Source organism: Salinivirga sp. (assembly GCF_055145285.1).
The window spans coordinates 1-57,671 of record NZ_JBSRDC010000053.1 but is presented as its reverse complement, the minus strand read 5'-3'; the positions used below and the strand labels follow the sequence as shown (position 1 = coordinate 57,671).

At 39.4% G+C, this 57,671-nt stretch carries 47 protein-coding genes (1 of these 47 running past the window's edge); 28 read left to right on the top strand and 19 right to left on the bottom strand.

Annotated elements, in window-relative coordinates; all coding sequences use genetic code 11:
* The 4 genes in view from ACTB0Y_RS10515 to ACTB0Y_RS10500 are tightly spaced (at most 40 nt apart) and all read right to left on the bottom strand, a layout consistent with a single transcriptional unit that may run on beyond the window.
* Positions 1–757, bottom strand: partial view of a chemotaxis protein CheA gene (locus ACTB0Y_RS10515; protein WP_463206777.1) — the beginning only. 1,280 nt of this gene lie to the left of the window's left edge; only the first 757 of its 2,037 coding nucleotides appear in the window; the start codon lies at positions 755–757; the stop codon falls past the left edge of the window.
* The gene (locus ACTB0Y_RS10510) at positions 757–1,122 is read right to left on the bottom strand and encodes a response regulator (RefSeq protein ID WP_463206776.1); all 366 of its coding nucleotides are present in this window, start codon (positions 1,120–1,122) and stop codon (positions 757–759) included. Before ACTB0Y_RS10510 ends, ACTB0Y_RS10515 begins: the two co-directional genes overlap by 1 nt.
* A gap of 11 nt (positions 1,123–1,133) precedes the next feature.
* A complete protein-coding gene (locus ACTB0Y_RS10505; protein ID WP_463206775.1) occupies positions 1,134–1,442 on the bottom strand; it encodes a hypothetical protein in 309 nt (102 codons plus the stop codon).
* A 40-nt stretch (positions 1,443–1,482) separates the two neighbouring features.
* Positions 1,483–3,228, bottom strand: a complete 1,746-nt coding sequence (locus ACTB0Y_RS10500; RefSeq protein WP_463206774.1) for a hypothetical protein — start codon at positions 3,226–3,228, stop codon at positions 1,483–1,485.
* A 149-nt stretch (positions 3,229–3,377) separates the two neighbouring features.
* On the opposite strand from ACTB0Y_RS10500, the gene ACTB0Y_RS10495 reads away from it, so the two are divergent.
* Both ACTB0Y_RS10495 and lnt read left to right on the top strand, forming a co-directional pair.
* The gene (locus ACTB0Y_RS10495) at positions 3,378–3,764 is read left to right on the top strand and encodes a response regulator (RefSeq protein WP_463206773.1); all 387 of its coding nucleotides are present in this window, start codon (positions 3,378–3,380) and stop codon (positions 3,762–3,764) included.
* A 229-nt stretch (positions 3,765–3,993) separates the two neighbouring features.
* Complete coding sequence (gene lnt, locus ACTB0Y_RS10490; RefSeq protein WP_463206772.1) at positions 3,994–5,595, top strand: apolipoprotein N-acyltransferase; 1,602 nt, start codon at positions 3,994–3,996, stop codon at positions 5,593–5,595.
* Positions 5,596–5,638: 43 nt separating this feature from the next.
* Here the strand turns inward: lnt and ACTB0Y_RS10485 are convergent, their stop codons facing one another.
* From ACTB0Y_RS10485 to ACTB0Y_RS10465, 5 genes are all read right to left on the bottom strand, one after another.
* Positions 5,639–6,487 carry a transketolase gene (locus tag ACTB0Y_RS10485; protein WP_463206771.1) on the bottom strand — a complete coding sequence of 283 codons (849 nt, stop codon included), beginning with the start codon at positions 6,485–6,487 and terminating at the stop codon, positions 5,639–5,641.
* A gap of 208 nt (positions 6,488–6,695) precedes the next feature.
* Positions 6,696–7,859: a hypothetical protein gene (locus ACTB0Y_RS10480; protein WP_463206770.1), complete on the bottom strand. Its 1,164-nt coding sequence runs from the start codon at positions 7,857–7,859 to the stop codon at positions 6,696–6,698.
* A gap of 22 nt (positions 7,860–7,881) precedes the next feature.
* On the bottom strand, positions 7,882–8,928 hold the full coding sequence (locus ACTB0Y_RS10475; protein WP_463206769.1) for a DUF4421 domain-containing protein: 1,047 nt from the start codon (positions 8,926–8,928) through the stop codon (positions 7,882–7,884).
* Positions 8,925–9,749, bottom strand: coding sequence for a menaquinone biosynthesis family protein (locus ACTB0Y_RS10470; RefSeq protein WP_463206768.1), 825 nt, complete (start codon positions 9,747–9,749; stop codon positions 8,925–8,927). Before ACTB0Y_RS10470 ends, ACTB0Y_RS10475 begins: the two co-directional genes overlap by 4 nt.
* A complete protein-coding gene (locus ACTB0Y_RS10465) occupies positions 9,746–10,420 on the bottom strand; it encodes a phosphorylase family protein (protein ID WP_463206767.1) in 675 nt (224 codons plus the stop codon). The genes ACTB0Y_RS10470 and ACTB0Y_RS10465 overlap by 4 nt, the downstream gene beginning before the upstream one ends.
* Before the next feature lie 123 nt (positions 10,421–10,543).
* On the opposite strand from ACTB0Y_RS10465, the gene ACTB0Y_RS10460 reads away from it, so the two are divergent.
* Entirely contained in the window at positions 10,544–10,957 is a 414-nt protein-coding gene (locus tag ACTB0Y_RS10460) for a 6-pyruvoyl trahydropterin synthase family protein (protein WP_463206766.1), read from the top strand.
* A 55-nt stretch (positions 10,958–11,012) separates the two neighbouring features.
* Positions 11,013–11,618 carry a GTP cyclohydrolase I FolE gene (gene folE, locus ACTB0Y_RS10455; protein ID WP_463206792.1) on the top strand — a complete coding sequence of 202 codons (606 nt, stop codon included), beginning with the start codon at positions 11,013–11,015 and terminating at the stop codon, positions 11,616–11,618.
* 59 nt (positions 11,619–11,677) lie between these two features.
* Here folE and ACTB0Y_RS10450 read toward each other — a convergent pair whose 3' ends face one another.
* Positions 11,678–12,394 (bottom strand): porin family protein, encoded by a 717-nt coding sequence (locus ACTB0Y_RS10450; RefSeq protein ID WP_463206765.1) that lies wholly within the window; start codon positions 12,392–12,394, stop codon positions 11,678–11,680.
* A 231-nt stretch (positions 12,395–12,625) separates the two neighbouring features.
* Between ACTB0Y_RS10450 and fabD the strand changes: the two genes are divergently transcribed.
* On the top strand, positions 12,626–13,510 hold the full coding sequence (gene fabD, locus ACTB0Y_RS10445) for an ACP S-malonyltransferase (RefSeq protein WP_463206764.1): 885 nt from the start codon (positions 12,626–12,628) through the stop codon (positions 13,508–13,510).
* 55 nt (positions 13,511–13,565) lie between these two features.
* Here the strand turns inward: fabD and ACTB0Y_RS10440 are convergent, their stop codons facing one another.
* From ACTB0Y_RS10440 to ACTB0Y_RS10430, 3 genes are all read right to left on the bottom strand, one after another.
* Complete coding sequence (locus ACTB0Y_RS10440) at positions 13,566–14,339, bottom strand: SDR family oxidoreductase (RefSeq protein WP_463206763.1); 774 nt, start codon at positions 14,337–14,339, stop codon at positions 13,566–13,568.
* A 39-nt stretch (positions 14,340–14,378) separates the two neighbouring features.
* The gene (locus ACTB0Y_RS10435; protein WP_463206762.1) at positions 14,379–14,786 is read right to left on the bottom strand and encodes an OsmC family protein; all 408 of its coding nucleotides are present in this window, start codon (positions 14,784–14,786) and stop codon (positions 14,379–14,381) included.
* An 80-nt stretch (positions 14,787–14,866) separates the two neighbouring features.
* Positions 14,867–17,206, bottom strand: a complete 2,340-nt coding sequence (locus tag ACTB0Y_RS10430) for a PAS domain-containing hybrid sensor histidine kinase/response regulator (RefSeq protein WP_463206761.1) — start codon at positions 17,204–17,206, stop codon at positions 14,867–14,869.
* A gap of 212 nt (positions 17,207–17,418) precedes the next feature.
* Here ACTB0Y_RS10430 and ACTB0Y_RS10425 point away from each other — a divergent pair, with 212 nt between their 5' ends.
* The 17 genes from ACTB0Y_RS10425 to ACTB0Y_RS10345 all read left to right on the top strand — a co-directional run bounded on the left by ACTB0Y_RS10425 (position 17,419) and on the right by ACTB0Y_RS10345 (position 41,464).
* Positions 17,419–18,423 (top strand): hypothetical protein, encoded by a 1,005-nt coding sequence (locus ACTB0Y_RS10425; RefSeq protein WP_463206760.1) that lies wholly within the window; start codon positions 17,419–17,421, stop codon positions 18,421–18,423.
* A gap of 281 nt (positions 18,424–18,704) precedes the next feature.
* Positions 18,705–21,737 (top strand): choice-of-anchor J domain-containing protein, encoded by a 3,033-nt coding sequence (locus tag ACTB0Y_RS10420; protein WP_463206759.1) that lies wholly within the window; start codon positions 18,705–18,707, stop codon positions 21,735–21,737.
* A 389-nt stretch (positions 21,738–22,126) separates the two neighbouring features.
* Entirely contained in the window at positions 22,127–25,066 is a 2,940-nt protein-coding gene (locus ACTB0Y_RS10415) for an InlB B-repeat-containing protein (RefSeq protein WP_463206758.1), read from the top strand.
* 159 nt (positions 25,067–25,225) lie between these two features.
* On the top strand, positions 25,226–26,974 hold the full coding sequence (locus ACTB0Y_RS10410) for a 7TM diverse intracellular signaling domain-containing protein (RefSeq protein ID WP_463206757.1): 1,749 nt from the start codon (positions 25,226–25,228) through the stop codon (positions 26,972–26,974).
* A 78-nt stretch (positions 26,975–27,052) separates the two neighbouring features.
* A complete protein-coding gene (locus ACTB0Y_RS10405) occupies positions 27,053–29,644 on the top strand; it encodes an alpha-amylase family glycosyl hydrolase (RefSeq protein WP_463206756.1) in 2,592 nt (863 codons plus the stop codon).
* Positions 29,645–29,763: 119 nt separating this feature from the next.
* Positions 29,764–30,021 carry a hypothetical protein gene (locus ACTB0Y_RS10400; protein WP_463206755.1) on the top strand — a complete coding sequence of 86 codons (258 nt, stop codon included), beginning with the start codon at positions 29,764–29,766 and terminating at the stop codon, positions 30,019–30,021.
* Positions 29,973–30,251 (top strand): hypothetical protein, encoded by a 279-nt coding sequence (locus ACTB0Y_RS10395; protein WP_463206754.1) that lies wholly within the window; start codon positions 29,973–29,975, stop codon positions 30,249–30,251. Before ACTB0Y_RS10400 ends, ACTB0Y_RS10395 begins: the two co-directional genes overlap by 49 nt.
* Complete coding sequence (locus ACTB0Y_RS10390; protein ID WP_463206753.1) at positions 30,229–31,608, top strand: hypothetical protein; 1,380 nt, start codon at positions 30,229–30,231, stop codon at positions 31,606–31,608. The genes ACTB0Y_RS10395 and ACTB0Y_RS10390 overlap by 23 nt, the downstream gene beginning before the upstream one ends.
* The gene (locus ACTB0Y_RS10385) at positions 31,605–33,590 is read left to right on the top strand and encodes a DUF3857 domain-containing protein (RefSeq protein WP_463206752.1); all 1,986 of its coding nucleotides are present in this window, start codon (positions 31,605–31,607) and stop codon (positions 33,588–33,590) included. Before ACTB0Y_RS10390 ends, ACTB0Y_RS10385 begins: the two co-directional genes overlap by 4 nt.
* A 502-nt stretch (positions 33,591–34,092) precedes the next feature.
* Positions 34,093–34,539 carry a hypothetical protein gene (locus ACTB0Y_RS10380; RefSeq protein ID WP_463206751.1) on the top strand — a complete coding sequence of 149 codons (447 nt, stop codon included), beginning with the start codon at positions 34,093–34,095 and terminating at the stop codon, positions 34,537–34,539.
* A 2-nt stretch (positions 34,540–34,541) separates the two neighbouring features.
* A complete protein-coding gene (locus ACTB0Y_RS10375) occupies positions 34,542–34,790 on the top strand; it encodes a helix-turn-helix transcriptional regulator (RefSeq protein WP_463206750.1) in 249 nt (82 codons plus the stop codon).
* A 44-nt stretch (positions 34,791–34,834) separates the two neighbouring features.
* Complete coding sequence (locus tag ACTB0Y_RS10370) at positions 34,835–35,662, top strand: C-GCAxxG-C-C family (seleno)protein (RefSeq protein ID WP_463206749.1); 828 nt, start codon at positions 34,835–34,837, stop codon at positions 35,660–35,662.
* A 331-nt stretch (positions 35,663–35,993) separates the two neighbouring features.
* Positions 35,994–36,809, top strand: a complete 816-nt coding sequence (locus tag ACTB0Y_RS10365; RefSeq protein WP_463206748.1) for a tetratricopeptide repeat protein — start codon at positions 35,994–35,996, stop codon at positions 36,807–36,809.
* An 11-nt stretch (positions 36,810–36,820) separates the two neighbouring features.
* On the top strand, positions 36,821–37,285 hold the full coding sequence (locus ACTB0Y_RS10360) for a hypothetical protein (protein WP_463206747.1): 465 nt from the start codon (positions 36,821–36,823) through the stop codon (positions 37,283–37,285).
* Positions 37,286–37,421: 136 nt separating this feature from the next.
* On the top strand, positions 37,422–38,387 hold the full coding sequence (rfaD, locus tag ACTB0Y_RS10355; protein WP_463206746.1) for an ADP-glyceromanno-heptose 6-epimerase: 966 nt from the start codon (positions 37,422–37,424) through the stop codon (positions 38,385–38,387).
* Positions 38,388–38,416: 29 nt separating this feature from the next.
* Positions 38,417–39,247, top strand: a complete 831-nt coding sequence (locus ACTB0Y_RS10350; protein WP_463206745.1) for an HAD-IIB family hydrolase — start codon at positions 38,417–38,419, stop codon at positions 39,245–39,247.
* 27 nt (positions 39,248–39,274) lie between these two features.
* Complete coding sequence (locus ACTB0Y_RS10345) at positions 39,275–41,464, top strand: RelA/SpoT family protein (RefSeq protein ID WP_463206744.1); 2,190 nt, start codon at positions 39,275–39,277, stop codon at positions 41,462–41,464.
* A gap of 155 nt (positions 41,465–41,619) precedes the next feature.
* Here the strand turns inward: ACTB0Y_RS10345 and ACTB0Y_RS10340 are convergent, their stop codons facing one another.
* The 6 genes from ACTB0Y_RS10340 to mtaB all read right to left on the bottom strand — a co-directional run bounded on the left by ACTB0Y_RS10340 (position 41,620) and on the right by mtaB (position 50,100).
* Positions 41,620–42,261, bottom strand: coding sequence for a response regulator (locus ACTB0Y_RS10340; RefSeq protein WP_463206743.1), 642 nt, complete (start codon positions 42,259–42,261; stop codon positions 41,620–41,622).
* A 189-nt stretch (positions 42,262–42,450) separates the two neighbouring features.
* Positions 42,451–44,340 (bottom strand): hypothetical protein, encoded by a 1,890-nt coding sequence (locus ACTB0Y_RS10335; protein ID WP_463206742.1) that lies wholly within the window; start codon positions 44,338–44,340, stop codon positions 42,451–42,453.
* An 11-nt stretch (positions 44,341–44,351) separates the two neighbouring features.
* On the bottom strand, positions 44,352–45,731 hold the full coding sequence (locus tag ACTB0Y_RS10330) for an OmpA family protein (protein ID WP_463206741.1): 1,380 nt from the start codon (positions 45,729–45,731) through the stop codon (positions 44,352–44,354).
* A gap of 681 nt (positions 45,732–46,412) precedes the next feature.
* Positions 46,413–47,933 (bottom strand): GWxTD domain-containing protein, encoded by a 1,521-nt coding sequence (locus ACTB0Y_RS10325; RefSeq protein WP_463206740.1) that lies wholly within the window; start codon positions 47,931–47,933, stop codon positions 46,413–46,415.
* Positions 47,934–48,025: 92 nt separating this feature from the next.
* Positions 48,026–48,820 (bottom strand): inositol monophosphatase family protein, encoded by a 795-nt coding sequence (locus ACTB0Y_RS10320; protein WP_463206739.1) that lies wholly within the window; start codon positions 48,818–48,820, stop codon positions 48,026–48,028.
* Positions 48,817–50,100: a tRNA (N(6)-L-threonylcarbamoyladenosine(37)-C(2))-methylthiotransferase MtaB gene (gene mtaB, locus ACTB0Y_RS10315; RefSeq protein ID WP_463206738.1), complete on the bottom strand. Its 1,284-nt coding sequence runs from the start codon at positions 50,098–50,100 to the stop codon at positions 48,817–48,819. Before mtaB ends, ACTB0Y_RS10320 begins: the two co-directional genes overlap by 4 nt.
* A 159-nt stretch (positions 50,101–50,259) precedes the next feature.
* Between mtaB and ACTB0Y_RS10310 the strand changes: the two genes are divergently transcribed.
* The 6 genes from ACTB0Y_RS10310 to ACTB0Y_RS10285 all read left to right on the top strand — a co-directional run bounded on the left by ACTB0Y_RS10310 (position 50,260) and on the right by ACTB0Y_RS10285 (position 57,420).
* Positions 50,260–51,168 carry a MerR family transcriptional regulator gene (locus ACTB0Y_RS10310; RefSeq protein ID WP_463206737.1) on the top strand — a complete coding sequence of 303 codons (909 nt, stop codon included), beginning with the start codon at positions 50,260–50,262 and terminating at the stop codon, positions 51,166–51,168.
* 16 nt (positions 51,169–51,184) lie between these two features.
* Positions 51,185–51,718, top strand: coding sequence for a lipocalin family protein (locus ACTB0Y_RS10305; RefSeq protein WP_463206736.1), 534 nt, complete (start codon positions 51,185–51,187; stop codon positions 51,716–51,718).
* Positions 51,712–53,016: a cryptochrome/photolyase family protein gene (locus ACTB0Y_RS10300; protein WP_463206735.1), complete on the top strand. Its 1,305-nt coding sequence runs from the start codon at positions 51,712–51,714 to the stop codon at positions 53,014–53,016. Before ACTB0Y_RS10305 ends, ACTB0Y_RS10300 begins: the two co-directional genes overlap by 7 nt.
* Positions 53,017–53,271: 255 nt before the next feature.
* Positions 53,272–54,192 carry a TIGR01777 family oxidoreductase gene (locus tag ACTB0Y_RS10295; protein ID WP_463206734.1) on the top strand — a complete coding sequence of 307 codons (921 nt, stop codon included), beginning with the start codon at positions 53,272–53,274 and terminating at the stop codon, positions 54,190–54,192.
* Positions 54,193–54,284: 92 nt separating this feature from the next.
* Complete coding sequence (locus tag ACTB0Y_RS10290) at positions 54,285–56,678, top strand: TonB-dependent receptor (protein ID WP_463206733.1); 2,394 nt, start codon at positions 54,285–54,287, stop codon at positions 56,676–56,678.
* A gap of 19 nt (positions 56,679–56,697) precedes the next feature.
* Positions 56,698–57,420, top strand: a complete 723-nt coding sequence (locus ACTB0Y_RS10285) for a hypothetical protein (RefSeq protein ID WP_463206732.1) — start codon at positions 56,698–56,700, stop codon at positions 57,418–57,420.
* Positions 57,421–57,671: the final 251 nt, after the last annotated feature.

The window sequence follows — 57,671 nt, the reverse complement described above, 5'->3', positions numbered from 1 at the left end:
TTTGCTGCAGGGTATCTTTGAGTATATTTTTTATGGCCTTGTCTTGCAGTAAATTGTAGTCTGAAATTTTATGCGTTTCTATTTTTGCCTCATCGTCGACAAAGATAAATACATCAATCACAGCATTTATACCGGCATTGGTAGTTAGAAGTATGTTCCAGCTTGTGTAGGTTTTGGCTGGGTTTAGTGTTTTGAACCCGGGTATTTTGGAGGTATTTGGAATTATTAGCGTAGTTCCGAGCTGGGCCAAATCTTCTAGTAAAAACAGGGGGTTGGTCCCATTTTGCATGATATCTTCATTGGGCTCGAACCTTACATAATAAGTTTTTGTTTTTCCCTCTGTAGGTTCATCCTGTATGCTGGCATGTTCCGGTTTTGTTTTTTCGTTCAGTGCACCCTCAATGCGTGTTATAAACTCATTGTTTTCCCGTTCGAGTTGGCGTTCGTTCTCGGGGCTTTCTGCTAACAGGTTTCTGAGATGGTCGACTGCCTGAAATGTAAGGTCCAGAATTTCAGGTGTTACCTTCATTTCTTTGTTTCTTATGCGGTCATATACACTCTCGAGAATGTGGGTAAACTTATCGATTTTTTCAAACCCAAACATTGCACTACCACCTTTAAGGGAATGCATTACCCGGAATATGGATTCTATAGTATCCATATTCTCTTTGTTTTTATCTAATTGTAAAAGCGCTTCTTCCAGGTCATTAATCTGTTCAGTAGCCTCTTCAACGAATTTTTGTTTGAATGCTTCCATTATCTTACAACTTTATTAATTGCAGCTAAGAGTTTATCAGGTACAAAGGGTTTTACAATCCATCCGGTGGCACCTGCTTCTTTGGCTTCTTTTTTCTTTTCGGTTTGTGACTCAGTTGTGAGGAAAAGAATAGGAATAAACTTATATGAATCCAATTTTCTCACTTCTCTAATGAGCTCAATACCATTTTTGTTTGGCATGTGTAAGTCAGTAATGATTAGGTCGTAAGCCGTGCCATCCAGATATTTAAGTGCATCATCACCATCTACAGCTTTTTGCACATCATGTCCGGCATTGGCTAGTGTAAAGCTTACTACTTCTCGTATACTTTCGGAATCATCTACGATGAGTATTTTCTTTCCCATTTTGGTTGTTTTTATGTTGCTATTTTTATTTCCTTATTAGTACCTAAAATTACGTTTTTTTGTATTTCATCCAAAGGGGCTTTTAACGTGATTTTTTGATTTTTTTCAAGGTGTGTTTCTTTTAAAGAGATAATTATTTGCATGAATGATAAATCTATTGGTGTGTCTTTATCAATATCCAAAATTATTTCAGGTCGGTCAAAATCTATTTCTTTAAGCTCAGCATAGATGGATTGGATGTGCTGAATATCTGCTGGCACATTAATTTTAATGACCATTTGGTTTTTTGTGCGTTTAATGTTGATGGTTTTTTTTGTCATTACTGTTATGTTTTAAGACATTTTATACAGTTTTTTTATTTTAAAAGAGTTCAAGGTTATCCTCATCTTCCTTATTTTCGTTGGCTTGTGAATCTGTTTTATGCTGATGAATTTCTCTTTGGGACTTCATTGTATAGGCATTTTCCATAGCACTCATCAGGTCGCTTTCCATTGTGCTTTCTTCTGAAAAGGGCTTGATTTTTTTGTAGATAAGGTTGAGTTGATTGATTATTTCTTCTACTTCCTGTTCATAAAAATCGTAGTATTTAATGTTTTCGAGGGTGTTTTTTAGCTCGGTATCAAGCTTTTTAAAGGCTTTGCAATTTTTTGAAATTTGTTTGTTAATTGCGGTAAATTCTTCGGTGAATTTTTTTGTTTCCTGTTCATTAATTTGCTGGGTTGCAATCACAGCTTTTTGTTGCTTGATTTTATCAATGAGACTGATTAAATGGTTGTTTTGATGGGCATTGATTATTTTTCCAATGTTGCTTCTTGAGTCGTTTATATCATTAAGGAGTGTAACTAATTTGCCTGTTATGGTTTTGATGTCGTTCCGGGGAGAGAGGTTTTTATTAATTTCATTAATAATGGCATTGATGTCTTTTTCGATGGCCTCAAGATTCTCATAATGTTTAACATGCTCACTGATGTTTTTTTGGAGCAAGTCGTTTGTTTCAATAAGTTCTGTTAAAGCATTTGTGACCTGGCTCATTCTATGGGGCAATTCCCTGTTATATTTTGTGAGTTGCGATGCTACTTTAATGTCTTTATCGCCATTAAAAATACTAAATGAGAGGCCATTTACTTCTTCGAGTGTATTAGCTGTTTCAATTAATTTTTTCGATATGTTTTCAAGGGCACTTTGATATTCTTTGTTGGTTAGTAAAAGTTGCGCAGCTTGTATTTCAGTAGTGCCAGGTATTTGTTTTACATATTCAAGCCCTTTTTTTATTATGTTTTTTTCTTTTTCTAAGTGGTTTAGTTCGTTTATTATGTTTTTGTGGGTATCCTGAATGTGTTCTATCTTTTGCCTGATGATATCATGGTATTGAAGGTTAGTGATTACCTGGTTCAGATTTTGAAAGCTTTCCTGGTTTTTTTGTTCTATAGTTATTTTTAAGGTGGCTGTTTTTTCGATTCCTTCTTCAATAAAAGCTATAACCTTGTCAATAATTTCTGTTTGCTGAGTATATTCTTTTGTAAAGCGGTGGGTAATATCACTGGCTTTATTATAGGCTTTTTGAAAATGACTTTTAAGAAGTTCCACATCTTTGGCTACCCTGGGTATTTCTCCCTGTATTTCTTCTATTTTGCGGGTGAGATTTTCTATCAGGGTATTTGTGTTGTTTTGGTTGTCTTCTGCTATCAGTCCCTGATTCAGTTTTAAATTTGTTATTAGAAATTTGAGTGTTGAAATATTTTGTTTGAAATTAAGAATAGGGATGCTAATATGCTTGAAATCCAGGTTTAACAGGTTTACCTGGTCCATATAATTATTGATGCTGCTGGTGGTTTCTTTGAGTGCTGTTTTAATATTGTTTGTAGTAGTACGTATATGGAGGAGGGCATCATTATTTTTCAGGTTCTGAATTTGTTCTGTTATATGTGTGGTGCTTTGGGTTATTTCGTGGGTTGTTTCATGATGATTTTTCATTATATTGTTCAAAGCAGTAAAGTCCTCGTTGCTTACTTCGGTTAGTTCCATTACCTTATGATCTATGGAAGCAAAGCCATTTGCAATGTCGCTGATCATCTGCTGAATTTCTTTTGTGCTGAGCTCCTTCATCTATATTATGCTTTGAAAATTTAGTTGTAATTAATATTTTACGATATTACATTATTTTTTTGCACAATAATATGGGTTAAATTACCTTATTTTACTCAGCTATTTTTTAGTACTTTTATATTGAAATTTGAACCCTACAAATAACAAATATGAGCCATAAAATCTTAATTGTAGATGATATTGTTATCAATCGTGTTTTATTAACCGAGTACGTTAAAAAACTTGGATATAGCTATGATCAAGCTGCAAATGGACAAGAAGCTATAGACAAAATACAGCGTGATAAAATTGATTTGATTTTAATGGATATTGAAATGCCAGTAATGAATGGCATTGAAACCACCCAGTATATTCGTTCTGAAATGGATCGGCCTTATTCCAGTCTGCCTATAATCGCCCTTACTGCGCATAATCCCAACGATTTTTTCGAAACATTTGATCAAGCCGGTTTTAATGACCTGATTACAAAACCTTATTTGTTGGATAAGATTAGTAAAACCCTGAACAAAGCATTTAATGAGCCTGAAAAATCTTAAAGTCAGGTAGATTTTACTCATTTTGCTATTTACTTTCAAATTTTTTACAAACATTCCGTGTGCTATGGGCAATTTTGGCCATTCAATTGTTATTTTTGTGGCAATATTAGAAGGATAGATTGATGTGACTTCCTGAAACCGCATACGGTTTTAGGAAAAAATCATTAAATGTACATTTTGAAGAAATTTTTAGTTTCTTCATTTTCACCGAACTAAAATTTTTAAACATATGAAGCCGTATTTTAGGTTAGGACTGGCTCTGCTATCGGGTCTTATGCTTACATTGGCATGGTATAGCGAATGGATGGCCGTGTTATTGTTTGTGGCATTTGTACCTTTGCTTTTAATTGAAGAGTATTATCTCGATACCCGGAAAAATGCTTTTGGGGTATTCAACTATAGTTATATTGTATTTCTAATCTGGAACTTGTTTACCACCTATTGGATTTATAAAGCTACCCTTCCGGGGGCAATTATGGCTGTTTTGGCCAATAGTGCATTGATGGCTTTTGTGTTTTGGCTTTATCATCTATCGCGCAGGTGGACAGACAATAAGGTGGGCCGTTATGCTCTGCTATTTTGGTGGATTACATTTGAGTATTTATATTTTAAAACTGAAATATCCTGGCCGTGGCTCACCCTTGGAAATGGATTTGCCGATAATGTGCAATGGGTCCAGTGGTATGAGTTTACAGGAGTTTTAGGCGGTAGTTTATGGATATTATTTAGCAATATTATTATTGTGTCTACCATAGCTGAGCTGATATGGGGCAGGCAAACCATGAACAGGCGATTAATTGCAAACGGTATAATATTTTTGGCTATTATTTCGATACCTGTTATATGGTCTTATGTGTATTACAATAATTATGAAGAACAAGGAGAGCAGGTTGAAATGGTTATTTTACAGCCAAACATAGATCCTTACAACGAAAAATATGGAAGTATGGGTGCTTTGGAGCAAACAACGAGATTGCTTCAGGTTGCCGATAATCAGATAACTCCGAAAACGAAATATGTAATTGGTCCGGAAACCGCATTGATAGAAAAAATTTGGGAAGGGCACGTAAGAGATTACGCTTCGGTAAGAATGATAGAAAAGTTCCTTGAAGAAAATAGTCATGTAGCTTTTGTGGTGGGAGCATCAACAAGAAAGGAGTATGTAGAGGGAGATTTTGTGCCGCCAACAGCCAGGCAATTCCGAAACTCAGAGACCTATTATGACAGGTTCAATGCAGCTTTGCAAATTACCACCTATGGTATTGATTTTTATCATAAGTCTAAGCTGGTGCCCGGTGTGGAGAAAGTGCCCTATTATCAGTATTTTAAGTTTCTCGACAATTTTGCAGCCGACCTTGGCGGAACAGTGGGCAGTCTGGGAAAGCAGGAAGCATCATCAGTGTTTCGTTTTCAAAACACCACTGTTGCTCCTATCATATGTTATGAATCTATTTATCCTGAGTATGTGGCTTCTTATGTGAACAAAGGAGCTCAGTTTCTTTTTGTTATTACCAATGATGGATGGTGGGGCAAAACGCCCGGTTTTGAGCAACATATGCGATATGCCAGGCTCCGGGCTATAGAAACGCGCAGAAGCATAGCTCGATCGGCGAATACCGGTATTTCGGCATTTATTAATCAACGGGGCGATGTAATTAAACCTACCAAATGGTGGAGGCCAGCAGCTATAAGGCATTCACTTTCTAAAAATGACGAAATTACTTATTATGTAGCCAATGGAGATTACCTTGGAAGGGTGGCTGCATTTTTTACAATACTTATTATTTTGCTCATGATTGTGAGAAAGATATTAAACAAAAAGAGCACGTAAAACTACGTGCTCAATGTCTATAATGATTAATATTAATTCCGTTTTATTGGTAATCTCCAAGTGTTTCTTCTAACTGTGACAATGCTTCTTCTGCCTGCTCATCGCTGGGGGCTGCTCCATGCCATTTGTGAGTACCCATCATAAAGTCAACGCCATAGCCCATTTCAGTTCGCATTAAAATTACTACTGGCTTTTGGTTCCCTGTTGCTTTTTGTGCTTCCTCAATGGTGGTAACTACTTCTTCCATGTTATTGCCGTTCATTTCAAAAACAATCCATCCAAATGATTCCCATTTGCCTTTTAAATTACCAAGGCTTATAATTTCATCAACCGGCCCATCGATTTGCTTACCGTTATAATCTACAGTGGCTATGATATTGTCTATTTTTTTGGCAGCTGCAAACATGGCTGCTTCCCATATTTGTCCTTCTTGCAGTTCGCCGTCGCCGTGCATTGAATATACAAGGTTGTCATCCTTATTAAGTTTTTTGGTAAGTGCTGCCCCACAAGCAACGGAAAGGCCCTGTCCAAGCGATCCCGAGGCTACACGCACTCCAGGGAGTCCTTCTTCAGGAGTTGGGTGCCCCTGCAGGCGGGAGCCAATTTTCCGGAAGGTACTGAGTTCTTTGATATTAAAATACCCTGAACGGGCTAAAACGCTGTACCAGAGAGGAGATACGTGGCCATTGGAAAGGAAAAATAAATCTTCTCCTTTTCCATCCATGTTAAAAGATTCTGGGTTATGCTGCAAGACTTTAAAATAAAGTGCGGTCAGGAAATCGGCACATCCAAGCGACCCTCCGGGGTGCCCTGATGAGGCTCCGTGTACCATTCTTATTATATCTCGTCGAACTTGTGTGGCTGTGTTTTTTAAATCTTGTATTTCACTCATATCTTCATTATTTTGAGTGCAAAAATAGGTATTTTTTTCAAAGTCAGGTTTTACAATGGAAGAAGTTTGTGATGGTTTTGTTAATAGTGCTGCTGTAATATCGTAGCATAGGCTATGCCCCCTCAAGAAGGTACAGTAACCTTTAGATAAAATTATTTTGTATAAAGCACTATTTGTTGTTCTTGATTAACGAGTAATATATTTATCATTAACCTCCTATGCAATTGCTTTTTACATTAAAATATTTAGTAAATAACCATACAAATAGCAAAAGAAGGGCATATAAAAGATAATAACTCTCTAAAATATTATGCATCTGATATCTGTATATTAGATATGTTGAAATAATATTGCCAATACCTCCTAAAACTATCAAAAAGCAAAGAGGCATTTTCTTTTGATATTGGACCGTAAAAAACAAAACATATATAATGAATAGTGGTGCTGCTACGGCTATAGTTCTATCCTGAACTGTTGCCCACAATAATAAAAAAGGTACCGTTAAAAGTCCTGAAATAAGCCATGAATTTGCAGTATGGATTTTTGTCCTGTTTTTAATTAGTGAGATTATTCCAGATATGATAAATATCCAGTAAACATCAAAGCTGTGCGGAATTTGCGCCCATTTGAGGTTAAACCCATTATTAATCCTGAACTCCTCCATTATGTTTGAAATGGCATCATGCGTTTCAAAATGCAGACTTATTGCTGCCTGAGTCAACAATATGATTAAGCCGCTTAGGAAAATTGAAATGCCGAATCGATATATATATTTTTTGCTGCCATGGATAAGCAGGTGGGGTATAATTATCAATAAGGCCATACCTGCACTTTCTTTGCTCAAAATACCAATAACGATCGATAGCGAGAATGATACATAAAACCACAAATTATTTTTTTTCTGTTGTAGGCCCCTGAAGTAGAGATAAGTAATAAATACACTGAAAAAAATACCGGCGATATCATTAATCAATTCTAAACTATGCACAGCAATAGCCTGAACAGTGAGCAGCATAAAGATTCCGAGTTGCTGCTTAATTAGGTTAAAACCGAGGATATGCAGTAGTTTACCAAAATAAATCGCTGTGAGAATTAGAAAAGCAATGTTTTGAGCCAGCATAATGCTTTCTACTTTCAGCCCCCAGAGCATATTGAGAAACCCGGGCAAAATTAACACCATGGGTTTTGTAATTCTGGATTGTGTTTCTGTAAGGGTATCCTGCCCGAAGAGAATTTTTGCAGCGTTTACGAAATTGGGTGTGTCAGCCTCGTTGTAGCGAATAAAATCAAACAAGAAGAGGTATATTAAGCAAAAAATTACGCCTTGTAGTGCGCTGTAGATTATGTTTTTATTTGGTTTTTCATTGATCATGGATTTTAAAGCTTAATGTATTTCAAAACAATTTTTTCTTTAATTTAAACCTGTAACCTATTGTAAATCGCACATTTCCATAACCAAAATCAATAGCTGTTATGTTCTTATTAGTCAGATTATTGCTGCCACTAACGCCAGTAAATGCCATATAAAACCTTTTTTTGCTATAACCTAATGCAATTCTGCTAACAGTTGAAATACCAAAGCCTCCTTTTGCAAGCACTTCATTGTTTTTTGTGTCGGTTGCTGAAAATGCCTGTAAGCTTAGTCCAGGTACAATGCCAATGTTTATAAAAAAGTGACTGGCCACTACAAGTGTATAGATATAGCCTACAGAAATACCAAGATTTATAGAAGATATATTCGAGAATAATGCCTGTTCACTAAACTTATCTCGCGCAAAAGTCGGTACTACTAATGAATCTGCGCTGGCTCCATTTAAAAAGGCAAAAAGTCCGGTTACCAATGAACCAGCACTTTTCTTTTGTTTTTCGTTAAAGTCATAAGCTGCTTTGTAGGAGAATTTTCTGTGGTTCCATACATACCTCGCTGAAAGACCTACATTAGCAAATGTAAGGTCGGCTCTTTGATAGTAGCTCCTTTTGTCAGCGTTAAAATTTTCAAAGTAACTGTCCATGTTCTTAAGGTAGAAACCCTGGTAATACTGCAGATACCCATCAATTACAAATTTTCGGAGATAAGCATTTATTTGCAAATCAAGCCGGTTTGTTTTTCCATATTTTGAAATATTATCAGCCGTATGTGGCAGCCCCAGGCCTACACTGAGCCCAAGCCATTTATATGCGCCTTTGATACCCATTGCGAAATTACTGTTGGGTTCGTAGTCGAGTTCTTTGTTGTTTCGGATATCTCTTAAGCTAAAGTCTACGTATTTACGGGGAATAGAAAAACCCAGTGTAAGATCTTCGTAATAGGAGTGAATATAGGAGGTATCTATATTTTTCGTTTTTTGCTGTAAGACGGCTTCAGCTTGTGGTTGGGCTAATATTTGGCTCATATAAAATGTGAAAACCACGATTAAAAAATGAGTAGTAATGTTTTTCATATAAATACCGGGGTTTTTATATTGTGGCCTTTAATTTCAGCTGCTTGTTTGATTAGGTATTGAATTGCTGATTGCCCGTCTTTTTTACAATTTATGCTGTAATCATTTACATACAAATCTATATGTTGCTTTATGACTTGTTTGTCAAGGTCTTTGGCGTGCGAATTTACATAGTCGGCTGATGCAGATGGGTTTTGTATGCCAAACTGCACACTGTGTTTTATTATATTCTGAATTTGCTGCTTTGTATCTTCCGGAAGGGATCTGCGAACAGCTATACCTCCAAGGGGTAAGGGAAGTTTAATTTCTTGTTCCCATATCTCACCTAAATTTGCAACCTTGAGTAATCCTTTTTTGTGGTAACTAAAGCGCGTTTCGTGAATTATTAGTCCGGCATCGGTTTCATTAGATAAAACAGCTTCTTCAATGTCAGAAAATAAATAGGCTTTTTTGTTTTTCACTTCAGGGAAAAGAATATTAAGTAGCAGGTTGGCTGTGGTATTTTCTCCAGGTATGGCCACGCGTGCATCATGTAGTTCGTCGGGATAAATTTTGTGTTTACTTATAATAAGCGGACCATTACCAAAACCCAATGCAGCTCCCGAGTTTAGTAATTGGTAGTGTCCTGTAAGAGCGGCAAATGCATTAAAGCTAATTTTGGTAATATCATTGAGTTGCGCTGTTGCTTGCTGGTTGAGCTCCTCTATATCGGCAAGGTTTGTAATAAATTCAAAATCGAACGTATTGATGCGTTTATGTACCAAAGCATCAAACATAAAAGTATCGTTGGGGCAGGTTGAGAAAGCAAGGTTTAACTTCATGTTTTTTTTGTGATTAAAGGTTTTAGCTTTTGTGAAGCAAAAATATGCAATTCCTTTTTTGCTTCTTCTATAGACCAGTGTTTTTTATCTCTTTGTTCCACATAATTGGAAATGCTTCTGATTTGCAGTACAGGTATTTTTTCTCTCATGGCTATAGTAAAAACTGCTGCACCTTCCATGGTTTCTACCTGGCATTGAAAAAACTCTTTTCGTTTTTGAATAAAGGAATAATCATCTGTTAAGAAATCAACCGTTAGCCCGGCCACTCTGGGGATAGCTATATTCTCTGCCCAGTGTGGAGTAGTGGGGGTAATGGTGCGATTCGTTTTGTCAATTAGCCCAATGTTGGCCCATGTTAACCAACGGCCGTCTTGCTCTACGAGTTGGTTGGCGGCAGTTTCTTTGCATACTTGTACTATTGTGCCCGGTGTGTATTTATTTGAAAAACTGCCACAAATACCGACATTAATTAAATTGTCGGGTTTATCATAATCCATGAAATAACGCATCAGCGAATAGGTCGTATTCACCTGCCCAACACCTGTTATTAAGATATGTACTTTATCCCAAATGCTGTATAAATGGTTTTTGAGGATGGTTTGTCCCTCTTGTTCAATTAAGTTCGCTACTTCACTGTGCGTAGCTGATACAATTAAATATTTTGCTTTCAATTTTGTTTAACTTTATGAATAAAACATTTTACAACTTTTAGGAGAATGAATTGTTTATTTTTTAAAGTAAATATTTAATCATTTAATTTCAAAGCATTACTTTTGAATCTTAAAATATATGTTATGGTATACGTAACTCGAAGAGAACGATTTAACGCAGCTCACCGGTTGTTTAAAGCGGAATGGAGTGATGAGAAAAATTACGAAGTATTTGGCAAATGCTCTAATCCAAACTGGCACGGGCACAACTATGAATTGTTTGTAACTGTGAAGGGTAAGGTAAGCGGGGAGACCGGTTTTGTAGTGAATTTAAAAGATTTGAGTCGCATTATCAGAGAACATATAATTTCTAAAGTAGACCATAAAAACCTAAATATTGAAGTTGATTTTTTGCAGGATAAATTTGTCTCTACCGAGATAATAGTAAAATCAATATGGGAGCAGTTAGAGCACCAGGTTAAATTGCTTGGAGCCCAGCTTCATTGTATCAAGCTTACGGAAACGGAAAATAATTATGTAGAATATTACGGAGAATAAGTTACAACTTTACGGTAAAATTACAATTATGAGAATAAAAGCAAACGGCACCCAAATGGAAGATGGGTATACACGAATAGATCAATTCAATGATAAAGCAACTGCTAAACTGGCAAAACATTACAAAGGCGTACTCGAAGGTCTGGGAGAGGATTCCGAAAGAGAAGGCCTGCAAGATACACCTAAAAGAGTAGCGCAATCAATGCAATTTCTCACACAGGGATATCACCAGTCTGCCGAAGAAATTTTGAATTCTGCCAAATTCAAGGAGGATTACCGTCACATGGTACTTGTTAAAAACATTGACTTATTTTCCATGTGCGAGCACCATATGATTCCTTTTATTGGAAAAGCACATGTAGCATATATTCCCAATGGGTACATCACAGGCCTGAGCAAAATTGCAAGGGTAGTGGAGGTTTATGCGCGCAGGCTGCAGGTACAGGAACGAATGACCAACCAAATCAGAGACTCAATACAAAATGCCCTTGATCCGCTTGGCGTTGCAGTGGTGATTGAAGCTCAGCACTTATGTATGCAAATGCGTGGTATCCAGAAGCAAAATTCTGTTACAACTACTTCTGCTTTTACAGGAGCTTTCCTGGAAAAAGAAGCTACACGTGAAGAATTTATACACCTGATTGGATCTAAATTATCATAAACAAATTTGTTTTTCACAAAATTATAGTGGCTGTTCTAATCTTTTGGAACAGCCCTTTTTCATTCCATGTCTTCAGTTGGCGGTGCTTCTTTATCTTTTAGTGACTTTGATGTAAGATCAATAATATCAAAAAGATAGGTGGTAGCAAACGAAATAGCGGTGTTGCGGTTGCTTTCAGTTGATATATCATTTGTGTAGATATCAACTGCGCCATGTTCGATCAGTATCTCACCCACAATTAAACCATAGTCAAGTTCATACTCAGCCCCACCACCAAAGCTAAATCCGAAATCAACTTTTTTGTAGAACTCTTTTTCAATGTTATGTTCAAAGGTTTCAAAGCTGTATTCATAAACTGATTTTTGATCCAGGGTTACATTGCTGTATATGCCACCTGAGCCATGCAACCGGAAATCCCCGATTTTAATAAATGATAGTTTTGCCAGTATTGGAATACCAATATAATCGGCAAAACGTTTTCCTTCATAATCGAATTCATCGCTTTTTACTTTGCTACCTTTTCTGGAAAAAATTAGCTCAGGCTGGATCGATAAGCGATTGGTTAAACCAAATTTTCCAACAACCCCGAATTGGTAGGTGAAGAGGGTTCCTGTTTCTTCGTCGTCTACTTTTAAATTAGATACCCATGCGCCACCCATGCCAATTTTTGGGCCGACGTAAACAAATCCGATTTCCTGATTTCCTATGGTGAATAATTGGGCTTGAATAAAATTCACGATCACCATGGCCAGCATTAAAAATGTAATTTTTTTCATGGTTGTGTAGTTTTTAGTTAGTGATAAATTGAAGCTTTTTATTTCAACACCTCCGCAGGCTTATCAAATTTATGTCAAAAAATGGAATTATAGAACACTTGTGTTCAGTTTTTTATTGACTAAATTTTAGTTGTGTTTTTAGCTGTTTGGTGATTTTCAAGTGTTATTGTAGTGGCATGAAATAGAAAATTGTACATTTGCATCTGTTTTAACCAAAAAAAACAATCATTTATGAAGGCATTTGTGTTTCCCGGACAGGGAGCTCAGTTTGTTGGCATGGGGAAAGATATGTACGATACAAATCCCGAAGCCAAAGTAATGTTTGAGAAAGCCAACGAAATATTAGGTTTTCGTATAACAGATCTGATGTTTGAAGGAACCGATGAGGATTTAAAGCAGACAAAAGTTACGCAACCAGCCATTTTTTTGCATTCAACCATACTGGCTAAAGTCATGGGGGAGAAGTTTGCGCCAGAAATGGTTGCGGGCCACTCACTTGGTGAATTTTCTGCGTTGGTTGCTGCCGGCGCGCTCTCTTTTGAAGACGGGCTTAAACTTGTATCAAAAAGGGCCAGGGCTATGCAACAAGCCTGCGAGCTTGAACCATCTACTATGGCCGCCATTATTGGCCTTGATGATGAAAAAGTAGAAGAAGTTTGCAATAATATCGATGAAATAGTTGTGCCTGCTAATTACAATACAGTAGGCCAGCTTGTTATTTCAGGCTCCGTTGCCGGAATCGATCAGGCTATAGAACAATTGAAAGAGTTGGGCGCCAAAAGAGCAATGAAGCTGCCTGTAGGAGGTGCTTTTCACTCACCATTAATGGAGCCGGCGCGTGTAGAGCTTGAGAAAGCTATCAATGAGACCAATATTGAAAATCCGGTTTGCCCGGTTTACCAAAATGTTACAGCTGCCGGAGAGCGCGATCCGAAAGAAATAAAGGAGAACCTTAAAAAGCAACTTACTGCGCCTGTAAAATGGACACAAACGGTTAAAAATATGATTGCCGACGGTGCCGCTTCATTTACTGAAGTCGGACCTGGTAAAGCTTTACAGGGAATGGTTAAAAAAGTTGACCGCAAAATGCCTGTTGAAAGCGCAATAGTAGAATAAACGATATTTATGCACTGTAAGCCCTGTAAACCTCATGATTTGCAGGGCTTTCTTTTTATAAAGTCGATTTTACATTGCCTCCTTCTATGGCATATACCTGACCTGTAACGAATTCCGATAATGGTGAAAGCAGCCATGCAGCCAGTGTTCCCAGTTTTCCCGGGTCGCCCATTTGTTTTACAGGTATGTTATTGATCCATTTTTGGCGGGCATCGCCGTAAGATAGTCCGTCTGTTTCGCTTTTCTTTTTTATCAGACGTTCAATGGCAGGTGTTTCATGGGAGCCTGGTGCTATTATATTCATTGTAATATTTTGCCCTGAAATTTCCTGCGAAAGTGTTTTCATCATACCCACAACGGCCAGCCTTATTGATGTACTCAGCACCAGATTTTCTATAGGTTGCTTTACCGATGCGCTTTCTATGTAAACCATTCGGCCGTATTCTTTTTTAGTAAAGTGGGGTATGAGTTTTTGTGTCAGGTCTACTTTCCATCTCAAAAGGTTCTGGTATGCTGCATCCCAATCTTCAATGCCAGTTTCTGCAAAACTTTTTGCGGGAGGCCCGGCAGAATTTATTAGTATTCCGTCTATATCATGCTCCTTTGCCGCAGATGCAACTTCACCAATTGTTTCTTGAGTTGTTAAGTCGCCGGTAAGTGGTATGAAGTTACCCTGGTACTGATTGGTTATTTTTTCCAGTTTATCATCCTGGCGGGCCACACCAATAACTTTTGCGCCATCATTGAGCAGGGCTTTTGCTGTACCATATCCAAAACCGCTCGTGGCACCACATACTATAAATGTTTGTTGCGCTATTTGTAGATTCATAGTGAAAATTTATTACCTGGATTATTTGCCTCTTGGTTTTTAAAATTTCAAGCTCACATTTTGCTTAAGGTCTTCGTGCAGGCTTAGTGGCACCGGGCTTACTTTTACAAGTTGTTTGAGTATGTTTTGTTGTTTTTCGGATAACCCACACGCTGTAAAGTCAAATTCTACGCGAACTTCCGCTACGCGTCTTGGATTTTCTGCCATTATTTTCCAGGTCTCAGCTTTTGCTCCCTGGATACTAAAGCCCGCGTCCTCTGCTTTAATACCCATAATGGTAAAAATACAGCTCGTTAGCGAAGTGGCAAGCATGTCGGTAGGTGAGAAATATTCTCCTTTGCCATGGTTATCTACCGGGGCGTCTGTAATTATTTTATTACCAGAACGGACGTGCTCTGCTTCTGTTCGCAGGTTTCCCTTATAAGATGTTCGAATAGTTGGTTCCATTGTACGATAATTTAGATAAGTGGTAATTATTCTCGCGCCTATACTTAACACATACAAAGAATAAAAATGTTTGATGTGGGTTAATTTTTTGTGCCGATTAGGTAATCGTTTATCATTGACATCAGGAGGCTAATATCGATAGGTTTGGGGATGTAGTTATTGCACCCTGCTTTGAGAGATGCTTCACGGTCATCGCCCATAGCATAGGCCGTTTGGGCAATGATGGGTATGTTTTTATTTGTTGACCTTATTTTTCTAACTACATTAAGTCCCAGAATATCGGGCAGGCGAATATCCAGAAGTATGAGATCCAAAGGTTTTTTTGATTCCCATTCTTTTATTGCTTCCTTACCATTTTGAGCTATGGTTATTTTAGCCCCGGTTGGTTCGATGAGTTCGTTTAAGAAAATTTGATTAGCCTCTTCGTCTTCTACAATTAGGAGTGACTTACCCTTCCAGTCATATTTCACTTCTGTTTCTACTGTAATGTCGCTTTTTACTTCCTGTGTATTTCCTTTGGGGATTTTAACAAAAAATACGGATCCTTTATCTGGTTCCGATTCTACCCAAATCTTTCCACCAAGTTTTTCTGCCAGACTTTTACAAATGGAAAGTCCAAGACCTGTCCCTTCAAATTTGCGGGTCATTGCCTCATTTGCTTGTTTGAATCGGTTGAATATCTCTTGTTGTTTTTCTGTGGAAATGCCAATACCTGTATCCTTTACATAAAAAGTATAGTCGCTGTCTGATAATGTGTAGCCTATCTCTATTTCACCCTTGTCGGTAAATTTTAACGCATTACTCACCAGATTGGTAAGTATTTGCCTTAATCTGATGTTATCTGTTAATATAGTTGAATGGGTTCTGTGTTTAGCGTTATTAAGTTTTAAATTAAGATGTTCTTTTTCCTGATTCTCTATTTCTTCTGTAAATGTATTGTAGATTTCGTGCATCAGGTCGTTAACGTAAAATGTCTCCTTGTATATGGATAACTGGTTGGCCTCAATTTTTGAAATATCAACTATATCGTTGATTAATTGTAATAAATGTTTAGTAAGTGAGTGTATTACGCCAAGAAATCTTCTTTGTTTTTGTACCGGGTAATCTCCTCTTTTTAGCATTTGCGAAAAACCCATGATTCCATTCATCGGCGTGCGAATTTCATGGCTCATGTTGGCCAGGAATGCAGATTTCAACCGGTCACTTTCTTCTGCTCTTTCTTTGGCTGCTTTAAGTTCTTCGCGTTGTTTCAATAATTTTTCTGTGAGTTGAAGCAGTTCATTGTTCGTCGATTTTAATTCTTCTTCTGCTTGCAATAATTCTTCGTTCTGTTCCTTGATGCGCTCTTGTGCAGCAATCCGCTCTGATATGTCCCGGAGGTATGTTTGAAGTCTTCCATCTGCAACCTTGCGCGTATTCATTTCAATATGAATCAGTTTCTTGTCTTTTCTTTCCAGTACACGCTGACTTAATATGGTTTTGCCTTCGAGAACATCTTTGTAATTAAAGGGTTTCTGCTTAATTTGCTCCTCTGGGAAGAGTTTCATTATGTTTTGACCAATAATTTCTTCTTTTTCATACCCGCTTATCTGGGTAATACTCTGATTGCAATTGATGATAGTCCCTTCATGATTGCCAATAAGTATACCATCTGCAGCCCATTCGAAAAGTGCTCTGTATCTTTCTTCACTTAATCTTAGTTTTTTCTCGGCTATCTTTTCTTCGGTAAGTTCCCTGAATACTACTTTAACCTTATTTTTCTCGTTGTTGGGTAAATATAAAGTATGGTAGATTCGTCCGTTTTTTTCGTTTTCTGATTCTATGGGTTCATCACTGCTAAGTGCGTTTTCAATAATTCGCCTCCAGGCATTAAAATCTTTTTCTTCGAGAAAATCAGCCATTGACTTATTGATGATTCCCCTCGGTGAAGATTCCATGCTGGCAGCCATGGTGTCGTTCGCTTTAAGAATAATACCTTCGCGGCTAAATTCTCCAATTCCAAAAGGTGTTTTCGATTTGAGTCCTTTAAAGGCTGTATCTAATTTACTGTTTTGCTGAATTTGTTCTGCAAAGAAAAGAATTGCGCCTACGGATTGTCCCTTGTTATTGAATTCGGGTTGTACATTTACCTTTATTTTGCTATTTGCAGAGCCGGCAACAAAGAATTGTTTTTCCAATTGTGCTATGGGTGTGCTTGTAACAATCTTTTTGAATTCTTTTAAGGCTGTACTTTCCGGGTTGAATTTATTTAAGGGTAGCTTTCTGAGTGCTATGGGTTGAATGTCGAAGTAATGGCAAAAAGCTTCATTGTAAGCCTGAAATATTAAATCTTTATCCAGGTAGATCGCGGGATACTTAAGAGCGTGGATCAGATTGGCGTAAGTTTGATCGTTTTCTGAAAAGGCGAAGCTATATACCATAAGAAGAAATTTAATAACGTCCAATATACAAAATATATTTAATAATCAAAAAGCTGGAAGCATTTTGTTACATGTTAAATTTGTATTGCCCGGTTTAACTGGCCTGATTGAAAAGGAGCGTAATTACATATAAAATTATTCTGCGGATGAATATTTTTTAAAAACTTGTTGCTATCTTAATGGTTTGAAAATATTGTAAAAATAATAATCTTATGCTAAGACTATCAGGTGTATTTGTACTTTTAGTGATGTGCACTTATTTATCGGCCCAAACCGAACGTCCTTTTCCTGAAATACAGGAAATGAGTTGGGGGAATGAGTTTACCGTTGAGATGCGGCTGTCAAATGATTCTGCACATGTGTATGATGTGAAAGAGTTACATCATTCAGCAAACTTTTCGAAGAACAACAGAGATGAATTGGTCTATTATCCGGTGGGTTTAGAGAAGAGTTTTATTGACCAGCTAAAAACTCGCAAGATAACAAATGCCGATACTGCCAATAGTGAAGTAAAAGGCAGCAACAAAACACTTTGGTCGGCAATCCATTATTCCATTGGCGGGGCTTATGTGCACTTTATTAACTGTTTGCTTTATGCATTGGAGACAGGTGAGTTACAGGTTGATGCACCACTGATGCAAAGGCAGGAAAGTGACTGGAAGCCCACGCCCCGAACAGAAAGCTGGAAAAGAACCCGTAAATGGAATTATTATGTGCCCGTGCGGCAGAGATATGCCCGGCGAGAATATAGAAAGAAGGCCCGGAATGATAACTTAAGAGACCTCCAGACTGTGCCACAGGAATTTATAAACTTATTTCTCGAAACCAACGATAAGGAATATGAAGAACTTGAAAAGAATGAAGAAGTAGATAAACTTGCAAAAATTGATCTGATAAAAATATTACTGGCGTCAAATTATTTGGGTGAGACGCAAATTAAGTATATCAAAAACAGGGTTTTAAAGGCTATGAGCCGTTATTCGGTTAATCAATTGCCCTCTGTAATAATTCTTGATGATTTTAACGCCGCAGTGGCTATGAGTTTGGATGAGAAAGGATATCAGGTCCAAAAAATTGTTTTCCGCGATCAGGACCAATTATCGGACTATGAAAAAGAGGAACGAAAAAAGACTATCCGGGCATTAATACATGAGATTAATGAGGTGAATAAAGAAGTTTTCCAGAAAAGCCTCCAGAAATATTATCAAAAGGGTTAATGCAAAATTTTTTATCTTGAAAAAGCGATATTTTTATCGCTTTTTTTTGTATTCATGATATATCGATTTATATTTGATAGAATTTGGAATCTGCCTCAAATTATAGCTATGAGAAAACAACCATTTACAACTTACATCGATGGTTAATTTGTAGGTTAAAAGATTTTAAACAATCCAGACAGAATAGTGGGAGTTTGTAATTTATGGTGTCTGTATTTTTTAATTGAAACTGTTTTATTAACAGGATATTATCTATTTAATTAATTTACAAATTAACAACTATGAGAAAAATTTTTATTTATCTGCTAATGTTTGTATTTGCAGGAAGTGCTATTGGTCAAAAAGATCTGCAATACAAAAAACAAAATGGCTTTGATGGAACAGTTAAAGTCGAAAAAATCAAATTTGAGCAAAAAAATTATGATGCAAAGGATGTTATCTGGTCTGATGATTTAGAAGACGGTAGCATGGATGATTGGACTACCTACGATGAGGATGGAGATGGTTTCAATTGGAGTGTGGCATCTTATTCTTCTCCGGTAAGTACTTCTTGTTTAACTTCTGCCTCCTGGGATGCAACTCAGGGTGCTTTAACACCCGAAAACTGGGCTGTTACGCCTGCTATTGATTTGTCTGCTGTAACAGATGCCATATTCCTTGATTTTAACGCCTGGGCTCAGGATCAGGGATGGACATCAGAGCATTACAAAGTCATGGTTTCTACTACTGATAATCAGGTTGCCAGTTTTACAGACAATGTTTTTGAAGAAACATTACCTGGTGAAGGCGTCTTTGAACGCACAGTTTCTCTTAGTGACTATGCTGGTGAAACTATCTACCTCGCTTTTGTGCATTACGATTGTACTGATATGTTTATGTTGAACCTCGATGACTTCTCTGTTTATACGAATACTGAGGTAGATCTGGGTATAACTGCAGCACCGGCACCATCAAATGAGGCATCCTGTGCGCTTACGGCTGCTGAAGATGTTACCATTACGCTATATAATTATGGTGGTGTTGATGCTTCAAATTTTGATGTTTCTTATTCAATTAATGGTGGTACGCCAGTTGCAGAACAATTTACAGATACAATAGCGTCAGGAGCCAGTGCTGATTATACTTTCTCATCAACAGCCGACCTTTCAGCTTACGACTATTATGATTTAACTTTTGAAGTTGCCATTGCCGACGATGTAAATCCGGATAATGATACTTTTGCGAAAGAAGTTAGAAGTACTGACGGAACTTTAATCGTACGTGCGCAATCTGATGCTGCCGGCGACCAGGAATGGACCATTACCAATTCAAATGATGAGGTTGTAGCCTCTTTTCTTGATTATCAATGGAACGTTTTGGTTGAAACTCAGGTTTGCTTGCTCGATGATGATTGTTATACATTTAATTTTACTGGCTTTGATGAAACAGGTTGGGTAGAACTTGTATACAATGGTGATGTAGTTGCTGGAGGAGAAGACCCCGGAAATACCACTGGTGGTGTTACATGGCTTGGTATTGGAGGCGGATGTGCCAGTGTTGATGCAAAATTGGATGCTATTACTACTCCACAATATGCTACAGCCGGAAATATTTATATCAGTGGTATAGTGAAAAATATGGGCGCTGATAATATCACTTCATTTGATGTTTCATACAATGTTGACGGAGGAGCAGAAAGTGCCGTATATTCAGTAACAGGCGTTAATATTGCTACCGGTAATACATATGAATTTACACATGATGTGCCCTATAACTTCGATACTGAAGGTTCATACAATGTTCACGTTGCTGTATCAAATGTAAATGCTGATGAAGATGCAAATGCAGAGAATGATACGCTGAACAAACAGGTTACTATTGTTCCATTTGTACCTGAGAAAAAAGTTTATGGAGAAGAGGCAACCGGAACATGGTGTGGATGGTGTCCACGTGGGCATGTTTTTATGGATTATATGACCGAAAATTATCCGGATACCTGGATTGGTGTGGCTGTGCATAATAGTGACCCAATGGTAAATACAACTTATGACAATGGTATAGGCACACAAATAGCTGGGTATCCAAGTGGATTGGTTGATCGTAGTGGTGAGTTTGATCCTTCAGAATTTGAATCGGCATATTTGGATAAAATAAATACCATTGCCCCTGCTTCTGTGAATATAGAGACCATTAGCTGGGACCCTGCAACTCGTGAAATTTCCCTTGAAGTATCTTCACAGTTCATTGCAGATCTTAGCAACGTAAGATTTAATGCTGTTATTGCTGAAGATAGCGTTACCGGAACAACCAGTGGATACAATCAGGCCAATTACTACGCTGGTGGCGGTAGCGGTACAATGGGCGGTTATGAAAACCTTCCTGATCCTGTACCTGCTGCAGATATGGTATACATGCACGTGGCAAGAGAAATATTAGGAGGATGGGATGGTACCGATGGCAGTCTGCCTGCATCTGTAGCATCAGGAGAAACACACAGTTATACTTATGATTACACAATACCCGAAGATTGGGATGTAAATCATTTGGAATTTATTGGTTTATTGATTGACCAAAATACTGGTGAAATACTCAATGCCAACAGCACAAAAGGAATACAGCTTCCACAAACTGTTACTTTCAACGTAACGGATGGAACAGATCCTTTAGAGAATGCTGCTATTGAAATTAACGGAGAATTATTAATGACTGATGGAACTGGTGTTGCTACAATTGACCTTTTCGATGGTGATTATGATTATACAGTTACACTGGCAGGGTATGAGCAAACCAGCGGTACTATAACTGTGGCCGGAGCAGCGCTAACTGAAGATGTTACAATGAGTGTTCCTTCTACCTTTTATAATGTAACTTTCAATGTTTCCGACAATTCTGGTAACCCAATTGAAAGTGCTATGGTTAATATGACAGGTTACGGTGAGCAAACTACAGATGTTGATGGAATATCAGTTTTTAATGATGTTAGTAATGGTACTTTTTCCTATACTGTTTCAGCAACCGGATATGGTGAAGAAACCGGAGAAGTAACCGTAGCAGATGCTGATGCTACAGTTGACGTAGTTATAAACCCACTGGGATTGAATCAGATTGAAAAACTTGATTTCAAAATTTATCCTAACCCTTCGAAAGGAATATTCCATGTGAAAACTAAGGGAACTGCTGATCTTACAATAATAAACGCAGTAGGTCAGGTCGTAAAAACGCAACATATTAATGGTGAGGCCACCATTAATATGACTGACAATGGTGCTGGGATCTATTTTATTCGTCTGCAGTCAGACAATTCAATAGGTACTAAGCGTATCATTGTGCAATAAATAAATTTTCAATATTATTTTAAGCCGCTGGCAACTGTCAGCGGCTTTTTTTTCGAATTTCTCCGTTTGAATTGGTGAATTTTGATTTTTCTACGCTCTACAAAAATTTATTCGCCTTTTTCGGATCTTATTGGCTCATGTCCCGCTTTTGTCACGGTCTCTTTTATAGTTAGTAGCACAGATTAATTAGCTTTGGTTAAGCATGAAATATCCAGGTTATGAGCGGCTGTTACCATTTGAATATAATTAGATTTTCACCTAAAACTATCCTTTTTAAAAACTTCAAAGTGAACCAATTATTAATGCTTGGTTTAATGGCTGAGAGTGAGGGGCTTTGCATAAAATCATAACACAATGAATAAATTAATAATAATTAAAACCTTTTCACTATGAGACATTTATCTATTTTACTGCTTTTATTTTTTGGAATTTCCCATTTTGCAATGACACAAAATTTTGCAGGGGGTGATGGTACTGCAGCCAATCCCTGGCAAATTGCCACACCTGCTCAACTTGATGAATTACATAATTATACAGGTGATGCACATTCTGATAAGAATTTCATTCTTATTGAAAACATTGACCTGACGGCCTATCTTGCCTCAGGTGGCGCAGGATATGATCAATGGGGCACTCAGGGTTGGATGCCCATTGGATCATGGGGTGATTTTTTCAAAGGAACTTTTGACGGGGATGGATATGCTATTAAAGGGGTTATGCTAAACAGGTCAAATACTTCTATTAATGGCGCTGGTTTTATTGGCAATACAGAAGATGCCACAATAAAAAATGTTTACCTGATTGATGTAGATATTACCGCTGTCAATGAAGCAGGAATGCTGGTTGGATTTAACCAGGGAACTATTGAAAATGTTCATGTAAATGGCATTGTAAGTGGTGGCCAGGAAGTTGGGGGTTTAACCGGTGTCAATATTGGCAACATTACAAATTGTAGTGCGGAAGGTACTGTTATTGGTACTGCACAGAGTGTTGGTGGCTTAATCGGAAATAATGTCAATTCAACTGTATCTGGTTCTTATACTAATGTAGATATAACAGCAGATGTTAATGCTGGAGGTTTAATAGGGTATAACAACAATAGTGATATAGTAAATTGTTATGCATTGGGAACCATTAATGCAGTAGAACAATTAGGCGGAATTGCTGGTGTTAACAATGCATCTACCATTGAAAAATCCTTTTCTTCTATTGATGTTTCAGCAACAGGTTTTAACTGTGGAGGTATTGTTGGAGTAACTTATGGTGGGACAATTACTAATTCTTATGCACTTGGAAATGTGACTACTGCGACCAATATAGATGGACAAAATGTTGGTGGTATTGTGGGAAGTACAAACAACACAACTAATATACAATATTGTTATGCCACCGGTGCACTTACGGGTTATAGCGGACGAACAGCCGGCCTTGCAGGAGTACTCAGGACAGATGGTTCTTTGACTGATTCTTATTGGGATACTCAGACCACCGGACAAGTCGATCCAGTAACCTGGAATGACGGGACAACCTCGAACCTTGTTGGTTTAACAACAGCAGATATGGTTGGTTTTGCCGCTCATACTACTATGACTGCTTTGGATATCCCTTCAGTATGGATCCCGGCAGAAATCGGATTTCTTATAACTGCAAATGGATATCCAATGCTTGGGTCAATTAATCCGTTTGCACAACTTCGCGCTCAGGGTATTCTTAAAACATTTGCTTTAACAACTGAGGCATTGCCAGTTGAAGGTGGTGATGTTTTAGGTGATGGCCAATACGGCGAAGGTGAACCAACTACCATAATAGCAATGCCAGCCGAAGGCTATGAGTTTGTAGAATGGACTGGTTCTATTGTAAATATCGATGATGCGTCTAAGGCAACAGCTCAGGTTACGATGCCTGGATCAGATGCCGCATTTACCGCAAATTTTACCGCCATTGACTACACACTAACCCTGAATGCTGTACCCGCCGCAGGTGGCTCCGTAACAGGCGATGGAACCTACAATGTGGGCGATGCCGCTTCAATCACAGCCACGCCCGCAGCCGGTTACACGTTTGTCAACTGGACGGGCGACACCCAATACCTTGACGATGCAACTGCCGCCAATGCCACAGTAACTATGCCCGCCGGGGATGTAACGCTGACGGCAAACTTTGCGGCGATTGACTACACACTAACCCTGAATGCTGTACCCGCCGAAGGTGGAACAGTAACAGGTGCCGGTACTTACAATGTGGGCGATGCCGCTTCCATCACAGCCACCCCCGCGGCCGGTTACGAATTTGTGAACTGGACGGGCGACACAGATTATATTGACGATGCAAATGTCGCCAATGCCACAGTTACCATGCCCGCCGGTGATGTAACGCTTACGGCAAACTTTGCGGCGATTGACTACACACTAACCCTGAATGCTGTACCCGCCGCAGGTGGCACCGTAACAGGCGATGGAACCTACAACGTGGGCGATGCGGCTTCCATCACAGCCACACCAGAAGCCGGTTACACGTTTGTCAACTGGACTGGCGACACAGATTATATTGACGATGCAACTGCCGCCAATGCCACAGTTACCATGCCCGCCGGTGATGTAACACTTACCGCCAACTTTGCAGCCATCGATTACACACTCACCTTGAATGCCGCACCTGTAGAAGGTGGAACCGTAACAGGTGGAGGTACTTTCAACATTGGCGACGCCACTTCAATTACAGCCACAGCAGCCGAAGGCTACGAATTTGTAAACTGGACAGGCGACACCCAACACCTTGACGATGCCACTGCTGCCAGTGCCACAGTAACGATGCCCGCCGGTGATGTAACGCTGACGGCCAACTTTGCCGCCATTGATTACACGCTCACCTTGAATGCCGCACCTGTAGAAGGCGGAACCGTAACAGGTGGAGGTACTTTCAATATTGGTGATGCCGCTTCAATTACAGCCACTCCTGCCGGGGATTACGATTTCATTAAATGGACCGATGAGGATGATAATTTAATTAGCGAAGATGCAACTTATGAATACACAATGCCCGCCAGTGATGTGGTGTTAATTGCTGTTTTCGAAAGTGGAAATTCGATTGATGAAAATGCTGAAATTTCAACGAAAATTTATCCGAATCCATTCGATCAGGTTATTTACATAGACAGTTCGACGAGTATTACTAAAGTTGAGCTTCTGACTATAACCGGCGAATTGATTCATATAGAAAACGGACCAATAAATGAAATAAATACCGAAGGTACTGAACCGGGTATTTATTTGTTAAAAATAACAGATCGCGAAGGTAAAGTTTCTATACAGAAACTAATCAGGCGCTAAGTCTCGAATCACTGTACAAAGGGGCCGTCCATACATTATTTGGACGGCCTTTTTTATGGGATTACTGTTAATCATCTTTCTTAATGCTATTACTTCTCTGTTTTTTCCCTGAGATATTCTATATTTGAATAAGACTAAAACCAGATTGTGTAGAGTGTTATGGGTGGTTTTCGGGAAAAATTTGAATTTTCTATTGCTGTAATTACTTTTTTATTAGTTGTACTGGCATCTTTCTTTATTTTTAATAACAAAGAAAAAAATACTGAATTATACAGTAACGGACTTTTTGTAGATATGGACAAGGGAGGAGTGGTTTCACTTGAAGGTCCTATGGAGTTTTACTGGAAAAAACTTTATGCACCAAACGATTTCCATCGATTAAATATTGAAGAAGCTGACACGCTGTTTTTCCCTAATCCATGGAACAGCAAAATAGTTAATGGAAAGGAACTGCAGGGTAAGGGCTTTGCCACATTTCGCACAAACATTTTTTTTGATTCATTGCAACCCATGGCTATATTAATTGATGATTATTGCAATTCATTCAAATTATGGATGAATGGTGAACTCATCGCAAAAGCTGGCCGGGTGGGGCGTAATTATGCCTCAACAAAATCTGTTAAAGTAAATTCAATTGCATATTTTACACCGCGAAAAGGCTCCAATGAATTTGTGCTTCAAACAGCAAATTATGATGAGAAGTATGGTGGTTTCCGTCAGGCATTCCTAATAGGAGCCGAAGACAAAATAGTGCAAAAAAGGAATGATGTGCAAGTGATCGATACCCTGGTACTCGGTTTTTTATTTACTACTTTTCTGTATTATCTGGGCCTTTTCATATTTGTGTCATCTGAAAAGAGTCTTTTGTATTTTAGTTTATTGGTCTTCTTTATTTTTTTGCGACAATTGTTACTTGGACATGCAGGTATAATGGATGAATGGATAAATACACATGTCCATTTTTATTTGAAAATTACCATTGCCTCTGCACTCACATCATCTTTGATGGTATTTTTTGTTTTTCGTTCAGTATTTCCAAAATTCCTGGCGCGGAAAGCTTTCAATATTTATGGCGGGTTAATGCTAATGTTTTTAGTGTTTACTTTTATTTTTCCCATGTACCATGTGTCAGTAGGTATGCATTACATTCAAATAGTCGTACTGGGCAGTATGACTTATATTTTTTATTTGGCACTAAAGGCTTTTAGGAAAGCGGATAAGGAAAAGCGATTAATAGCCTTAGGGTTGATATTATTTTTAGCAACTGTGGTGCTGGAAGCTTTAATTTTTAATCGACAGATTAGCGCTGAATATATTCTACATTACGGACTGGTGATTTTTATTGTTTTCGAATCCTATGCTTTCGGAGTTAAGTTATCAAATACCTACCAGCAAAATGTAAATCTCAACAGGCAGTTAGAGTTTCAGAATAAAAATCTACAACGCCTCGTAGATGAGAAAAGTGCCGAAATAATGGAAGCTAAAGAGCGGGAGTTGTTTTCAGCAATGCTGCAAAAATCTTCAGCCGATAAGTTTCTTCTGCAATTAAAAGATGATTTGTCAAAGCTAAACATTGATAACAGAAAAGATGAAAAAAAACTAACCAGTATTATAAGTTCTTTAGAACAATCTGTCAGCCATGAAGAACTTGATAATCATTTGCTGCATTTTGAAAAAATCCATCCACAATTTTTTGAAGTTTTGCAGGAGCAAAATCCTGATTTGACTCAAAATGAACTAAAGTTGTGTGCATATTTGAAATTAAATTTGAGCTATAAAGATATCGCCAATATTTTGCATGTGCAGCCGGAATCAGTAAGAAAAGCCAAATCGCGCATGCGTCGTAAAATGGGCTTATCATCAGATGGAGCGGTGCATGAATACTTATTGGCCATTCAAACACGGTGAGTTAGAGTGTCGAAACTTTTTGGATCAATTTTAGTATACACAGAGGGTCTCAGATATGTAAAATTTTAAACTATTCCTATGAAAGCCAATCGGGTAATCTTACTTGCTATTACGTTAATAAGCATTTCTGTTTTTACAGGTTTTAAGGGTTCTGCCCAAAACTTCAACTTAACTTTTCGCGTCGATATGAGCCAGCAAACAGTTTCACCTGATGGTGTGCACATTGCCGGCGATTTTCAACAGCAGGCCGGGTATGCCTCAAATTGGGATCCTGCTGCAACACCACTGACTGATGCTGAAAGTGACGATATTTATGAAATAACTGTGTCACTTCCACAGGGAACCTATTTTTATAAATTTATCAATGGTGATGACTGGGGTGAACAAACCGAATCTCCATCAGCGTATTGCGCCATCGATGATGGTGCAGGTAATATGAACCGCCAGGTGATGCTGGGCGATGAAAACCGGGTGCTTCCCGTGGTTATGTTCGATTCGTGCAACGCTTTTGTGCAATTCTCCGTGAATATGAACCAGGAAAATGTTTCAGCAGAGGGGGTACATGTAATGGGCAATTTTCAGGAGGCTGCAGGTTTTTCCGGAAATTGGGCGCCAGCAGCTATTGCAATGCAGGATTTAAATAATGATGATGTTTATGAGGCTGAGGTTCAAATGCCTGCGGGTGATTATCAATACGTTTATATAAATGGTAATACTGAAGCCGGGGCTGAAAATCCGCCTGCAGAATGTACCGTGGATGATGGAAGTGGTAACCGGGTACGTGAATTGAATGCGGCTGTCGGAAATCCACCGGAACCAGCCTACACTTTTAATTCGTGCGAAATTGCCAATACTACACCCCAATATGCAACGCATTGGTGGAACGATGCGGTTTTCTATGAAATTTTTGTACGTAGTTTCAACGACAGTGATGGTGATGGAACAGGCGATTTTCAGGGAATAATCGACAAACTCGATTATTTGAATGATGGAGATCCGAATACAACTGATGATTTGGGCATCACTGGAATATGGCTAATGCCCATGATGGAATCACCATCTTATCACGGCTACGATGCTACAGATTATTACGCCACTGAACCCGATTATGGTACCATGGCTGATTTTGAGGAGTTAGTGGCTGAAGCCCATGCAAGGGGCATTAAAATTATCCTCGATTTAGTGATGAATCATTGCTCAAATCAACATCCATGGTTTACGCAATCAGCCAATAACCAAAACAATTACCGTGACTGGTTTGTCTGGTCCGATACCGACCCGGGTTTTAGTGGCCCCTGGGGACAGGATGTGTGGCATTACCAGAATGGTAGTTATTATTACGGACTTTTCTGGTCGGGTATGCCCGATTTAAATTACGACCATGAACCGGTGAAAACCGAAATGTTTAACGTGGCAGAGTTCTGGCTCAACAAGGGCGTGGACGGTTTCAGGCTCGATGCCATCAAGTACCTGGATGAAGATGGCAATATCCTGGAAAATACACCTGAAACTTTTCAGATTCTGGAAGAATTTAATGATGTCTATAAAGCAGCGAACCCCGAAGCTTTCACTGTGGGTGAAGTGTGGTCAAACACAGAAAGTATTGTGCCATATGTGACCAATGACCGGCTCGATGTGTGTTTCGAATTTGATCTGGCCGGAGCAATTGTCAATAGTGTGCAATCAACCAATCCTTATCAAATAGAAACGGAGTTCCAGAATGTGCAGAACAATTATGCGCGGTTGCAATATGCCACATTTCTCACCAACCATGATATGGAGCGCATTTACAGTGTGCTTAGCGAAAATACTCAAGACATGAAACTGGCTGCCTCCATTTATCTTACCATGCCGGGTATACCATTTGTCTATTATGGCGAAGAAATCGGGATGACAGGCACAGGCTCCGATGAGAATTTTCGTCGGCCCATGCAATGGACAGGCGGCACTTATGCTGGGTTTTCGACTGTAACACCCTGGATTGCCCTGGGCGACAATCATGTTACCCATAATGTAAATGATATGGAAACAAATCCCAATTCGTTGTTGGAACATTATAAAAAACTAATTCATACCCGAAATGATTTCGCGCCGCTGCGGAGGGGATATTTGCTTCAGGTTGATAATACAAATAATAACCTGCTTAGTTTTGCAAGAATTCACGAAAATGAGGCTGTTGTAGCTGTTGCTAATTTTGGCACCGTGGCTGCTCAACCTGCACTTTCACTCGATATTTCTTCCCTGCCAGCCGGCAAATATGCTGTAACCGAATTAATGTCGGGTACAACACTCGACAGCCTGACAATTGATGCGAACGGTGGTTTTGGCTCATGGCAACCGGATATGGGTGATTTATCATCAAAGGACATCCAAATATTTTATTTGACTTATGGCCAGAATGTAGGAATAAATGGCGCAACTGAGCAGAATAGTCAAATCGATATTTATCCCAATCCGGCTACGGAAAAAGTCACTATTTCTGCTTCAAACGCGATAGATGGCTCAATGCAGGTTCAGGTTTTTGATTTAAATGGAAAACTGCTTGTGCAGGATAACTTAAATGCTTCAAAAAGTACGCTTAATATTTCCAGTCTGAAACCCGGCGTGTATTTTATTCGTTGTGCAACATTGCACCATAATGAAATAAAAAGATTAGTGGTTGCTGAATAAAACACATTTGTTGTTACGATAAAAACTTATATTTTTGTAACATTAAAGTGTAGTATCTATAATTTTAAAATATAGTTTACTGCACTTTTTTTAAATGCAATAGTTTTATACCAACATCTATGAGAGCTTTTCTGCTGTTTTTTATTTTTACCTTCAGTCTGCAAGTAAATATGAGCCGGGCACAGGTACTTGATTATTCAACTTCAATTACCATCGACAATAAAAAGAAGATTACAGAGACCACCTATCTGATTCAAATCAACAAAAAAGAAAGTGCACATTTATCCGATATTGCTATTTATCACCATGCCAAAGATAAATTAAACTTTTGGAGGCTTATGTCATCGACGCAAATGGAGACAAGGTTAAAAAAGTAAGAAAACGTGATGTAAAGACCAGAAATCGTAGCACTTATAGCACATTTTACCAGGATGCTATAATTGAAGAGTTCGATCTGCATTGGAGCACCTATCCCCACCTGATCAAATACGTTTATCGCATTATTGAAAAAGATTTTGTTTTTATCGCAAACTGGACACCCTACATTAAGTCTGACCTCAAGGTTAAAAGCAGTACATTAACGGTTGATATCCCCCGAAGACTTTGATTTTAAGTCAGAATACCCAGATGTATTCAGGTTTAGGAATGGTAATAAAAAAAGACGGAAAGTTCTGGAATGGAATCTTGGAAGTTATGAAACGCCCGAAGAGGAAGTTCTTGCATCTCCACTGGCAGAGCTTATTCCCAGGGTTATTATAGTTCCGCAGAAATTTGAGTATGGTGTAAAAGGTTCGTCAGAGAACTGGCAAACTTTCGGTATATGGCAATCAAATTTAAATGCCGGCACAGACCTGCTAACTACAAGTGAGAAAGAGAAAGTAGATAAATTAATCAAAGGTATTGATAGCAAGCGTGAGATTGCAAGAACTTTGTATCATTATATGCAGGATAATACCCATTATATTAATGTTTCCATTGATTTTGGTGGTCTAAAATCATATCCGGCTTCTTATGTGTGCAACAATAAATATGGCGACTGCAAGGCCTTAACTACCTATATGAAGGCATTGTTGAAATATGCCGGTATTGAATCTTTCTATACAAAAATTCGTGCTGGTGAGAATACGGCTTCAATAAATGAGCAACTACCTTCGCAGCAATTTAATCACGTAATTTTATGTGTGCCGTTGGAGCAAGATACCATTTGGCTCGAGAATACCTCTGATATTTCGCCATTCAACTACCTGGGTAGTTTTACGCAAAATCGCAAAGCCTTATTAATCGATGGAAACAAAAGTCGTCTCGTCAAAACACCGGCAATGGATATTTCTGATGTGCTGGAGAAAAGATGCTACCGGTTTTTCATAGCTGAAGATGGTTCAGGTGAGGTAACAATTAACCAAAAACTGCGCGGAGATGCCTTCGAAGCTCTTAATTATTATAAAGAACAGGCCTCCACAGAGGATCAAAAGGAACTTTTAACGAAATATTGTAAGATTGATAATTTTACCTTGCAAAATTGGAAGCTTATTCAAGCTCATCGCGATACTCCGGAGATAGAACTCAATATGCAAGGAACCTTTGATGACCAATTTAGAGAGATTGGAAAAATGTTGGTATTAAAGCCGTTGAAGTTAGCATTCCCAGAGCTGGAAACACCATCGCAAAGAACCCACGACGTAAGAATTCCTATGCCTTCAAATTGCATCGACTCCATTGTTTATGAACTTCCTAATCAAAAGCAATTTGAGGTGAGAGTGCCGGAAAATGCTGTTTTTAAAACAGATTATGGAAGTTACAGCGAGGAATATTCGCGTACCGACAGTACCATTCTACTTACCCGGCATTTTCAATTGTATACCAACCGCATTTCCAAAGCAAAATACAAGGAGTTTTATGATATTATAAGCTCTATTCGTGATTATAGAAAACAGTCATCCATTATTTTAAATAAGAAACAATGAAGTACATTATATTCGTTTTAAGTCTCTTTATTTCAAGCTGTTTGCTGGGTCAGTTTGAGGATGAGAAATTTGGTGTTATCTCGCAAAAAGAGATTGATATGGAATCATACCCGGAAGACCCGGAAGCCGGTGCAGTGGTTTTATTTGACAAGGGTCAATCTGTTTTTTTCGATTACAGGGGTGCTTATGATATCAGATTCACCAGGCATAAAAGAATAAAGATTTTTGATAAGTCTGAACTGGACTATGCTAAGGTTTCCATACCTTTTTATGAAGATGGTTATGATGCCACAGAAAAGGTGGTCTCCATTAAGGCAGTAACGTATAATTTTGAAAATGGACGTATCATCAAACAGGAATTAGACCCATCAACTATTTATGTAGAGCGTGTGAATGAAAAATGGCGTCAGAAAAAGTTTGTTTTGCCTCAGGTAAAGGCAGGGTCTATTATTGAGTACGAATATGTGCTGGAAACACCTTTTCATTTTAATTTGCCTGACTGGACCTTTCAGCATAAGGTCCCAACCCTTTACAGCGGTTACGAGGTGAGAATGATTCCCTTTTACGAGTATGTTTTTTTGGCGCAGGGTATTGAGGAATTCGACCATCAGGAGTCATATGTCGACGAGCGCATTCGGCAATGGGGTGATGTGAATAAAGTTTATGGCAAAAACGTAGGAAGTGGAGTTGAGTTTAAAGAGTATGTGCATCATTATGTGATGAAAGATGTGCCAGCTTTCAAAGATGAGTCATACATAAGTTCCATCGACGATTATATCATGAAGCTTGATTTCCAGCTTTCAAAACTTCATCGTCCACAGGGTGGTACAGAAGCAATAATGTCTACATGGCCGGAACTCAACAACGATTTGCTGGATAATGACCATTTTGGCAAATATTTGAAAAGATCAAGGCGCTTTGCCAAAAAAATATTGGAAGACGAACTCATGTTGTCAGATGAGAATCCGGCTGGTAAGGCCAAGAAAATTATTGATTTTGCTAAAAATAGCTTTAAGTGGAATGGGCATTACGATAAGTATGTTTCTAAATCGGCCAGGGAATTTTATAAAACCAGGGTAGGGAATGCAGCAGATATAAATTTGTTTGTTACGGCTTTATTAAGAAGAGCAGGGCTCGACGCTGACCCGGTGATATTGAGTACCCGCGATCATGGAAAAATAAATGCAAATTACCCTTTTGCTGAGTTTTTCAATTATGTAATCGTTTTAATCAAGGGTGATACCCCGTTTTTGACCGATGCCACTGAATCGCAACTTTCATTTAACAGAATACCACCACGCTGCATCAATCAAAGTGGCCTGCTTGTAGAAGAAGATCAGGAAAACTGGGTGGACCTGCAGCTCAATATTGCGGCAACAGAGCTTCATCAGATTTTACTTTCCCCCAATCCGGAAATCGGAAAGTTAAACTACAGAGTAACGCTTCAAACCCGGGAATACGCGGCCTATCGTTATCGCGATAATTATGTTGACGATACAGCTAAATTAAAATCGTATTTTGAGGATAAGCTTGGAAAAGTTAGTAATGTTATGACGATCAATTATAACAAGCCGGGTAAACCTTACATTATGGTCTTGCAGGGTGAGAAAGAGATGGAACAATTGGCAGGTAATTTAATTATAAAGCCATTTATGAAGCTTGCCATTAATGAGAATAGGCTTACTCAAGATACCAGGCGCTACCCGGTCGACTTATTGTACCCACGAAAAGAATTGTTTAATGTTTCTCTTGATATCCCTGAAGGATACGCTGTAAGCGATATTCCGGAACCTGACAAAGTCAACGATGAGTTGGTTTCTATTGATGTTAATTACAGTAAGCAGGGGCAAATATTGAAAGTTAACGGTAAGTATACATTGAAAAAGCCGCTCTACCAGCCTTCGGAATATAAAAGCCTGAAGTATTTCATTAACCAAATAGTGGAACATTTTAAACAGGATATTGTGCTTGTTAAGCAATAGATTCTCGTTTCTTATGCAGGTTTAGTAACTGCACGCTTAACGTAGGTTTTAAAGCTTAAGCCCTGGTTACGAATAGCATAAATCAGGGCTCCTGTAGGTTGAGACCTTCAATACCAAAAAAATATTCATTTGGTGTATTTTAATACATATCACTTCAGTCCATAACATTGGCTTTATAATCCTGAGCTAATTTTTTAGTTACTCGATAACTGAAGTTTCATATCTGACAAATTAGTGATTTTAAGTTTTTTCCCTACACTGACGCTGATGAATACCTCATTACTTTTAATTTAGCGCACCATCGCGGCGACATTTCCATTTCTGACATTTTATCTACCATTATATCAGGCCTAACGACCTTTTAATATTTCAATAGAATATAAGGCTCAGCCAATTTTTTTCAAGAAGTGTAAAAAATATTTGACGTAAAGTAAAATTTATTTAACTTCGTGTCGTCAATTTATTACATAAAGTAAAATTAATTATACAAAGGAGGTATATCATGTCGTACAGAGAAAAAGAAAGTATTATCAATATTTTCAGTGGCCTGCTTATCACAGCCATATTTGCCTGGATTGTTTACCAGCGACATCTGGAAGGAAGATTTGATCTGACCAGTGATTTTAAAAATTGGGGTATTATCTTACTCATTTTTATGGGCGTTTCCATTGCGGCTCGCATTATCATTTACATCATCTTTCATATTATCAATGCCATTGCCACACGCGAAGAAGAATTGCCTATGACCGATGAACGTGATAAACTAATTCAACTCAAAGCGACCCGAAATTCGCATTATGCATTTTCCAGTTGTATGTTTCTTGGGTTCTTATCCCTGGCTATCGGCGCGCCCATTTTTACTATTCTAATTGCTTTTGTGGCCAGCGGATTGGTTGCTGAAATAGTAGACAATAGTTCTCAAATTTATTATTATAGAAAAGGCGTGTAGCAATGAATCAGCAAATAATAAGCAATAATATCAGAAAACTCCGCTTTAATGCCGGCGAGATGACTCAGGAAGAATTGGCCGATAAGGTATGCGTATCCAGGCAAACCATCGTAGCCATTGAGAAAAGCAAGTATTCCCCTTCGTTGGAGTTGGCATTTCGCATAGCCCATGTATTTCAATACCCTTTGGAGGAGGTTTTTATTTACCACCCTGAAGCTGATAAAACCAAAACCCGTAAAAAATGTAAATGAGCATAAAGCTGAATAAAGAGATGACACTAAAAAACTTATTAACCATGAAAACCCACCAAAACGATGCCCGAAAAGTATTTCGCAAAAAAGGAACCTGTTCGCACACCTTCTTTTACCTGCTAAACCGGGAATTTGATCAACTCAATGAAACCTATGAACGGGCTTCCGACCCGCTGGCCGGTGGAATTATGCAATACGGCCATCAATGCGGGATGCTTTGGGGTGCGGCATTGGCTGTTGGAGCTGAAGCCTACCGGAGATTTTCCGATAAAGATCAAGCCATTTCTATAGCTGTTCATGCCACAAGAAATATCATGAATTCGTTTTCTGCTCACACTGGAAGTGTTAATTGTCGTACAATAACCCGTTCTAACTTTAAAAGCAAGTGGGGTTTGGCCAGGTATATGGTTACAGGCCGATTCCTCCTTTGTTTCAAGCTCTCGGAACAATGGATTAATGAGGCCATCCGGGCTGCACATGAAGGGTTGATCAATAAAAATCTTGAGATACCCGAAAAAACAGTGAACTGCGCCACAATGCTTGCCGAAAAGTCAGGTGCCACTGACAAGGAAGCCGTTATGGTAGCCGGTTTAGCCGGTGGAATGGGCCTGAGCGGTGAGGGATGTGGAGCACTGAGCGTTGCCATTTGGCTCGAAGCTAAATCCTGGAGCGTGGCAAATCCGGGTAAATCAACCTTTTCCAATACCGGAACCAGGCCTATAATAAAAGCCTTTCAGGAAATTACCGGTGGCGAAATGCTGTGCCACAAGATATGCAAACAGTATTTTAGAAATCTTTCTGAGCATACTGATTATATAAAAAATAATGGGTGCGAAAAGATCATCAAAAAGCTGGTCTCTTGTCGAGTATGAAATGACGGGTAAGTTGAAGGGTTTTTCGTTTTTAGCAAGGCGAAAAATGTGCGCATAGGAGCGTTCTGTATGCATTTTTAAAGCAGATAAAAAATGAAAAGAACAATACTTGGCCCGTCAGGTACTGCTTGACCTGACACTAGCTAAGGAAACGTGTAGAGCTTGAAGTACTGAAACGTCCTGCATAATAAATATTTGTCCATTTACATGTTTACCATGGAGTTCATTATTGCTTTAAGCTTGTTCTAACTATTGTTTTTCCAAGGAACTTATGTATTTTTATTTACCCAAGTAAATAAATTAAATTTGAGGCTTTGAAAATCAATCAATCATGAAAATAACCAACACAATTATCGCGTTATTGGCATTAACACTGTCGCTGGCTTGCAATCAGAATCAAACAAAAGAAACTGTTCAACAAAACAACAGTCATGCAGAAACTGGAATGTCTGCCACATGGCTTCGTATGAGCCACCAGGGGCCCGTTAAAATGCAGTTTATGGAAAATGGTAAGGTGACTATTGCTTTTGGGAATGACCAATCGGTGGAGGTCACCTCAGCTTACACTATAAATGGCGATACCGTGGAGTTTATCGATGAAAATGGTAAGATGTGCCCGGCTCCCGGAACTTACGTGATGGACGAGACGCCTTATTACATGTCCTTTGATGTATTAAACGACACCTGTAACGGCCGCATTAAAACAACTGCCGGATTCTGGACCAGGCCCAATTTCAGGAAATTAGAAGACACCTTAAACAAGCAAATTACCGCTAAACCGAATCCCAAACTTTACTTAATGCGCGCACGGCTTTACATGGCCACCGGAAATTCAGCTAAGGCACGCGCAGATTTTGATGCATACATTGCCACAGATTCGACTAACGCCCGGGCTTTTACCAACAGGGCTGCTACACGTTTTCCCGATGATATGGATGGCGTATTGGCAGATTGCGAAAGTGCCGTAGCCCTTGATCCAGGGAACAAAAATGCATGGTTCCTCCGGGGGCTGGCGCTATACGAGCTGGGCCGGAAAGAGGACGCTTGCCAGAGTTTTAGCAAGGCTATTGAATTGGGATTTTCTGTATTGCGCATTGCGGAAAAACAAAAATGTGCAGAGTATTGGGACACTGAAGATAATTCATAAATCAATTTCAAATGGAAAACAAAGTAACACAGCAGTTAAAATCGCTCCGATTTGCCTACGTAGCCCTTATGGTTGGCGTCATCTCTTTTGGTTTGTTCGCAATTATTATAAACTATATAAACGGTAGCTTTATGATCCCAGACAAGGTAACGGTAAATGCTTTTTTAGTGGTTTCAAATGTGTTTTTTATTATTGGTCTTATGGTGGCTGTTTTTATCACCAATAAAAAGCTCAAAGCCATTAAATCAACAGATTTGCTTGAACAATTGGAAATTTACAGGGAAGCAATTCTTGTTAGAGGCGCTGTTATAGAAGGTGTTGCCTTCTTATTTTTAGCAAGCTATTTACTGTTGGGTTTTAATATTTTTCTAATCGAAACCTTAATTGGATTGCTGGCTTTAGCTTTCTTTTTTCCCACCAAACGCAGAGTTGCTGAAGAACTTAAAATCGACATCAGAAAGCTAACCCGGAGCTGAAGGTTTTGTTTAATGCAGGTTTTTTGTGCAACCTTTTTGTATTGCAGTGTAGTTTTCGAGCTTAAGGACATTAGGCTTACAAACATTCCTTCGGTATGTCTCTTAAAAAATGCTATTTTTGTAAAAAAACTGGAATATGATTGTTGTAACCGGAGCTGCCGGAATGATTGGCAGCAACTTAGTGCGAAAACTCAATGATGAAGGCTACAAAGACGTGGTGGCTGTAGATGAATTTTCAAAAGAAGAAAAAAATCGGAACCTGAATAATAAGCAACTTACTAAACGGGTCGATCGTATGCGTTTCTTCGAATGGCTTGATGAAAATCATAAGCTGGTGCAGTTTATCTTTCATATGGGTGCGCGCTCAGCAACTACAGGATATCCCAAATCGGTTTACGACGAGTTGAATTTGAACTACAGTAAGAAGGTATGGGAGAAATGTGTAGTCTATGGCATTCCGCTCATTTATGCGTCCAGTGCTGCTACCTATGGCCTTGGAGAAAATGGCTACAACGACGATCATGCCATTGTGGGAGAGCTACATCCATTGAACCTTTACGGTGAATCAAAGAACGATTTTGATAAATGGGCACTGCAACAGGAAAAACAGCCCTTTTTCTGGGCCGGGTTGAAATTTTTTAATGTATATGGGCCCAATGAATACCATAAAGGCCGCATGGCTTCTGTAATTTTACATACATTTAAACAAATTAAGGAAACCGGCGAAATGAAACTCTTTAAATCGCACCATCCAGACTATAATGATGGTGAGCAAACACGTGATTTTGTGTATGTAAAAGACTTATCAAAGATTATGTTCTATCTGATGCACCACCGGAAAGACAGTGGAATATACAATGTAGGCACCGGCAAAGGACGTACATTTCTTGATCTGGCTAACAATACCTTTCTATCTATGGGCAAGGAACCAAACATAAAATTTGTTCCCACACCCGAAGATATCCGCGATAAATATCAGTATTTTACTGAGGCCAACATGTCCAAACTACACAAAATTGGTTATGACCAATCCTTTTATTCTTTGGAAGCGGGAATAGACGATTATGTGAAAAACTACCTTATGAACAACACCGTGTACTAAACGTTAACCGGGAAAATCTATTTATTTGTATGGGAAGCAATAATATTGGGGCAGTAGTAACAGATCTTGACGGAACTTTGCTTACAAATGATAAGAGGGTGGGTGATGCCGACCTGGAAGCATTGCATAAGCTGGGCGATAAGGGTATCTTACGCATAGCCGCTACCGGCCGGAATTTGCGTATTTCAGAAGATGTGTTGCCCGAAGATTTTCCGTTAGATTACCTCGTATTTTCGACTGGTTGCGGTATTTATGACTGGAAAAAGAAGAAAATTATTCACTCTGATGGCCTGGACTGGAAACAGACCCAAAAGGTAATGAAGCAGTTCATGAACGAAGAGTTCGACTTTACTGTACATCAACCCATTCCAGATAATTACAGGTTTTATTACCATAGGCAAAATCCTCAAAATAAACATTTTAATGAATATGTGGAGCGTTATGCCAGTTTTGCTGAACCCCTGGAACATCATGAATTTCAAATTGATAATGCTTGCCAGCTTCTGGCTATCATAGAAACAGATACCAATAAGTACAATGAGCTGATCAATCAGCTGGAAGATGTAAAACTGGTGCGTACCACTTCACCACTCAATGGAGAGGCCATGTGGATCGAGGTTTTCCCACGGCATATCAGTAAGGCCTGGGGCCTAAAATATATTGAGAAAACTTATGGTGTACCGTTCGACAATATGCTGGGAGTAGGGAATGATTATAACGATATCGATTTTTTACGAGAAGTGGGGCATCCCAGGGTAGTGGCCAATGCCCATCCGGATTTACTCAAACAGTTCCCGATTGTAGCTTCGAATCAATCTTGTGGAGTGGCTGAAGCCATAAAAACGGTAGTCGATTTTTAGAAAACACAACCCTTTGAAAAACAGGTTATGGAAAGTGGAGGAACCCGAAAAAATCTGGAACAGCAAATTGTGCGCCTACTCGACATTGCAGGTAGCCGCTTAACAGCAGAAGATAAAGCTGATGTGAAAGTTGCAATAGCTTATGCAGAAGATATTTATGGTGAGCACAGGCGGCAGTCAGGAGAGTTGTACATGGTGCATCCATTAGCTGTGGCTATCATCGCTATTCAGGAATTGGGGCTGGCACGTAATGCCGTTGTAGCGGCCATTTTGCACGATTTGTATGACTTTAAAGCCTTTGAGGAGCACGAGGTGGAAGCACGTTTTGGAAGCCAGGTGCTTGAGATTATTCGTGGACTGCACAAAATTTCAGGTCTCTATACCCATAACATCACTTTACAGAACCAGAATTATATCAACCTGATATTGAATATCGTTACCGACGTGCGCATTATTCTGCTCAAACTGGCAGATAGACTGCAAAATATGCGGCCTATCGATAATTTTACGCAGGAGAAACAATATTCCCTGGCACAGGAAATAGGGGCCCTGTATGCGCCTATAGCCCACAGGTTGGGTTTGTATCGCGTGAAAACGGAGATGGAAGATTTTTGGCTTCGTATGAGCCATCCCGGGGCATATAAAAATATTTTGCGCGAAATAGAAAAAAACAGCCAACTGCTCGACCGGTATATCAAGCAGTTCACAAAACCAGTTAAATCGGAGCTCGACGCGCTTGGCTTCAAATATGAAATCAAGGCACGTGTAAAATCTGTTTATTCTATATGGCGTAAGATGGAGAACCAGAATGTGGCATTTGATGAGGTCTACGATTTTTTCGCTATCCGGGTAATTTTAGATGATCTGAAACCGGAAGAGGATAAAGCCGCATGTTGGAGTGTTTATTCCATCGTGTCAAATTTGTATAAACCTAACCCGAAACGATTGCGCGATTGGATTTCGTCACCAAAGTCCAGTGGTTATGAATCGCTGCATACCACAGTTATGGGACCCGATGAGCGGTGGGTTGAGGTGCAGATACGCACGCGCCGCATGGACGATAATGCGGAAAAGGGCCAGGCTGCCCACTGGCGTTATAAAGAAACCGGTTCGGCCAACCGGCACGATCAATGGTTGGCAAAAGTACGAGAGGTGCTCGAATCGCCTGATAAGAGCGATGAGGATGTTATATTTACTGGCCAACCCATTGATTACTCGCCAAACGTATTTGTTTTTACACCGGCCGGTGACATAAAAAAGCTGCCGCGAGGTGCTACCATCATAGACTTTGCCTACAGCATTCACAGCCGGGTAGGGGACCAGTGTACAGGTGCGCGTATCAGCGGTAAAATTGTCCCCATAAAGCATAAACTGAGTAACGGCGACACGGTAGAGGTGCTTACCAGTAAAAAACAAAAACCCAATGAACGCTGGTTGACTATTGCCGTTTCATCGAGAGTGAAAAACCGCATAAAGAGGGCTTTGCGCCACCAACGCTATCAGGAGGCCGAGCTGGGTAAAGAAGCGTTACAACGTAAGCTGAAACAACTTGACCTGAAAGAGAAAGAGGATTATATTGTCAGGCTGCTGAAACATTTTAAAATGGATTCAGCTGTTGATCTCTACGTGGCTTTTGCCAGAGATGAGATAGAATTTAATACGATCAGGGATGTTTGCCTCAACCAACCCAAAGAGAGTGAGAGTACACCTGAAGATTTGGTAAGTAAATCGCCTGTAAGCAAGCCAAGGGAAGATGATTATCTGGTGATTGGAGATGATATCAGCCAGGTAAACTATCAGCTGGCAAAGTGCTGTAGTCCTGTGTTCGGAGATAAAATTTTTGGTTTTGTGTCTGTCTCAAAAGGAATTGTCATACATAGGATTAAATGTCCAAATGCGGCCCAACTAAAAGAAAAATATCCATACAGAATCATACGCGCAGTATGGAACGAAGCCGTTGAAGAAAAGCATTTTATGACCGATGTGCGCGTCATTGGGATCGATCGTAAAGGCGTTTTAAATCAAATTAGTAAAGTTTTTTCCGATGAAATGAACATCAATATTCAGTCTATGAATATTGCGGCTCATGAGGGCGTTTACGAGGCAATCATCACTTTCAACGTTCGGGATCATGATCACTTACAGTACATCCTCAACCAGTTGATGCAAAATAAGGCTGTGCTACGGGCCGAGCGCTTGGATGCCGGGGGAGCTTAGAGTGTGAGCTTAGAGTGTGAGTTTAGAGTGTGAGTTTTGAGGCGAGGTGAGATTTTAATGGTGTAATACAGATTCCGCTCACACCAAATTTGTAATTTATGTGATTCAACAATTATCTTTCTGCTTGATATCAAACGGTTTTGTTTATTTTGATACTAGTCTAATAACCCATGTTTGGAAGCAAAAACAGCGAGGGTAACAGCATTTTTCGATTTGGTTTTTTTGAGCAGGGCATCGCGATGTTTTTCAACTGTGCGCGGACTGATGTCCAGGTCGGCAGCTATTTCATTGCTGGATAATCCTTCGCAAATAAGTTTTAATATTTGCATTTCGCGTTTCGACAGTAAAAATTTGACTTTGCTTTTATCTTGCCGGTTCGACATATACTCAATGGCGTTTTCCAGCAATTGGGGGGAGAAATATTTTTCATTGCGCCACACACTGTTTATAGCTTCAAGTAACTCGCGTGTTTCGGCATTTTTCACCACAAAGCCGTGTACTCCGGCTTCAATTACCTGATTGTAACTGTCAAAATCGTCGAACATCGATACCGTGATGATTTTGAGGTCGGGCCTGCGTGAAAGCGCTTTTTTTGCTGCTTCAATGCCATTCATGCCGGGCATGTCAATATCCATGAGGACTATGTCAAATTCGACATTTTCCATCAACTCCAAAAAGTCTTTGCCATTGTATGCCTTCCCAACCACTTCAATATTATCTTCCTTCTCGAGCATTACTTTCATGCTGCTCAATAATAGTTTGTGGTCATCTACAAGTACGATGCGTATCGAATTCATGTGTGCTTTTTTTGGTAACCCTCCTGAAAAAGGAGTTTGCGCCACAAAAGTTACAACAATAGTGGCTACCCACAAAATTTTATTGCCTGAATACTTAACAGCTGATGGGGAAATCATTCGTTGTTCCAGCCATAGAAAAAAACTGCCCAAAAGAACTTATGTTCCAACTTTTGGGCAGCTTGCTTTTTTCTAAAATTCAACAAAAACAATGTTCGATTGCAGCAATGAGCCTACACTTGAATAGAATAATTTATTATTGTCCATGTAAAAATCAGCCACTTTGCGGGCTACATCCTTCACATATCCACCGGCGTTGGACAATTGCATTAATGTATTGTTTTCTCCCAGCACAAGAATATCTGAATTGGGTAAATATTGTAATTGTAGCACACGCTGGTCCGTTTGGGTAATGTTTTTATTCTGGCTATCCCAGAGGAAGAGATTGAATGTGGGATCAACTCCTGCGGCATAAATAATTCCATCTTTTTCTATAACGTCCAGTATGACTAAAGTGCTATCCAGGAATTCGTCGTATTGAATGTAGCCATCATCGTTTAAGTGGCAGACCCAGTTTTTACCGCCAAATATCAGTCCTCCCTCGCTGTGTGCGCTGATGGCGTTTACACTGCCCGTGGTGGAGTAGTTGCGGTGCCATTTTTTGTCGGCTTCTTTGTCAAACCGTATAAGGCGCATAGTTCTCATGCTATCCATTAAGTGGCCACCTACAATCATGTCGTTGCCCGCATGTAAACTCGATATGGGATGCATATTTCCAGGAAACTTCATCCATTCTTTTTTACCTTCATTACTTACGCTCAGCATCCATCCCTGACCTGCTGTAGTATCTGTTTCACCATAGATGCCCACGCCAAGCAGCGACCCGTCGTCTTGTACAAACAGTTCATTAATATGGTCATCTGCAGGTGAGCCAAATTGTTTGTTCCAGATCATTTTTCCTGCAGCATTTAATTTGAGCAACCATACATCCTGGTTGCGCAAGGTGTCCAGGTCAATGGTTCCTGCAATATAGGTATTGCCATTTTTATCTGTGGCTGATGCTGAAAAGCGGTCGTTGCTTTGGTCGTAATCATAGGCCCGGGCTGTTTTTGCATTTGATATTTCACTGTTGTCGGCCATGCGTTTGCCCAGAGCTTTGGCTTTCAGGTTGAAAATATCTACATAGTATTTTCCGAAAGGGTATTCTTTTACAAAATTCGTATAGGCTTCAATGGTATTGATTTCCTTTGCTTTTTCAAATACCAGTTTTTGTTTTAGTTTTTTAGCATCAGCCAACTGCAAAGCATCTGGATAGTCGCGAATGAATCGTTCGATCGCTTCCAGTGTGTTGGTGTTTTTTGCTTTCTCAAAAGCCAGCTTGTCGCGCAATAGTAATGCCTCCGTGCGTTGCCTGGCCAGTGGATATTTTTCAATAAATTCATTCAACGCATCGAGCGATTTCTGTGCTTTGGCTTCTTCGAATTTAAGTTCGTGTATAACTTCCTGGGCTAATTCCTGTTGTGCTGCATCAGGGTATTTGCGTTTGAATTCAAGCAAGGCCTCAACTGTTCCTGCATTTTTGGCTTTTATAAATGCATAGTGATTTCTTATGTGTATGGTATTATCGAGGTATGGGGAGTTGGGAAACATTTCAATGTATTGGGTTGCCAGTTCGGGGTCGAGCTTCTCGCGCACATAATTGATGGCTGTTTCTTCCATATCTTTAAACTTTTTATCGATACGCTCTTCGAAACTTTTTTTACGCATACGTGTCATTTCCTGCTTCATGTATTCCATTAAATCCTCCTTGTCTCCTTCGTCGAGCGTACTCAGGTTGTCGCGGAACACAAGCATATGTTTGTAGGCGGTAAAAAAATCTTCTTCTTCAAATGCCATCCAGGCCAGGCAAAAGTTTGCTCCCGGGTCTTGCGGATTGTCTTCAAGGGCACGGTTGGCCAGTTCGCGACCTTTCTCAAAATCGTCATTATCCATTTTTCTTACTATTCGGCTGACAGATTGGGAGTGGACTGTCAATCCTACGAGAATGAAAATGACGGTTATAATAGATTTTATTTGTATCATGACAATAAATTTTATTTTTTAAGGAGGAAGAATTCTACTCTGCGATTATTTGCACGCCCTTCGGCAGTTTTGTTGGTATCTACCGGCCTATCTTGTCCGTAGCCTTTATATGTAAGTACATCTGGATTTACTCCTTGCGAAACGAGATAATCTACAACGGCTTTGGCTCTGCCTTCACTTAGTTTCTGGTTATATTGAGGGTTGCCCACATCATCGGTATGACCCGAAATCTCAATTTTGCTGATGTCGTTATCTTTTATAAATGCCGCTACCTTATCAAGCTCAGTGTAGGATTCGGGCAGGAGCGTAGTTTTACCGGTTTCAAAGAAAATATTGTTCAGCACAATGGCTGTTCCTTCTTTGATGTTAAACAGATCATCTTCTTTTTCTGTATCTTCAACTTTAGGGGCTACAAACTTAACATTTCCTTTCTCTATACAGTTTAAGGCATCGGTAACGGTGTATTTGTAAGTTCCGGCGGCAAGATTTTTAACCGACATACTTTCATTACCTGTATTCCATTGTACATCGTAAGGTTTGGTCCCACCCTGAACGGATATTCGAACACGACCATCGTTTTGTTTTTGATCAATTTTGCCTGTAATGGGGTTAAACCCTCCGGTATAGAATGAATCGACTACCGCAACTTGCAGGTCGTGGGGTATGCAGGTACATACTTCGCAATCGGTTATTTCGCGTACTTCCACCAAATCAAAATAGTAGTAGGCGTAATCGGTGAGGCTGTGGCTGCTTTTATTTTTCTTTTCTACACCTACGTAATTGGTTTCTTCATAAGAATGGAAGTTTCCAATTGAGAAAAAAGATTCTCCGCCTTCTGCCTTATAAACTCTGCAGAAATGTTTCCATTCGTGCGTGTTAACCAGAAAAATTCCTTTGGGATTCTTGAGCTGCGGTTCCACATCAACCTCTTTTTTGGTTTTGAAGGCCAGTTTTTCATTAGAAAGGTGAAGCCCCAGCTGGTCGATGGCAAATCGTGAGCCACTGGCGAGTTTGTAGTGGAATGAAACACAGTAGCGCTTGCCTTTTTTCATGGGTTCTGATAGCTCACCCTGCAAATATTCGCGATGGGTAAAAGTAGAACCACTTAGAATGGCTCCGGCATAACCTTCTCCCTCTTTGGCATGGCTGTAACCCGCAAAATTTGAAGGGATACCTGCACCTTGATCTGAACATTTGTTAAAATAGTCCGAAGCTGTTTTGTTAGGGAAGGTCCAGTGTGGTATTAACACTGTTGTTACGTCTTCCGGTGTGTGCCTGAGCGGACAATCATTGAATTCTTCAAATCCGGGATTGAGCACCAGATTTTCCTGGCTAAATGCGAATTGGGGCACAACTAACAAGATTAGTATGCCTAAAAAATAGTTTTTCATGCGTATTGAGTTTTGTCTTTTATGGACTTTCAAATATAGCTGCTCTATGTGTCTTGCAAGCAAAGTCTTTATCCTCTTTTTACATTGATTATTCAACTATATGGGCTTGCTTAAAGTTAACAGATTCATGCTAAGGGATTGTGCCGAAATAACTTGACGTTTTAAACTTGTTCTTTTGCCCTTAAACTTCCTTGAGAATTCATTAAATAGCCCGCTATTCGCAGTATTTTCAAGTTGCTAAAGAACAAAATAACTTCGTTAAAACGGCCTACTTGTTTCATTACAATCCCTAAAAGACAAAAATATGGAAAACAATTGCTAAAATCTAATTTATTTTTGGTGGGGAAGATTGCAAACCTCTTTGACCCGCAGCAGCAGCCTCGCTCCAGGCGAGACCGCCGCTTGCCTGCGCTGCGCGTGTCTTTGTGTGGTGAATTTTAATTTTTAAGCTTGTTAAGTATTAATCTGCTCATAAAGAAACAATTACAGGTGTTCTGTCAATGGTAGCCCCAAATAATCTATTTGAATTTCTCCGGGTACCTCATTACATCTTCCTGTGGAAAAGCATGTGTAAAATCATCAGTCACGGTCCGTGTTATTTTCCCTGTACAAATAGACCTAACTACCTTGCAGTTTTTTAACAAACACACCGTGACTTATGGAATATATGTTTTTTCGGGTTTACCTTTGGCCCGAGAGGAATCTGGATAGTGCTCTTGATGATTCGCTTTGAATATCTCTAAGCATTTGGCTGTCGAGATTTTTTAATAATCCACCAACAGAACTGAAATTAAGTCCATCATCATAAGAGAGCTCTCCGGCCACGTCGGTGTAAAGCAACACATATTCGCTACCCAAACTGTATTTGTCCAGCCCTTTTACGAAAACGAATATGCGGTCTGTTTGGCCGTTAACCTTATAGTAATGCCATATTTGGTAATCTACAGCATCTATCATTGTATTGTCGGCTCCGCCGGAGCTAATTATTTGTTGTTCTCCTAAGTGGTCTTCTCTGATGGAACTTGGGGGGCCATATTTCAGGTAGATTCTACCCAAATCGGTTGCATAGCCTCTTCTTCTGCCGTAGCCAAAATGTTTCTGTACAATTTTCAGCTGATCTTTATAAACGTTCCATTCTGCTTCGGGATTTGCCGGGTTGCGTTCTTTCCAGAAGTTGTAAAAAAATTGTTGCATGAGTTTCATCTGCTTGGGGTCAAAGTCCTTCAGGATGAAATTTTGTTCCATGCGATTGGCAATGGGGTATAAGGCGTATATGTAATCTTCGAGTTGTTTGAAGTTTGTTATTTTCTGTGCAAAAGTTCTCGAAATGTCAATGCTGGTATAGTCTACATCTAATTCGTTGTATTCGGCATTGGCTCGCTGAATAAATCTTTTGTGTTTTCCTAGAAGTTCGTTTTTGCTGTTGCGCACTTCAATTACAAGGTTGTAGTTACCTGAGTTTAACTTGCTGATGTCGAAAGATTTCATGATGACATTGATCGGTGCTGCTTTTTTGCGACTTTTATGTGCAAATTCAGTGTACATTCTTTTGGTTGGGTTTCCTTCGAGATAAGTGGTTACCAGGAATATAGAATCCTGACCTATCACCTTGTCCATGTTGTATATTTCTGCGTAAAATGAGAGCTTATTTACTTCGTCGGGGTAGAAGCTGCTTACAAATGGAATAATATCAAAGCCACTTTTAGTGTACTGATTGCGCCGCTGTGTAGACGTTATACTTTCGGCCAGTGTTATGCCGCTAAAAGCCAGTTCTGCTGTGTCGATATCAATGGTTATGATATCACTATAAGTGAATTTTTTTCCATTGGTATAGTTGTCTTTCAGGGTTAAATCGAAATTGTAAGTTCCATTTTCAAGTGCAAACCGTTCCAGGTTCAGAAAGCTTGGCTTACCATCTTTTATGGTATCTAATTTGGCACTTTTAAGATTGAATTTCCGGTAAGCCTTTACAATGTTTCCGTTTTTAAAAACCATAGTTACTTCAACTGATGCCTGTACCTTATCTTCTTCATCAGTGGGTTTGTAGGTAACTGAATTTCCTGCAATGGCAAGGTAAGTTTCAAGATAAGGTTCACCGTTAATATCCATAAAAGGTGCATAGTGAAAATAACCGGTTGGTGTTTGGGCTTTGAGTGCGATGCCCGTTATTAATATTGCTAATATGATAATTATGCGTTTCATATTAATTATGTTTTGTTCAGTGTTTTGTGGAACTTTGATGTGTGTTTTTTCTGTTTTACGGGTTAAAGATAATACTTCTGTTCGATTTTTTACTAATCCATATTATGCGCTATTATTTTCTGTGTTTCTTTTGACAAGTGGCTGTTGGTTGCAATAATTTCCTCACCAAATAAGTAATTGTCGCCACCTTTGAAATCCATAACTGTACCTCCTGCTTTTTGCACAATAAATGCTCCGGCAGCTACGTCCCACGGACTTAAACTATATTCAAAAAAAGCATCGAAGCGCCCACAGGCAACATATGCCAGGTCTGTGGCGGCACTTCCAAGTCTTCTAATGCCGCGTGTGTGTTGCATCATGTGGTCCAATACTTTCATGTAGCCGGGTAGCCGTTCATAATCATAATATGGAAAACCCGTGGCATAAAGACTATCTTGTAGGTTGGTATGCGATGAGGTTTGGATTTCTTTTCCGTTGAGCATGGCCTTTTCTCCTTCAAAAGCGTAAAAAAGCTCATCGAGTCCTATTTCATAAACTATGCCCACCACAGTCTTTTCTTTATGCTGTAGTGCTACACTCACGGAAACCGGATAAATATCGTGAATATAATTGGTTGTGCCATCAAGCGGGTCGATGATCCAACGCCACTCGCTACTTGTTTCTCCTGCTGTACCTTCTTCTGCAATAAATCCTGACCCCGGTATTAATTTTTGCAAACCCTCAACCAGCATAGATTCTGCTTGCTTATCTACATAGGTTACAAAGCTGTTGTGTGCTTTGTCATCAACTTGTTGTTCGTCAATATCTCCCTTTTCTTTTTTTATAAAAAGTCCGGTGTCTTTAATTAGTTCCAATAAAGGATTCTTGATTGTTTCGAGTATATTCATACAATTTTTCCTTTTACATTTCCTTCCTGATCGATGTCTGACAAATATACATTCAAAATTGTGTTTTCCATACCTTTTGTATAAGGTGCATTTACTCTTATGTAATTGTCCGTGAATCCGTAAATGAGGTTGTTTTTTATTTCCCGTTCAAACAGTACTTTTCGTGTTGTTTTTAGGTTTTTTTGCAGGTACTTATTGGTCATTTTTGCCGATAGTTCATGCATTTCGCGGCTCCTTTGCTGTTTAACGGGTGGGCTTACCTGATGTTGCATTTCAGCTGCTTTTGTATGGGGTCTTGCAGAATATGTAAATACATGCAGGTACGATAAATCCAGAGATTCAATAAATTGCATGGCTTGCTGATGATGGGCATCTGTTTCACCCGGTACCCCTACAATCACATCGGCTGCAATACAGGCATCGGGAACCAGTGTTTTAATTTTTGAAACACGTTCTGCAAAGAGACTGGTAGTATAGCGCCGGTTCATTTTTTTGAGCATTTCGTCCGTGCCACATTGCAGTGGTATGTGAAAATGTGGCATAAGCAATTCATGGTCAGCTACCATTTGAATAATTTCGTCTGTCATGAGGTTGGGCTCTATAGAGCTTAACCTGAGTCTGGGGAGGTTTTCAATTTCTAATAGCGCTTGCAGCAATTGAGCAAAGCTTTCTCCATGTTGGTGGCCAAAATCACCCACATTTACACCTGTAAGGATAATTTCTTTTGTTTCGGTTGTGACGATTTCTTTAGCAGCTTTCACTATAGTCTCAATTTTGGGACTGCGGCTTAGCCCCCGGGCCATGGGTATGGTGCAATAAGCACAAAAATAGCTGCATCCGTCCTGTACTTTTAAAAAAGTACGGGTACGGTCGTTTGAAGACCATGCACTGTCAAAAGTGGTGATTTCCTTAAACGGATGTGTATGCACTGTAGTTTCCTGGTTCTGCTCCAGGTAATTAAAAAGCTTGAATTTTTCTTCGTTCCCAAGTATTATGTCTGCCGTTTTAAGTGCACTAAGTTCTTCCGGGCTCAATTGCGCATAACATCCTAAAACCACAATTTTGGCTGTAGGGTTACTTCTGCGAGCTTTTGACAAAATGTTGCGACCTTTTTTCTCGGCAAGAGAAGTTACCGAACATGTATTAATGACAATAATGTCGCTTTTTTCATATTCATTTGTGCGCTCATAGCCTTTTTGTTCAAAAATTGAAGCAAGTGATGATGTTTCTGCAAAGTTGAGCTTACATCCCAGGGTGCGAAAAGAAACGCGTTTTGACATAACCTAATCGAATTAATACGTTTTTATCAGCAATTATCGTACAAAGAAATGCTGCGTAGTTTATAAAATTAAGAGATAAAAATACCTTTAATATCTTTTATTTATACTTTAAATTTTTTTTGTTTAAAATTCTTCCGAAAATAATAAACAAATTCAACCATGTCATGTTTTTCGTTAAAAGGAATTGAGATGTATTCTATAAAAGACCTGGAAAGACTTACCGGTATTAAAGCTCACACCATACGAATGTGGGAAAAACGCTATGGAATAATTGAGCCAAAACGAACTGAGACCAATATCAGAACATATTGTGATACAGATGTTAAAAAGCTTCTGAATATAGCTGTGCTCAATAAGCACGGACTAAGAATATCTAAACTCGCCAACCTGTCTGACCAGGAATTGCGTGAGAAGGTTGTTTCTCTAAATGTCGGGCTTAATACATCAAGTGTGCAGATCGAGCACCTTATAATCAGCATGATTGATATGGATGAGATTAAGTTTGAATCTGTTTTGAATCGCTCCATCATTAAGAATGGTTTTGAAGAGACCGTAAAAAATCTGCTTTTTCCTTTTTTTGACAGAATTGGTGTATTGTGGCAAACAGGTTCTATTAGCCCGGCACAGGAACACTTCGTTTCAAATTTGGTGCGTCAGAAATTATTCGTTGCCACCGATAGAATTGTGCCTGAATCAAATATTAAAACATCTACATTCGTATTTTTTCTGCACGACCACGAGTTACACGAGATTGGGTTGTTATTTTACCACTACATTGCCAAAAAGTGGGGGATGAAAACTTTATATCTTGGACAAATTGTACCCTTCGAAGATTTAGTAGAAGTGCATAGTAAAGTTAAGCCACAATATTTATTTACATCCTTTACTGCCGGTATGGAAGAGGGGTGGATTGCAAACTATATCGGTAAACTATCTCAAGAATACAAAGATGCCACGATTTTTATAAGTGGGTTTCAGGCAAATAACCTTGTTGAGTTACCCAAAAATGTGCAGATTGTAAAAGATATAGAGCATTTTAAAGATATTATAAAAGAAATTGCCAACTAAGGTAAATATTAATATCATGCATATCAAATATGCTTTTTTTATAGTACTGGTACTAACTTTGAGTTCATGTAGTATGCCAAAATTTACTTCCGAGAATACATCAACTGTAAAATCGCTGAATGTGGAGCGATACATGGGAAAGTGGCATGAGATTTACCGGTTGCCCATGCGTGCCGAAAAAGATCTTGTTAATGTAACAGCTACCTATTCCCTCCGGGATGATAATCGCGTAAATGTTTTGAATGAGGGATATAAACATACGCCCGATGGGAAACACAAAAAAGCCAAAGCCCTGGCCTGGCGACCCAACCCGGAAGTAGAGGGCGCATTTATTGTGCGTTTTTTTGGACTTTTCAAATCAGAATACCTGGTACTTGCATTAGATGAACAATATCAGTGGGCACTGGTCAGTAATAGTGATCGAAAATATGCATGGATATTGTCCCGGAAACCAGCTATTTCAAAAGATCTGGAACAAAAGCTTTTAGATTCTGCTCATTATTTTGGAATTGATACGGCACGCTTCATTAAAACGCTTCAGCAATGGTAGATTCAAAAATTGCCATATTTTGGTTGCGGAGAGACCTTCGCTTGGATGATAATCACGGCCTTTTTGAAGCCCTGAATGCAGGGTTTAAAATTCAGTTGCTTTTTATTTTTGATACAGATATTTTAGAGGAACTACCTGAGGATGACCCCAGGGTGTCGCTTATTTATGATAGATTAAAGTCTATTCAATCTACTGCAAAGAGTTACAAAAGCAGTTTGTTGGTGAAGTATGGTAAACCCGGTGATGTTTTCAAAGAGCTTATTGCAGAACTCAAGCCTGCAGCGGTTTATACCAACGAAGATTATGAACCTTATGCATTGCAAAGAGATGAATTGGTGGCCCAAATATGCCATGAAAATGGAATTGTTTTTAAAAAGTACAGGGATCAGGTTATAGTGCATCCGGAAGAAATTTTTAAAAAAAATGGTACCCCTTACACCATATTTACGCCATGGTCAAAAAAATGGTTTGCTGCATTTGATCCACAGAAGCAAAAGTTTTATCGGAGTGCGGACTTGTTGCAAAATTTATCACCATCAAAACATGAATTACCTGCTCTGGATTCAGTAGGCTTTCGGTATAACCCAATCTCAGTCCAAACCAAATTGCCCGACAGCGATGTATTGGGTAATTATTCTAAAAACAGGGATTATCCCGCCTTACATGGTACATCGAGGGCGGGTGTGGCTTTACGGTTTGGGTTTATTAGTATTCGTAAACTGGTAAAGCATGCTGCGAACTATAAAACTTATCTTAATGAACTGGCCTGGCGTGAATTCTATATGATGATTTTGTACCATTTCCCAAAGGTTGTCAGCCGGTCTTTTAAGCCACAATACGACAATATTCGTTGGCGCAATGATCCAAAAGAATTTGAATTATGGAAAAAGGGTAAAACAGGTTATCCAATAGTAGATGCAGGCATGCGGGAACTAAACAATACAGGCTATATGCATAACCGGGTTCGAATGGTTACAGCCAGTTTTTTAACTAAACATTTATTGATTGATTGGCGCTGGGGCGAAGCCTACTTTGCCCAAAAGCTAACTGATTATGAACTGGCTTCCAATAATGGGGGATGGCAATGGGCTGCAGGCAGTGGATGCGATGCTGCTCCATATTTCCGCGTATTTAATCCAACCTTGCAAACCAAAAAATTTGATCCCGAGCATCACTATATCAAAAAATGGGTTCCTGAATACGATTCATTAGATTATTACAAACCAATAATTGAGCATAAATTTGCCAGGGAAAGAGCTTTGTCGGTTTATAAAACAGCCTTAAACCAGAACACCTGATAAGTTGAAGATTTACAATTTTGATTCTGAAAGATTGTTTTAAATTTATGTGTCGGCATATTCAATGACCTTGCGGCCACAAAAACGATCATTTTGAATGTTAAGTTACAAACAAATAAATTTTTCTTTTAACCCAAATATTAAACTTTACCGTATTCAATTATGTTCTCTCAAAAAGGAAAGAATATTACTTAATTGTTAAATAGTTGTAATCGAAGATAAATTTACTTAATTTTCTAAAAATTAGATTTTAAGATGGTAATACTCGTGTTTGGCGGAACCGGTTTAATTGGACAGGAATTTTGTGCACATGCAATGATGAATAATCATCAACCCATTGTTGTTTCACGATTTCCTGAAAAGCACAATATACCTTATCAAATTATAGGCTATGCCGAAGCAGCTAAGCCATCAGTGCAGCGAATGTTAAGTGGTGAGTATGCAGCTGTAAATCTTACAGGCGCCAGTATTGCCGGGAAACCCTGGTCTAATTCCCGTAAAAAGTATTTGCTGGAGAGTAGGTTAGACATCATGGACCGTATTGAGCTTTTTCTTCAGCAGGCACCGCAGGAACCTGATGTTTTATTACAATCGTCTGCCATAGGTTTTTATGGCAATACCGGAGACAAAAAAGTTGACGAACAAACGCCTAAAGGAGACAACTTTTTATCAGAACTCGCACAAAAATGGGAAGAGCGCTTTAAAAAGGTAGCACTTGAAGACACCCGCAAACTTATTATGCGCACAGGTGTAGTGCTTTCTAACAAGGGAGGGATGCTGCCACGAGTAGTAAAACCATTCAAATTATTTGCCGGAGGTACCATAGGTTCCGGTAAACAATACATTTCCTGGATTCATATCCAGGACCAGATAAGGGCCATGATGCATTTGATAGAGGATAAATATACCCATGGTGTATACAATTTAACAACGCCTGAACCTGTCACCATGAAAACTTTCACCCGGGCCGTAGGTAAAACGCTTCGTCGACCGGCCTTTATGAAGGTGCCGTCATTTGTTATACGGGCGCTTTACGGTCAAATGGGCGAGGAAACAATTCTTCATGGTACCAGAGTGTTTCCCAGCCGCTTGCTTGAGTATGAATTTGAATTTATTTATACTGATATCAATTTAGCGCTAAAGAACTTATTGGTTAAGCAAAAAGAAAAGAAATAATTTTTACTACTTCGGAATAAAAAACTCCACCGAAACAACATTTTTTATTTATTGTTGTTTAGCTTTTCAGGTTGATTCATTAAACAAAAGTTATGCAACGTAATATCCTATTTATTATATTTTTAGCACTGAGTTCGGTCGTGTTTGCCCAGAGTGGAAAGTTGGAAGGCAGGGTGTTTGACCCCGTCAATAACGAACCTGTTCCTTTTGCCAATGTAATTGTGAGTGGCACAAATACGGGTGCCATTACAGATATTGATGGAAATTTTAAATTTACAGGATTGGAACCCGGGTACATTCGGCTCGAAGTTTCCTCATTGGGTTATGAAAAAATTGTGACCAAGCAAATTCTTGTAACCAATGCTAAAACAGCTTATTTTGAGATTGAATTAGAACAAGTCGCAAAAGAGTTGGAAACTGTGGATGTAGTAGCCAGTCGTTTCCGAAAAAAAGTTGAGAGCCCTATTTCGATGCGATCTATAGGTGTGGCTGAAATTGAAAAGAATCCGGGAGGTAATCGGGATATCTCGAAAGTTATTCAATCCTTTCCGGGCGTTGCATCAACCCCTGCATTCCGAAACGATGTGATAGTCCGGGGTGGAGGCGCCAATGAAAATTCATTTTATTTAGATGGAGTTGAAATTCCCAATTTAAACCACTTTGCCACCCAGGGAGCATCAGGTGGGCCAGTGGGTATTATCAATGTAGATTTTGTACGTGAGGTGGATTTTTATTCGGGTGCTTTTCCAGCAAACAGAGGAGGGGCAGTGAGTTCTGTGCTGGATTTCAGGCAAGTGAGTGGAAATAAAGAGGAAATGAAATACAGGGCAACCATTGGTGCTTCAGATCTTGCCCTTACACTCGATGGGCCATTGGCCGATAATGCCAGTATTATTTTTTCTGTTCGTCGCTCTTATTTGCAGTTTTTGTTTAGCGTGCTTGAATTGCCTTTTCTGCCCACCTACAACGATGCCCAGTTTAAAAGTCGAATAAGACTTGATGAAAAAAACGAAATTATCCTTATTGGTCTGGGAGCTTTGGACCAGTTTGAGCTGAACAAAGATGCCAATGAAACAGCCGATCAGCGATATATATTAAATTATTTGCCGGTTAATGAGCAATGGAATTATACCGGAGGAATTGTTTACAAACATTACCGGGATAATGGATACCACACTTTTGTACTTTCAAGAAATCATTTAAACAACATAGCCTACAAATACCAGAACAATATTGAGACCCCGGAAAATTTATTGTTTGATCTGGATAGCGATGAAATAGAAACAAAATTTAGATACGAAAATAATATCCGCCTCGATAATCTTAAGATTATTTATGGAGGTGGCGCTGAGTATGCAGAATATTCCAATACTACTTTTAATAAAATTTTTCAAAATGGCCAGACTGTAGAAATTAATGATAATTCTGACCTCGATTTTCTGAATTACAGTGCTTTTGGTCAGGTTAGCCGGGGATTTTTCTCAGAACGTTTGCAACTTTCTTTGGGCCTTCGCTTCGACGGTAGTAGTTACGATAACGAAACGGCTAATCCCCTGACCCAATTTTCGCCCCGCTTTTCTGCGAGCTATGGACTTACAGAAAAATGGTATTTGAATTTTAATACAGGTAGATTTTACCAGTTACCTTCTTACACCACCATGGGCTACCGTGATGAGGATGGGGTATTAATAAATAAGGAAAACGGTTTGCAGTACTTTTATGCCGATCATATAGTTGGCGGAATTGAATATCAACCTAATAATAAGAGTCGCGTTACACTTGAAGCATTTTACAAGGGATACGGGAATTACCCCTTTTCTGTGCAGGATTCAGTTGCCATATCGGGTAAAAGTGCCGATTTTGGCGTGTTTGGCGATGAGGAGGTTACAAGCACAGGCGAGGGAAGGGCCTATGGCCTTGAGTTTTTGGTGCGCCACAACGATTTATTGGGTTTTAACCTGATAAGCTCGCTGACATTGGTGCGTAGTGAATTTAAAGATATTGAGGGTAACTATGTTCCATCGGCATGGGATAACCGAATTTTGTATAACCTTACCGCCACGCGTAAAATTGGTAAAAACTGGGATGTGGGAATGAAATGGCGCTTTGTGGGCGGTGCGCCATACACACCCTACGATTTGCAAACCTCCAGCCTGGTTTCGGCATGGGATCGCCGCAATCAGCCTTACCTCGACTACGACAGGTTTAATGAAAAGCGCCTCGGGGCTTTTCACCAACTCGATTTGCGTGTCGACCGGCAGTTTTATTTCGACAAATGGTCGCTGATGCTGTATCTCGATATTCAAAATGTGTATAACTTTAAAGCAGACGATCAGGACAATTATATTAACGAGGATGAGGATGGCAATGTGGTTATTGTGAATCCCTCTGCGCCGCCCGAAGAGCAGCGCTATGATTTGCGCAGAATACCCAGCGACGGCCAGGGTACAGTTTTGCCTACCATTGGCGTAATGGTAGAGTTTTAAACAAAAAAAAATCTCTATTATGAAGAATATATTTGCGTTCACCATCATGCTGCTTTCAGTGGCTGCCATTGTCAAAGGCCAAACTGAATCACTCACCGTAAACCAGGCTGCCAAAGGCACAGCACTGCAGTTGCATTTTGAGGCGGGCGAGGCACACAATCACCCCAGTTTTGCAGTTTGGGTCGAAGATTTACAGGGCAATTTCATACAAACCCTCTTTGTTACAAAAAGTGTAGGAACCGGCATTTATCCATATAAACCTGCTGGTAATCTTAAGTGGGAGAAAGGCCCCGGTAGGGCACACCGACCTGCAGCTTTGCCTTATTGGTTTCATAAGCGAGATGACCGGGAACCGGGCAGTGCGGCCGTACCCACCCCAGACAACCCCGTGCCCGATGCCTATACAGGCGCCACACCAAAGCAAAATTTCAACCTTGCAGTAAGAACCGACGAGCCGCTAAAAGGTAAAGTCCGCGTATTGCTCGAAGTGAACCAGCCCTGGGATGTGAACGACTTTTGGACCAATGCCAAACACCCCGAAAATACACAATACCTGACCTCCTGCCAACCGGCTGTAATTTATGCCGTAACCATAGATTTGGCCAACCCCATGGATGCGTGGTACCTGAACCCCTTAGGGCACAGCCACCCCTATGGCGCCGATGGTAAGCTTTATACCAATTTGAGCACCCTCACCACGGCTTTGGATATTTTTAGCCAAATAAAGCTGGAAATAGAGTAGTATTAAGGTATAAGACCAGGCGCCCCGCTTTAGCCGGGTGGTGGTAGTTTGAACCCGAAAAATGGCACTCACCTGTTTTGTGCACCACATCAACGCCCTAAAAATGTACCACTGATTATCAGTCCATTGTGAGTTTTAAATTAATATTTTGGGTGACCCGTCCTATTTTGCTCAATAGAATTAAACTATGTTGCATAGACCAGGGCATCCGTGATGAATTGTTTTTCTTATCCTTTTCCTTGATGAAAAGG

Bases quoted from the DNA above. Each gene is read 5' to 3' on its own strand.
- ACTB0Y_RS10325 (WP_463206740.1), bottom strand. From the start codon at position 47,933: ATGAAACGCATAATTATCATATTAGCAATATTAATAACGGGCATCGCA.
- ACTB0Y_RS10335 (WP_463206742.1), bottom strand. From the start codon at position 44,340: ATGATACAAATAAAATCTATTATAACCGTCATTTTCATTCTCGTAGGA.
- rfaD (WP_463206746.1), top strand. From the start codon at position 37,422: ATGATTGTTGTAACCGGAGCTGCCGGAATGATTGGCAGCAACTTAGTG.
- ACTB0Y_RS10505 (WP_463206775.1), bottom strand. From the start codon at position 1,442: ATGACAAAAAAAACCATCAACATTAAACGCACAAAAAACCAAATGGTC.
- ACTB0Y_RS10345 (WP_463206744.1), top strand. From the start codon at position 39,275: ATGGAAAGTGGAGGAACCCGAAAAAATCTGGAACAGCAAATTGTGCGC.
- ACTB0Y_RS10340 (WP_463206743.1), bottom strand. From the start codon at position 42,261: ATGAATTCGATACGCATCGTACTTGTAGATGACCACAAACTATTATTG.
- ACTB0Y_RS10330 (WP_463206741.1), bottom strand. From the start codon at position 45,731: ATGAAAAACTATTTTTTAGGCATACTAATCTTGTTAGTTGTGCCCCAA.
- ACTB0Y_RS10430 (WP_463206761.1), bottom strand. From the start codon at position 17,206: ATGGTATATAGCTTCGCCTTTTCAGAAAACGATCAAACTTACGCCAAT.
- ACTB0Y_RS10290 (WP_463206733.1), top strand. From the start codon at position 54,285: ATGCAACGTAATATCCTATTTATTATATTTTTAGCACTGAGTTCGGTC.
- ACTB0Y_RS10470 (WP_463206768.1), bottom strand. From the start codon at position 9,749: ATGAAGTTAAACCTTGCTTTCTCAACCTGCCCCAACGATACTTTTATG.
- ACTB0Y_RS10320 (WP_463206739.1), bottom strand. From the start codon at position 48,820: ATGAATATACTCGAAACAATCAAGAATCCTTTATTGGAACTAATTAAA.
- ACTB0Y_RS10510 (WP_463206776.1), bottom strand. From the start codon at position 1,122: ATGGGAAAGAAAATACTCATCGTAGATGATTCCGAAAGTATACGAGAA.
- ACTB0Y_RS10485 (WP_463206771.1), bottom strand. From the start codon at position 6,487: ATGAGTGAAATACAAGATTTAAAAAACACAGCCACACAAGTTCGACGA.
- ACTB0Y_RS10450 (WP_463206765.1), bottom strand. From the start codon at position 12,394: ATGAAAAAAATTACATTTTTAATGCTGGCCATGGTGATCGTGAATTTT.
- mtaB (WP_463206738.1), bottom strand. From the start codon at position 50,100: ATGTCAAAACGCGTTTCTTTTCGCACCCTGGGATGTAAGCTCAACTTT.
- ACTB0Y_RS10410 (WP_463206757.1), top strand. From the start codon at position 25,226: ATGGGTGGTTTTCGGGAAAAATTTGAATTTTCTATTGCTGTAATTACT.
- ACTB0Y_RS10360 (WP_463206747.1), top strand. From the start codon at position 36,821: ATGGAAAACAAAGTAACACAGCAGTTAAAATCGCTCCGATTTGCCTAC.
- ACTB0Y_RS10385 (WP_463206752.1), top strand. From the start codon at position 31,605: ATGAAGTACATTATATTCGTTTTAAGTCTCTTTATTTCAAGCTGTTTG.
- ACTB0Y_RS10420 (WP_463206759.1), top strand. From the start codon at position 18,705: ATGAGAAAAATTTTTATTTATCTGCTAATGTTTGTATTTGCAGGAAGT.
- ACTB0Y_RS10365 (WP_463206748.1), top strand. From the start codon at position 35,994: ATGAAAATAACCAACACAATTATCGCGTTATTGGCATTAACACTGTCG.
- ACTB0Y_RS10380 (WP_463206751.1), top strand. From the start codon at position 34,093: ATGTCGTACAGAGAAAAAGAAAGTATTATCAATATTTTCAGTGGCCTG.
- ACTB0Y_RS10285 (WP_463206732.1), top strand. From the start codon at position 56,698: ATGAAGAATATATTTGCGTTCACCATCATGCTGCTTTCAGTGGCTGCC.
- lnt (WP_463206772.1), top strand. From the start codon at position 3,994: ATGAAGCCGTATTTTAGGTTAGGACTGGCTCTGCTATCGGGTCTTATG.
- ACTB0Y_RS10415 (WP_463206758.1), top strand. From the start codon at position 22,127: ATGAGACATTTATCTATTTTACTGCTTTTATTTTTTGGAATTTCCCAT.
- ACTB0Y_RS10440 (WP_463206763.1), bottom strand. From the start codon at position 14,339: ATGAATCTACAAATAGCGCAACAAACATTTATAGTATGTGGTGCCACG.
- fabD (WP_463206764.1), top strand. From the start codon at position 12,626: ATGAAGGCATTTGTGTTTCCCGGACAGGGAGCTCAGTTTGTTGGCATG.
- ACTB0Y_RS10475 (WP_463206769.1), bottom strand. From the start codon at position 8,928: ATGAAAAACATTACTACTCATTTTTTAATCGTGGTTTTCACATTTTAT.
- ACTB0Y_RS10310 (WP_463206737.1), top strand. From the start codon at position 50,260: ATGTCATGTTTTTCGTTAAAAGGAATTGAGATGTATTCTATAAAAGAC.
- ACTB0Y_RS10435 (WP_463206762.1), bottom strand. From the start codon at position 14,786: ATGGAACCAACTATTCGAACATCTTATAAGGGAAACCTGCGAACAGAA.
- ACTB0Y_RS10305 (WP_463206736.1), top strand. From the start codon at position 51,185: ATGCATATCAAATATGCTTTTTTTATAGTACTGGTACTAACTTTGAGT.
- ACTB0Y_RS10405 (WP_463206756.1), top strand. From the start codon at position 27,053: ATGAAAGCCAATCGGGTAATCTTACTTGCTATTACGTTAATAAGCATT.
- ACTB0Y_RS10295 (WP_463206734.1), top strand. From the start codon at position 53,272: ATGGTAATACTCGTGTTTGGCGGAACCGGTTTAATTGGACAGGAATTT.
- ACTB0Y_RS10500 (WP_463206774.1), bottom strand. From the start codon at position 3,228: ATGAAGGAGCTCAGCACAAAAGAAATTCAGCAGATGATCAGCGACATT.
- ACTB0Y_RS10480 (WP_463206770.1), bottom strand. From the start codon at position 7,859: ATGATCAATGAAAAACCAAATAAAAACATAATCTACAGCGCACTACAA.
- ACTB0Y_RS10350 (WP_463206745.1), top strand. From the start codon at position 38,417: ATGGGAAGCAATAATATTGGGGCAGTAGTAACAGATCTTGACGGAACT.
- ACTB0Y_RS10495 (WP_463206773.1), top strand. From the start codon at position 3,378: ATGAGCCATAAAATCTTAATTGTAGATGATATTGTTATCAATCGTGTT.
- ACTB0Y_RS10375 (WP_463206750.1), top strand. From the start codon at position 34,542: ATGAATCAGCAAATAATAAGCAATAATATCAGAAAACTCCGCTTTAAT.
- ACTB0Y_RS10460 (WP_463206766.1), top strand. From the start codon at position 10,544: ATGGTATACGTAACTCGAAGAGAACGATTTAACGCAGCTCACCGGTTG.
- ACTB0Y_RS10425 (WP_463206760.1), top strand. From the start codon at position 17,419: ATGCTAAGACTATCAGGTGTATTTGTACTTTTAGTGATGTGCACTTAT.
- ACTB0Y_RS10370 (WP_463206749.1), top strand. From the start codon at position 34,835: ATGAAAACCCACCAAAACGATGCCCGAAAAGTATTTCGCAAAAAAGGA.
- ACTB0Y_RS10300 (WP_463206735.1), top strand. From the start codon at position 51,712: ATGGTAGATTCAAAAATTGCCATATTTTGGTTGCGGAGAGACCTTCGC.
- folE (WP_463206792.1), top strand. From the start codon at position 11,013: ATGGAAGATGGGTATACACGAATAGATCAATTCAATGATAAAGCAACT.
- ACTB0Y_RS10400 (WP_463206755.1), top strand. From the start codon at position 29,764: ATGAGAGCTTTTCTGCTGTTTTTTATTTTTACCTTCAGTCTGCAAGTA.